The organism is Psychrobacter muriicola 2pS, from assembly GCF_904846535.1.
Lineage (GTDB): Bacteria > Pseudomonadota > Gammaproteobacteria > Pseudomonadales > Moraxellaceae > Psychrobacter > Psychrobacter aquimaris.
In genome coordinates this window covers 57,672-115,342 of sequence record NZ_CAJHBC010000006.1, presented here as the reverse complement: position 1 = coordinate 115,342, position 57,671 = coordinate 57,672, and the positions used below count along the sequence as shown (strand labels likewise).

The window sequence follows — 57,671 nt, the reverse complement described above, 5'->3', positions numbered from 1 at the left end:
AAGCTTGAATCCATCCACTGGGTTCAAGCTTTTTTTGTACCTACTTGTGAGGGTTGTAAAAAAACCCATTTCAAATAAGAATCGCATAACTTCATAATGAGTAGATAAAAAGGCAAAGTCAGCGGATAGCCGAAGACAACAATCAAAAATGTATAACCATGATACCTGCTAGCATGCTCGCCTAGTAACCAGTCTATAAGGTAAATTTTATAGAAAACTATCATCAGTGCTATGAAAGGTACAATTAACACTCCCAACCAAAGGATTATTTTTGCTTTTTTAGAACGCCTTTTATGACTCACACGCATCAAACGGTAATGAATAAAACCCAGTAACATTATTGATGCTATGAATACTACCCTACCATTTAAATCAATTAACCATTGCGCCAAAGAACTTGGTGGCTGTTGGTATGATATTTCCATAACATCTTTAGGAATATGATCAAAGACCCACTTCGAATCAGCTTGTATCGCTCCACTTAAAGGCTCACCAAGATTTGTCTTTAAATATTGTGGTTCATCGGCAATCTTTAAATTAACAGTTAGGTTACCGAAACTTTTCCAAGTTTTGGCAGGCTTTAATGAATATTGATAAATATAGTAGTTGGTCCAATAACTGCGATCTATGGTCGGATAGGCAGAATATTGAACGTTAATGACATGACTGCCTTCGCCTAAGTTTATTTCAAAATATTTAGCGCTATTATTGAACTGTACAGCGGTATCCGTTTCCGGATCATAATAAGCGGGCAATGATTTTGACTGACTTTCATAGTCATAATTTATAAGTACTGGTACCGTTTGCCCATCCACTTCAACTATAAAGCTTTTGTCGGTCTCATCACCTACACGATCAAATACTTCAAAAACCAAAGGTATTCGATAGCCCTCTTCAGCGCTATAAATTTCGTAAGTGACATCATAGTTAGCTTGATTAAAATCTTTATCAATATTGATGTCTATGGTTTCAGATAGTATATCAATATCTTTGCTTGAATATGCCGTACTGACAGTGGTACCGTCGATAGTAGGTGATGCCATATTGGCATAGCTAAAAATGCTGGCACTCAGTAAAAACAACCCTAAAGTAATAAAGCGAAACACAACCTCTCCAGAAACGATAAAAACAAACACAAGTTTAATAAATATCTACTGTGAATGCCATTAAAAAAATCCCAGCAAACCTAAAGTCAGCTGGGATTCAAAATCAACTATAAAGGTTTAAGGCTTTAAACCTTCGACGCCTCATAAATCTCTTCGATAGACGTGTTGATAGTATTAGCAAACTCATCATCACTTTGCTGCTTACTTAGCCCTTCAGTAAAGGCCCGTGAAAAGCTAGCAATCATACCTGGATTTTGCTTGAGCTTAGCACAAGCATCGCCACGGCTGTAGCCGCCCGATAACGCCACGACTTTTAATACTTTTGGATGATCAATCAGCTCTTGGTAAAAACCCGCTTCTTCAGGCAATGTAAGCTTAAGCATTACTTGCTGATCATCAGTCAAACGATCCAGATTGTGCAAAATGATGGTCTTGAGTATGACTTCACATTCATGCTTTTTGCTACTGTTGATATCTACTTCAGGCTCTACGATTGGCATCAGACCTTTTGAGAGTATCTGTTTTGCCACATCGAATTGCTGTTGCACGACCAACTCAATGCCATCGACATTCGGCTCATAAATCACTGAGCGCATTTTGGTGCCAAATACTGGATAGTTTTTGGCTTTATCGAGTAGCAAGTCTAAATTTGGCATTGGACGCATCACTTGGACACCATTCATTTGCTCAGCCAAACCCTTATCCACTTTTAAAAACGGCACAATATTTTTATCTTCCCATAGATAATTGGCCGTTGGTTTACCATTGACTTCACGTTCCATAGTATCTTCGAACAAAATCGCCCCAAGTACACGCTTATTATCAAAGGCTTCACAAGTCATGATACGGGCGCGCATTTCATGCACCAGATCAAACATCGCTTCATCGTTGTCATAATCATCGCCCATGACACCATAATTCTCTAACGCTTTTGGCGTGCTGCCGCCACTTTGATCAAGTGCCGCAATGAACCCTGAACCATTTTTGATACGTTGTAGCTGTTTGTTATATTGGTTTTGATATTCCATTGAGAGTGCGTCCTATTGTTATTTGTTGAGGTCAAGTGTCACAAAGTAAATCACTTTTTGTTAGCTTATATCAGCCTTGCTATTTGTAGACAACCTTATCATAGGACTCTCTTTGTGCCTATATCTGATAAGTTAACGCGTTGGTAAAATGATTATTATTTGTCCTATGAGCGAACTCACTAGGCTAAACGTTTATGCTAAAAACAGCACTGCCACACAGCAAATCGCTAATAATAAACCCAAGACATTAATACGGTTAAGCGACTCTTTAAACACACCAACCCCTATCAAGGTTGCCACTGCAATGACGCCGACGTTCATACCCGTAAAGACGACACTGGGTGACTCGGACAATACTTGATGCGCACGTACATAAGCATAAATATTGCCCATATTGAGTGCACCTAATAATAATCCTGCGATTAGTGCATTCCCCTGCCAGCGCACCCGCGTAATCAGCAAATAAATGAACAGCAATAATCCTGCTAAGCCAAAGCTGACAAATAACGTAAGAGGAAAAGCAGTACCTTGCTTGGCGACCTGCTTGAATAAGATATCAATCAAGCCATAACCTGCCCATACGCCAAACAACCAAAGCGGCGTATGTGTGGCTTGCTTACCAATCTCAGCGTGCTGTGGACGATAAATCAGTGCACCAAGTGCCAAAAATCCTAACGCCAGCCCGAATATACGAGTGCCAGTCAGTACTTCACCAAACAATAAAAAAGCCGCGATGATAGGGATGATTAATGACAAACGCTGAGCCGCATCAGTTGCCACCATGCCAACTGCTTCTATTGCGCGTCCAAGGATGATAAACACGGCGGGAAGCAGGATACCAAGCGCGATGATAATACCCCAAGCACCGCCAAGTGCATTCATGCCACTTACATCTGGCTTGAGTAAAAACCACGTCAGCAGAAAAGCCACCGGATAGCCTGCGACGATGGTCTGGCGTATGTCTATATTTTTCTGTCGTAACACTTTTAGCAATACTGAAACGGCGACACTACAAAGCACCGCTATCGTCAAATATATCATGAGCTATTACCTTGTTAAACTGCCATTTTTACGTGGGTATTATTCGTTCATCATTCATATACTGCAGATAAAGTGTGAACTACCAATGAGGATAAAGCCATAGAATGTAACAAAATATTTCTTAATCAGCAATCTATTTATTGGCTTTTATTCGACTGCTGACAAGTAGCTCTTTACCGTTCAATTTACAATTAGCATGCAGGTCTGATTGGGAATTTTGCTAAAATAGTGCACACCCCTAATAACAAAAGTAAAGATTCAAAATAACGAGTAATGTCGTTGATTTTGGCGTACTGCTATTGATGTTTTATAACTGCCTATGAATGCTCTATTTCGATTTTTTGAAACTCGCCTGCCTGCCTTCCCTGAAACCCCCATGCCGCTACCTTCACCCCGTGATGGCATGCTAAAGTTCTTGTGGGCGTGTACCAACGGTTTACGTGGCTGGCTATTGGTATTTATGATTTTGTCTGCGGGTATTGGCATCTATGAAGCGATGTTATTTGCTTGGATTGGGAATATCGTTGACTGGCTAGGCGTGTATACGCCGCAGAACCTGTGGTTAGAAAAAGGCGACATGCTACTGCTCATGCTAGCCGTCATGATCGTGAGTCCGCTATGGATTGCATTGTCATCGTTTATCCATTTTCAGACTTTGCAAGGCGTCTTTCCCATGCAAATGCGCTGGCGCTTTCACCAGCGGATGCTTGGGCAATCGATGCAGTTTTATCAAGACGAGTTTTCTGGACGTGTCTCAGCCAAAGTTATGCAAACTGCACTGGCTGTACGCGATACGGTCATGACCGTCACCGACATGTTTATGTATGTCACCGTTTATTTTATTACATCAGGTGTCATTTTATTTAATCTGGACAGTCTATTATTAATCCCGTTTATCGTTTGGCTAGTCTTGGTTGCGCTGACCATTTGGTACTTTATCCCTAAGCTCAAACAAACTGCCATTGTGCAAGCCGATGCCCGTGCTTTGATGACAGGCCGTATTACAGATGCTTATGCCAATATCATGACGGTCAAGCTGTTTAGCCATTCACGCCGTGAGCTGAGTTATGCCAAAAATGCCATGGGGCAATTTTTAGGTACTGTCCATGCACAGATGCGCTGGGTCAGTTATTTAGAAGTATCAACCCATCTAATCAGTGTGATTTTGGTTAGTGGCACTGCGGCTATTGGTTTGTATTTATGGCAACAAGGTGCGGTCGGTGTCGGTGCGATTGCTGCCGCTACAGCCATGGCACTACGTTTGAACGGTTTGACTCGTTGGATCATGTGGCAGACTGCTAGTCTGTTTGAAAGTATCGGAACCGTACAAGATGGCATGCGTACCTTATCAGCACCGCAAAAAATCGTTGATAAGCCCAATGCACCCGCTTTAAAAGTCACCGAAGGTCGTATCGTTTTCGATCATGTTGATTTTAGTTATGAGAATGATAGCGACGATATCGAAGGCGATACCTTAGACACAGTAAAAACACCAGCAACGCCTACTAATACTACTAAACTGCTTGATAACTTCTATTTAGACATTAAACCCGGCGAAAAGATTGGCTTGGTTGGACGCTCAGGTGCCGGTAAATCAACCTTGGTTAATTTATTGTTACGCTTCTTTGATGTCGATAGCGGTAAAATCCTTATCGATGGACAAGCAATTGATGAAGTCACTCAAGAGTCTTTGCGCCAGCAGATAGGTATGGTGACGCAAGATACGTCTTTGCTGCATCGGACAGTACGTGAAAATATCGCTTACGGGCGTCCTGACGCAACCGATGAAGAAATTATTACCGCTGCCAAACAAGCGCAAGCATGGGACTTTATCAAAGATTTATATGATGATAAGGGCAATACGGGACTTGACACCCAAGTCGGTGAACGTGGCGTCAAACTCTCGGGCGGTCAACGTCAACGTATCGCCATCTCACGTGTTATGCTAAAAAATGCGCCCATCTTACTATTGGACGAAGCGACCAGCGCCCTTGACTCTGAGATTGAATTTGCCATTACCGAAAGCCTCAATGACATTATGACAGGTAAAACGGTCATTGCAATTGCCCATCGTCTCTCTACCATTGCCGCACTTGATCGATTGGTGGTCATGGATAAAGGTCAAATTATCGAACAAGGCAGCCATGATGAGTTATTAAATCTACACGGTGTTTATGCTCGCTTGTGGCACCGTCAAAGTGGCGGATTTTTAGGCGAAGACAGCTAAGTACAATCATTAATTTTCATTGAAAATCAGACACAAGGAGGTGTGTACATTATGAAAGCATTTGCAAAAAATATTAATATTAGTGGAAAACAAGCGCGCTACTATAATCTTAGTCAGCTTACGCCATCGATACAGTCAAGTACTGCCTCTCGCGTGCCAGCACACTTTTATGGTGGCAATAGTTTTACCGTTGGTACTTATAGTCCCTTATTGAATGCACTGGCCACTGACTTCAAGATCAGCTCGCTTGCGCTTCGTGGCTATTGGTACGACAAACCGCAGCGCCGTCGTCTTACGCGCGAGCAAGATGCCGAGATACTTATTGAGTTTTTAGAAAAAACGCAAGACAAACCCATCGTTGGCATTGGTCATTCGCAAGGAGCCACTGCCACTGCCATCGCTGCAGCCCAACGCCCAGATCTGTTTTCACAGCTATATTTGATAGAGCCTGTGACGTTTACCAAACCACAAGCCAGACTCTACAACCTATTGCCACGTAAGCTTCTGCTTAGCCGCGAACCTTTTAAAAGCACCCTCACCAAACAATCTAATTGGGCAAGCATCGATGATTATTATGAGAACTTGCGCGCTCAGCATGCTTATAGGCGAATGAGTGATGCGCATTTGCGGGTATTTGCGGAGCAAAGTTTATCCAAAGATACCAATGGCTGTTACACGCTGATATTTGCGCCTGAACAAGAGCTCGCCAACTATTTTGGCGCGCCGCACATCGATACCGCCCTCAAGCAATTAAGCTGTCCTTATACACTTATCACTGGCAAGCCAACATTGTTTATCAACCAAAAAGTGCGACAACAATGGCAAAAATTTGTCCCTGACGACAGCATCATATCTTTGTTAGATTATGGTCATCTACTACCGATGGAAGCACCTGAATTATGTGCTCAAGTTATCAATGAGCATTATTATAGTCATAAATAAGCTGAGCTATCTAAGTCATGACTGACCTTTTTGCCCCTACACCGACTGATAACCTGTTGCCTTATGATGGTCAGGTCAATGACTTAGGGGTAGTGATCAATGATGCTAACGCTCTTTATGATAATTTACTAACCGAGCTACCTTGGCAGCCTGACATCGTGACGTTGTTTGGCAAAACTCATGTTACCACTCGCCAAATCGTCTGGATGGGTGGCAGCGAGGTCAGTTATCATTACTCTGGACAGACGCGTCGAGCCATTCCATGGTCAAAGCAGGTATTGCACGTAAAACGACATATTGAACAACAGTTATTAAGCAATGGCATCAACGTTGATTTTAATTCTTGCTTACTTAACTACTATCCCTCTGGTGCTGATGGCATGGGTTATCATGCAGACGATGAAAAACAGTTGGGTGCACAGCCGATTATTGCTTCTTTATCGCTCGGTGCTAGGCGAAAATTTGTCTTTAAGCATAAAACTATTAGACAAAAGAACAAGCCCGTCAAAGTTGAGCTATATCTTGAGTCTGGTCAGCTTATCGTTATGCATGGCGATACGCAGGATTTTTGGAAGCACACCATTACGAAAACCAAAACTGTCACATCAGGGCGCATCAGCCTCACGTTTCGACAAATACGATCGCATTAAATGAATATCCTAGGGCGTGTCTTCATTTTGAAAATGGTGATAAAAATGATATAAATGGCAGCCAAACAAGGAAAATAGCGCAGATAATATCAGGATACTAACCAGTTAGTTGACGTCGTTTGGCAAGATTCAACCATTTTTAGCCCACTTAGTTGCTTTTGTTCAGATTGAGGGTATATGCCCTAGCTCACTTTTAAAACAATCTTGCCAAAAGCAGCGCCTTTTTGTAGCTCATGATGAGCAGCGACCACTTCAGACAAGGGATATGTTTGCTGAATACGTAGCATTAGCTTGCCATCTGCAACGAGCTGTAAAACTCGCGCCATATCTTCACCACTACGCTGCGCTTTATAACCCGCTACCTTTAACTGCTTCTGGCTACCCGCTTCTTTGAGTTTATCCACCCAAATCGTTGGTAATACATTGACGCGACCACCAGATTTGAGCACGCTAAGCGCCCGTACCCCTGCTTCATTACCGACCAAATCCAGTAGCACATCTGCCTGTAACTCAGGAAATTTATCATCTTTGGTATAATCAATCCAACCTGTAAGCTGATTGGTATCTATTATTTCATCAAGTTTGGCATATTTTTCTGGCGAGCAAATAACGGTCACCTTGATATTATTTTTAGCCACTTTATCCATGAGTAGCTGAATTAATAAGTGACCCACGCCGCCTGCTGGCGCATTTACTACCACATGCTCACCATCTTGAATATCTGCAAACTCTACAAACTGTAGCGCCGTCTGTCCGATACAAGGTAGCGCACCTGCTTGCTGTAACGTGACAGACTCCGGTACTTTTGCCAGCATTTCAGCATCGACTGCTACATACTCTGCATAACAGCCGCCATGAAAAGTCAGGGCAGCGACCTGTGTACCGATAGTAAATTGCTCACTACGACTATCGACCACAGTACCTGCCATATCGAAGCCCAAAATTGCAGGCTCATTTTTATCAAACTTGTCTTTTTGAATGGCCTCAGCGCCCCAGCCCTTGCCTTGACGCGTTTTGTAATCGACAGGATTGATACCAGCATAAGCGATTTTGACCAATACCTGATTGTCTGTTAACACAGGAATAGCCACATCATCTTGATAGCTCATTACTTCAGGTTCGCCAAACTCACGTATGAGTACGGCGTGTTGCGTCGTTGGTAGCGGGTTTTGAGAAAGAGTAGACATCGTTATATATCCTTATAAGCATCTATTGCTTTGTTTTTGCATGCAATTTTATTTTTAGTGAATAGCTTAACTTATTTAATAATCGTTTATAAATGTGCCAATTCCGCACTAAGTGGCAAATGATCAGACAGTGTCGACCATGGTTTGCCAGTATGTACCCAAGCATCCTTCACCCTTAGATTACGCACGTAGATACGATCTAAGCTAAGCACAGGAAGCTTGGCTGGGAAAGTTGGCAGCAGTTTGCCATGACAGTGCTTGAAAGCTTCGGTCATACCCAAGCTGGTGGCAAGCTTGTCACAAGACATCTTTTTCCAGTCATTAAAATCTCCTGCCAAAATCAGTGGTTGATCATGTGCAATCTCATTGCGGACATAGCTAGCAATGGCTTCATACTGCTTAATTCGATCACGCTCAAACAAATTTAGGTGCGCACACAATACGACGACTGGTACATCCCATCCTACTGGTTGTACTTCGCAGTGCAAAACGCCGCGCTGCTCAAGCTTATTAACGGTGATATTGACGTTATGCTTGGGATCCAATGGAAAACGGCTCAATACCGCATTGCCATGATGACCGTTCTCATACTCTGAATTTTTACCATAGCTATTTTGCAGCTGTAAATACTCACCAAACCATTCATGTTGTGATTGGTCAGGGTATTCGTTGTACTGCATATTACGCTTAAGATTCTGACCTTGCACTTCTTGTAGACACAGTACATCGGAGCCAATGATATCAAGCGCTTGGGCGATACCTTGTATTTTAACTTGGCGATTCATCGGCGACATGCCTTTATGAATGTTATAGCTGGTTAGCACAAAAGAGGTTGTGGTAGTCATAGAATTAGTCATAAACTCAGTATGGATAGAGTAAAGGTTAAAAGCGATGGCTATTGGACAAGATTATGTCGTCCAAAAACACACCATGCTTCTCATTTTATCTTTCATAATTATTAATAGTTCTAAGAAAGTTGTTATAAGCAAAATCTTATAATACAAATTATCAATATAAAAAAGAGCATTGGCTCTTATCGAACCAATGCTCTTATATTATACCTATCTGCCATCAATGGCGAACTTGCAAGTAAGCGCCATCGATAAAGACGAGACTAGTAGCGAGTGACTAGAGCTATCGGCTGATCTTCGCCCATGATATCTTGTGGCATAAAGACCACCTCACCACCATTGTGAATGACATGCTCAATGATTTCGCCAATGGCATCATCGGTGACACCTTCTGAAGCCGCATCATCTGCGAGACTCAAAGTCTGTGCCTTTTCATCAATTTTGGCCGATTGTATATAACCACGACGGACATAAAGCGTCTCGCCTGCACCTTGGAAGGCACTGCGGTAGACTTCTTGTAGATCTGTTTGCAACATATTGGCACCGCGTGCTTTATCAATCTCACCCATGGCGGCTTGATGAAGTGATGTACGATAGCCTTCCACCGCTTCTTGCACACTATTGATAATATGCTGAGCACTACCATCTTCTAGATTGGTCGCATTTGACACTGTGGCAATGATGTTGTCTGGACGGTCACAAACTTCTTTATAGTAGCCAATATTTTTGGCATCGCCAACCACGACGAGAGGCATTTTATGCTCACCCCACAGCTCTTGTACGCTTTTATCCACTTGGTTAAAAAACTCTTTTAGATAGCTGCTTTCATTATTAGATGAGCGATCTGAGCCACCGTCGCCTGTCGTATACAAACCGTTGTTTTCAATAGGAAATGGAATATTCTCCATGTTCTTTTGTAGGTCATCGTCTTTATCGAACTCTCTCACCACACGATCATTAGACGCTTCAATCAAGCGAGCATTATCACGAGTGAGCACCAATGTGTAATAATGCACCGCACTTGCCATATCACGCACCAAATCTCGAGTCGCAAAACGATGTGAAATTACCACACGCTCCGTGGTGTCAATCGGCATACGGATGACTTGCACATCGTCGGTACTGGCAAAAATAGCCAAGGTATCAAGATTCAAGTTGTGATTTAGCTCTTTGGTTTTATCATGAATCTTATCGAGTATGGTAGTCGCTGTACGCTTATCGTATTCGTTGGTTAAGCGTTCTTCAGCCACTTTTAATTGGTTCTTCAGGGCAATGGGATCTTGATCATTAGCAGGATGCTCGCGATGAGTTTTAACAAAGATACTAACCGCAGGATTGGCTTTGGTTTCACGTAAACTTTTGAGAGTCGCTTTCATTTATTGCTCCTTGTTTTATTATCATTTACTTTTAACGTTGTAATTTTTGCTATGAGTCAACTAATTAACAGTGTTTGCTATCAGTAATGCTTGAGCTTTCTATTCCATTGCCTTGATGCTAGCAGTCAAACCTCACTCGATGTAGGGTTAATTTGCAAGCAAATGATAGCGCTTTGTAAGTAGAACACTCTGTATTGTTCTAAAAGACTGACTGATCCCCTTTAAACCCCTTGAATATCCACTATCTTCTCGATTCACTTTCTTTATAGTCAATGATTAGGTTGCATTTTCGTCAAACGAACCCATCTTTTATATAGCTTATCAATAAGACAGCAAAAAAGAAAAATAATAGAAAGCTACTGACGTTCTAGATATTACGGCAAGCCAATCTCTTATACAAAACGACGTTTACTCAATAATAACTCATTCACTACGATCAGATATCGGATACTTTTATGAAAACCCTTCCTGCAGATTTACGCCTTGTCGATTTTGACAACGTTTCGCCAAGTACATTACAAAGCCATGTCATCAGTGCAATCGATGCAGCCAATACATTTTTAGATGAGATGAGCGCAGATACTGACAGCCATAACAGCCCGACTGATATCAGTGCTGAGCAAGCACTGGCCGATGTGATGACTTTTGATCATATTAATCTGGCATTGGATCGCAGTTGGGGTATTTTATCGCACCTCAATAGTGTCATGAGCAATGACGACATTCGTCATGTCCATCATGAACTGCTACCTAAATTATCTGCTTATGGCACACGAGTGGGACAGCATCAGCCATTATTTAATCGCTATCAAACCATCGTCAATGACACAGCATTTTTTGCTGTGCTTGAGCCTGCACGAGCGCGGGCTATTGAGCTTGCGCTACGCAGTTTTGAGCTGTCAGGCGTCGCATTACCAAAAGATGAACAAGAAAAATTTGCGGCTATTCAAAGTCAGCTTTCCACCTTATCAGCGACCTTTTCAGACAACGTATTGGATGCCACCCAAGCCTATGCCTTACCGCTGCAGCAAGAGCAATTGGCAGGTCTAACCGAAAGTGGATTAGCGCTACTCGCAGATGCTGGCGAACAGTATAAAGCCCGCGAGCTTGCCAACGATACGCTTACGCAAGTAGAAATCGATGCGTTACCAAGTCCTTATTACGTAGCAAGCTTAAATATCCCTGTTTATCTTGCCATCATGACCCATGCGGATGACCGCAAACTGCGCGAGACCCTATATCACGCTTATGTCACGCGTGCTTCTGAGTTTGATTCGCATACCAATGCCAAAGGTGAGTCGCTAAACAACGCCGATATCATGAGTCAAATCCTGCAATTACGTGAGCAAAAAGCCAAGCTATTAGGTTTTGACAATTATGCAGAAGTCTCTCTATCGACGAAAATGGCAGATAGTGTGGCAGAAGTAGAAACCTTTTTACGGGATTTGGCCAAGCAAGCAACCCCAGCGGCCAAGCAAGACTTAGCTCAGTTGCAAAAGTATGCGCAGGATTATGGTATTGATGAGTTACAGGCGTGGGACAGTGCTTATATCGCCGAAAAAGTAAAACAAAGCGAGTTCAGCTTATCGCAAGAAGAAATCCGCCCGTACTTTCCCTTACCAAAAGTGATTAGCGGATTATTTGCCATCGTTGAGCGTCTGTACGGTATCAAAGTCCAAGAGCAAAGTGAATCCGTATCACGCTGGCACAACGATGTCAGCTTTTATCAGTTGTTTGATGCTGATGATAACTTGCTTGGTGGCTTTTACTTTGACTTATTTGCTCGTAGTGGTAAGCGTGGCGGCGCTTGGATGAGTGGTTTTCAATCACGTTATACTTACGATGAACAAAATCATCAGCAGCTACCGGTATGCTTTATGGTGGGTAACTTCACCCCTGCCCTCGATGGTAAACCAAGCTTATTGACGCACGATGAAGTGTTGACTCTATTCCATGAATTTGGTCATGGCCTACATCATTTATTAACCCAAGTGACGATCGGTGATGTCGCTGGTGTCAATGGCGTTGAGTGGGATGCGGTCGAGTTGCCCAGTCAATTTATGGAAAACTGGGCATGGGATGCCGAAGGTATTGCGCTGATTAGTAGTCATGTCGAAACGGGTGAGCCATTACCAAAAGACAAACTTGAAGCATTATTGGCGGTGAAGAACTTCCAAAGCGGCATGCAAACCCTACGTCAAATTGAGTTCGCACTGTTTGACTTATTGATTCATGCGCACACGCCAGCACTTAATTATGACGGTATCTTAGCCACGCTAAATACCGTTCGAGACGACATTGCTATTATGCAGACACCTGACTACAACCGTTTTGCCAACGGCTTTAGTCATATCTTTGCCGGTGGCTATGCGGCAGGTTATTACTCGTATAAATGGGCAGAGTTGTTATCAGCAGATGCCTTTAGCAAGTTTGAAGAAGAGGGTATTTTTAATCCAGTCACTGGTAAAGCCTTCCGTGAGACTATCCTATCAGTCGGTGGTAGTTTCCCTGCCAAGACCAACTTTGAGAATTTCCGTGGTCGCAGTGCCAGCATTGATGCGTTACTACGTCATAGCGGCTTTGATAATGTTAAAAATGTCGATGCCGTCAGTTCTCAAACTAGTGTTCAAGCGAACGTACAATCCCATGCCCAAACGACGCGCGAGGTTATCTAAATGCGCTATCAATCATCAACTGCCAAACGTCGGTTTTTAGCAGGGGTACGTTGCCCAAAATGTCAGGCGCTAGATGCAGTGGTACAAGTAAACATCGTCACACCAACACCCGATGAGTATATCGAATGTACTCAATGTGGACATACAGAACATCGTCCTGATCCTGATGCAATCAGTGCCAAAAACCATGCTGAAGACCAAATTGCTCGTGATGCTATGGCTACTGGTACCAGCGGTACAGTAAAATTCAAACATTAAATCTTAAGCGTCAAGTCTTAATAGCTACCGGCCTATCTAGCAATAGATAGGCTTTTTATTTTGAGTTTGCTATAGTATGGCTACTTATATTTCTAACATAAATCGACTATAGTATGAAAAGCCAAAAAATGCGTCCTCTATCAACCGAATCATTGGAAAAAAAGCCTAGCAAATCACGCCAGAAATGGTGGCCAATTATTGTCTTAGCGGTGTTATTGATTGGTTACTTAATATGGAAAAACAATTCGTATGACGCGAATACCGCGCCTATCGAAAGTACGCCAGCAACTACCGAACAAGATAGCGTTACTCAGTTAGATGCTACGCCCTTAGATAATAGTGACAATACTTCAGACAATAGTAGTTTAACGTTAAATACTGATGAGACAATCACAGTTAATCAGACGCCTGATGCCGAAGCGATCTTAAATGCAGCTTTGCCAGAAACAGATAGTCTTGCCAAAGAAGAAATTGATCGCTTAGAAGACGAGCGTAAGCGCTTAGCCGAACAAGAAAAACTGGCTGCTGAACAACTGACGATGAATAAGCAATTGACTGATATGAAAGCAGAGCAAATCGCCCTACTTGAACAACAAATAGCACAATTAGAAGCGAAGGGTGCTGTTACTACAACAGTAGAATAAATATATCGTTTTTATGGAGGGGCTGATGATGGCAAATATACAACTAACCCATGCCTCTATTTTAAATAGCAGTGCGCAGCTGCTTATTTTGCCTATCAATAATTCTGGCATCTTATTAGATCCCGTTCTCACCAGAGCTAAGACCTTATTTGCTGATAATTATCAACGTTATTATCGGGCATGCCGCGATGGCAGTCTGAGTGTTGGCAGCTGCTTACTCCATAAACGCGTGCTTGAGCAAGCCGGTTTAAGTATCAGCAGTAATGGCAATCAACCCAGTTATATCGCCAACCTTGTTGTATCAAATCATCCTTACCACCCCACAAGATCACAGTGGTTAATTGCCGCGTTGAATGATTTATCTGAGCAGCTTATCCCACTTATCCGTTATCAAGGTATCCGTAGAGTCTCCTTACTCGCACGCCCACTTGTTTATGATAATTCACAAGATGATGCAACAGATGTACCTAACTCAAAAAACCTAATGCCTTTAGATTGGTATGCTGATACGCTTCCATTACTAACCAAATCTTTGCAAGACTTGCCGAAAATTCGTATCGATATTCATCTTCCTAAAGACATCAATATATAAACCAATCGCTTATTTCGACTTTTTTTAGTGCATAAAAAAACCGCCTTAAGCACTCATAACGAGAGACTTAAAGCGGTTTTTAGATTTTGACTAGATTAGATATCGATTAGTTTTGCTCGATACCTTTCATCGTCAATTTAATACGACCACGGTTATCGACGTCTTGGACGAAGACTTTAACGATCTGACCTTCTTTTAGGTAGTCAGAAACATTCTCTACGCGCTCTTCTGCGATTTGTGAGATATGAACCAAGCCATCTGTGTTCGGTAAAACGTTAACAAATGCTCCGAAGTCAACGATACGAGCGACGGTGCCTTCATAAGTTTTGCCCACTTCAACTTCTGCAGTCAATGCTTCGATTCTACCAATAGCTGCTTTAGTTGCGGCTTTGTTTTCACCAAAGATACGAATCGTGCCGCCATCATCGATATCGATAACTGCGCCAGTCTCTTCCGTTAGCTGACGAATCATCGCGCCGCCTTTACCGATTACGTCACGGATTTTGTCCGGATTGATTTCGATGACAGCATAGTTTGGTGCATGGGCGTTGATTTCAGTACGGCTTTCTGGCAATACTTTGTTCATCGCGTCCAAAATATGGATACGACCGGCATGGGCTTGCTTAAGCGCTTGCTCCATGATGTCAGGCGTAATACCTTCGATTTTGATATCCATTTGAAGCGCAGTAATACCGTCTTTAGAACCAGCGACTTTAAAGTCCATATCGCCAAGATGATCTTCATCACCCAAGATATCTGACAAGACAGCGAAGCGCTCGCCTTCTTTAACAAGACCCATGGCGATACCAGCAACTGGTGCTTTTAGTGGAACACCAGCATCCATCAATGCCAAACTTGCACCGCAAACAGACGCCATAGAAGATGAACCATTTGATTCAGTGATTTCTGATACTACACGGATGACATACGGGAAGCGTTCGCTATCTGGCAGCATCGCTTGTACACCGCGGCGTGCTAAACGGCCATGACCGATTTCACGACGTTTTGGAATACCTTCGCGGCCCGTCTCACCAACTGAGAAATGCGGGAAGTTGTAATGCAGCATGAAATGGTCACGAATCGTGCCACCTAGCGAGTCAATCATGTTGACGTCACGGCTATTACCAAGCGTGGTCGTAACCAACGCTTGCGTTTCACCACGTGTGAACAATGCTGAACCATGCGTGTATGGCAATACACCAACTTGTACGTCAAGCGCACGAACAGTTTCAAGATCACGACCATCAATACGCGGCTTACCTGACAAGATATTGTCACGAACGGTACGATATTTAAGATCGTTATAAATTTCTTTTAGCTCAGATACCGTGTCAGCATAAGTTTCTGACTCTGCATCACCAGCAAGCGCATCGATAATTGCTTGTTTAATCTCATCAAGCTTAGTGTAGCGTGCTTGCTTATCAGTAATCGTATAAGCATCAGCCACTTGCTCACCAAACTGCTCTTTCATACTGCTTGTAAGCGCTTGATCACGCTCAGGAGCAGTATACTGCTGCTTAGCAGTACCGATTTCTTCTGCCATTGAGGCAATGTTATCAATAACGATTTGCTGTTGCTGATGACCGTATAATACCGCGCCTAGCATTTGATCTTCTGAAAGCTCTGCCGCTTCAGACTCAACCATTAGTACCGCAGACTTAGTACCAGCCACAACCAAGTCAAGGTCGCTCTCTTTAAGCTGCTCAATCGTTGGGTTCAGTACGTATTCGCCATTGATAAAGCCAACACGGGCAGCTGCGACTGGACCATTGAATGGCGCATCAGAAATCGCCAATGCCGCTGACGCACCAATTAGTGCAGCGATATCTGCAGACTGAGTCTTATCTGATGAAACAACCGTCGCAGTAATTTGAATTTCGTTGACATAACCTTCAGGGAATAGCGGACGAATCGGACGGTCAATCAAGCGTGAGGTTAGGGTTTCAAATTCGCTTGCACGACCTTCACGTTTGCCATAGGCACCTGGGATTTTACCAGCAGCATACATTTTTTCTTGATAGTTGACCGTTAGCGGAAAGAAGTTTTGACCTTCTTTAGCCTCTGATTTTACAACTGCTGCGACGAGTACGGTCACGCCACCCATGTGTACTAAGATCGAGTTTGCTTGACGGGCAATACGGCCTGTCTCGATCACAACCTGTTGGTTGCCATACTGAAATTCACGCTTAATGGTGTTAAACATTGTCATATAATCTTCCTAATGTTGACTGACGAAAGTAATATCAGCGTTATAAAAAGCTGATATTTTTCATTAAAATTCTTTGTATATGACTACTAATTGACATTCTTTCTCTCAGAAATCATCTCAACTAGTGCCAATAACATTACCTGGTTATTCCATATGTCTGTCGGTGCTAGACATCGTACTATTGTGTGTATTTGGTTGTTCAATTTTGGCTTTACTATAAATACTATCAAAAAGACCTTAAGTCAAAAGACTTCGGTACTAAAAACCATACAGGCTATTTTTCTGCGCTTTTGAGAGTCGGATATTAGCGCAGCTAGCTATTCTATAAGCTAAGAAACAGGTATTTTATAAATAGTCACCATATATGCAATAGATATATTATCAAACTCACAAGGCATTATTTTACAGTGATTTATACCCATTGACCAATTAATTGCAGAACAGAGCAATTATCGATAAAAAACACTTAGCTCTAATAATACTGTTTTTACGAAAACTTCTATTACCTACTTTGAATTGGTCTTGATAACCAATGCTACCCAAAATCAATCTTGAAAATGAATAAGCATAAAAAAACGGCGTGAAACTATTCCACACCGTTTTTAGAAAAATCTATTTTATCGATAACAACAAGCAAATTCCAAGTGGTTTAGCAAAAGTTCTAAAATAGCACCATATAATGGCGTCTTTGGTTTTGACACCCACTCGTACTATTGTCGTTAGATTAACGACGTAGACCTAACTGGCTGATAAGGGTGGTGTAACGACCAAGATCTTTACCTTTTAGGTAATCAAGCAATTTACGACGCGTATTAACCATACGGATAAGACCGCGACGGCTATGATGGTCAGCTTTATGAGCTTTAAAGTGGTTCTGCAAATCGTTGATACGAGCACTCAACAAAGCTACTTGAACTTCTGGAGAACCAGTGTCATTTTCGCCACGTTGGTATTGAGCAATGATTTGTTCGCGATCAGTATTAGTTAGCATAAATATCTCCGGCAATGCTAAAAGCTTTAAGACATTCTCGAATTTGAGTAAGATCTAAAGCAGTAGAATAGTAAATAAAATAGCCTGCACGTCATTCAGGACAACCCTGCATTACTAGAGTTGACCTAGTGTACGACAAGCTAATTAGTTATAACGACCATTTAGAGTAAGAGGCGATGAGAGAGCACTTAATATAACTACCCGTTTTGGACAGCCTATGAAACACAATATTTTATCTCAACCTAATTTAAATGTGATGGTGATTATAACAAAAAACTGCTGAACTAGCAGCAGTTTTTCATAATACTTGTAAAGTCAGATGTGCTTGTTAGAGTTAGAGCACTCCACAATAAGTAATAAGATTTGCTTATTGCTTTACGTCATCTTCCGTCGCGTTACCGCCTAGTTCATCCTCTTCAAGCGGTGCAGCTGTGGTAACTTCTGCTAAACTATCAGGAGTATCGTGCTCACTAGGGTTAATGTCTTCTGCAAGATTTTCAATCTTTTTTTCTTGCTCATCCATGTTATCCGATGACTTACTCATATTAGCTCCTGAATTATTATTTTTTAACTAGCTGCTTTTATACTTTTGAATATTGAACTGCAAATATAAAATATATCAGTGTCACTCAACTATGAGTGACACTTTAAATACTCTACTTGTCTTCTTTAGCACTTTCTAGATTGTCCGCAATACGATCTGCTGCAGCTTCACTATCTTCGGTATGGTTATTCTCAGTTTGGCTTTCAAGAGCTGCAGTTGCTGATTCAGAACGTTGTTGCTCAAGCTTGGTATCGTTTGGATTAGAGTTTGACATAGTATTTTCCTCAGTTACGGTTGTGAATGGTTAAAAAATATGAATACTTAATTATTAATTAAATGAATAGATAACTTAAGATAATGCCTTATCAATAGCATCAACGAAATTGCTGATATCATCTGGATTACGTGAGGTAATCAAATTACCATCTACCTGTACTGTTTGATCTACAAATTTTGCACCAGCGTTTTCTAAGTCTGTTTGGAGCGTATGATAGGCAGTAAGCGTTTTACCTTTAGCGATGCCTGTGTTAATAAGCGCCCAAGGTGCATGGCAGATAACAGCTAGTGGCTTGCCTGCATCATTGATGGCATTGATAATACTATGTGCTTCTTTATTGCCACGAATTGTATCCGCATTGACAGTACCACCTGGTAATACCAGTGCATCGTAATCAGAAACGATTGCGTCTTTTGCAAAGATATCAGCAATAAAGGTATCGCCTTTGTTGACATCCTGTTCCATCGCCTGAACGTTTTTGTCTTTATGAGTAGTGATGAGAACGGTTTTATAACCCTTATCTTTCAATTGGTTATTGACGTCTTCGTACTCTGCTTGTTCAAAATAATTATGCAGTAAAAAAGCAATGGTTTTCATGATATTCCTTTTTTCGTTATGAGTGATTTTCTTTCAGTTGTTTTATTATTGATACTTTTTATGCTTTATTTTTATGAGTCGTTCTTATTATCGGCCGTATAGTCTTCCTCTGACCCATTTTGTTCCTATTAAAAGACTTCCTTTCGAACCCAATCTTTATTTTTTATATATGACTTTTTATCTTCTTATTTTTTTTATGTTCTTATTCTTAGCGTCTTAGTTCGATTTATTTTTCTATCCAGACTTCCTATCTGGTAGATCTAAAGTACAAAAAAAACAGGTTTCACCATAGGTGAAACCTGCAATAAAATGTGAGGATATGTGATTAGTGTAAACTATTAGTAAGCTAAATCGTGTTTAAACGAGGGTTATATAAGAACTGTAACACTAACGCTGAATTAATTTTTTAGGCTGCAATCGACCATTAAGACTCACAGCACCCAATCCGAGAAATTGACCTTGCTGATTTATCAAACGAATATCAACTGGGATCTCATGGATCAATGGTTGTTGTTCATCGTCACTACTAAAAATATCACTATCTAGTTGGGTATCATTGTTTTCTGACACAGAAGACTGATGACTGATGCTAGTTGAAATATAGTCGCGCAGACTATCTGTCAACTGCTCAAATACATTTAAACGTTGACCCATATGTATACGCTCACACTGCTCAACCGTCAACGTCATCTCAGCTTCAATATTGATGCAAGCATCTACTGGCATCAATTGCTCTTGTCTGTTATCGAACGCTAATGCTTCTAAGTCTGCCAAAGTAATCGCATCATTAATTTTAAAATCACCAACCTGCGTACGGCGTAATGCGGTCAAATGCCCTAATGTACCCATCGCTTTGGCGATGTCTTCACCAAGTACACGCACATAAGTACCTTTAGTACAGGTCACTGTCAATTGGATTTGCTCATGATCAAGCGCTTTTAAATCAATGGCCTTGATTACAATATCTCTAGGCGCTCGCTCTACTTCAATACCAGCACGAGCATATTCATAGAGTTTTTTGCCATCTTTTTTTAGCGCAGAATACATCGGCGGTATTTGCTGCTGAACACCTGAGAATTGCTGAGCAACTTGCTCTAACAGCATATCATCAAATTTTGGAATGGGTGATTGTGCAACGATTTGACCGTCTGCATCACCGGTGTCAGTCTGACTACCAAGCAAAATAGTTGCTTGATAAGATTTATCTGCATCTAGCTGATAATGGCTAAATTTCGTCGCCTCACCCATACAAATTGGCAATAAACCGGTTGCCATTGGATCAAGTGTCCCTGTGTGCCCCGCTTTTTTACTGTCATGCTTTGGTGACTTAAAAAGATACTTCACCTTTGATACGACTTGCTGTGAAGTCATGCCTTTGGGTTTATCAACTAAGATAACGCCAGAAACTTTTATTTTATCAGTTTGCTTTGATGCTGTAGACATAGTGATAGCTTACTCGTCATTCTCATTTTGTTCAGTCTTGGTGACGGCTTGATTAATCAGATCCATCATATAGTTACCACGAGCAGTCACTTCATCATAATGAAAACGCAGGCGCGGTGTGGTACGCGTTTTGAGGCTGTGGCTCAATTCAGTACGCAAAAAGCCCGCAGCTTTATTAAGTACTTTGATGCTTTCTTCATGATTGGTCTTGGTCATGGAATCGTTAAGCTCAGGCTCCATGATAGTGACATAGACGTCAGCATATCCTAGGTCAGGACTAACCTTGACACTAGAAATAGTGACAAAACCAGTCAAACGAGGATCGTTGACTGCATCACGAATGAGGACAGCAAGCTCACGCTGAATTTGGTCGGCTAAGCGTTGTAGACGTTGGTTCATGTTGTTACCTTACTTTAATATGGCTTATTTTTATTGATTAATACATTGGCTGATTAACAAATTTTAGGACTGATATTTGGTAAAAAAGGCCTAGCAGGATGTACCTGTTAGGCCTAAGTACAGCTAGATATTAAGAAGATACTAATCTGCTCAGCTGATTAAGCATATTGCATGATTAGATATCCTACTATCGAACTGTAACGTTAGATAGTACGTGCAAACTCTTGGATTTCAAAGACTTCAATCTTGTCGCCAGCTTCGACATCATAGCCTCGTACCGCTAGGCCACATTCCATACCAGTACGTACTTCATTAACGTCTTCTTTATAACGACGCAATGATTGCAATTGACCAGTAAAGATAACTTGGTCATCACGTAATACGCGGATAGGTTTATTGCGATAGATTGTACCTTCAACCACCATACAACCAGCAGCAGCACCGAACTTACTAGAACGGAACACTTCACGAACGTCTGCAACACCAAGGATTTTCTCACGATGTTCTGGTGCAAGCATGCCACTCATTGCTGACTTCACATCATCAATCAAACCATAGATAACGCTGTAATAACGGATATCCATGTTGGCGGCGTCTGCTTTGCGACGTGCGGTCGCATCAGCACGAACGTTGAAACCTAACAATACCGCTTCGCTAGACTCTGCAAGTGTCACATCAGACTCAGAGATAGGACCGACGCCTGAGCTAATTACTCTAACTTTAACTTCATCAGTTGATAGCTCATTCAATGCAGAAAGTAGCGCTTCAAGCGAACCACGAACATCGGTTTTCAATACGATATTCAAGAATGACACATCGCCTTGTTCCATCTGATCAAACATGCTTTCTAAACGCATGGCATTCTGGCGTTCAAGTTGACGCTCACGCTCACGGTTACTTCTAAATTCTGCAACTTCGCGAGCTTTTTTCTCGTCGGTTAAGACTAAGAACTCACTACCAGCTGCTGGGGTTTCAGGCAAGCCTAAAATTTCTACAGGGATAGAAGGACCGGCTGATTGAATACGCTGACCATGTTCATCGGTCATCGCACGAACTTTACCGTAATGCTCGCCTGCCAAGACCAAGTCGCCTTGCTTCAATGTGCCTTTTTTAACCAAGACACTAACAACTGGACCGCGCCCTTTTTCAAGTCTTGACTCAATAACCACACCTTGAGCAGCACCATCTAACGGCGCTTCTAGCTCCATTAGTTCAGCTTGTAGGCTAATAAGCTCTAGTAAGTTGTCGATACCTTCGCCTGTTTTGGCTGAGATGCGAGCCATCGGGGTATCGCCGCCCCACTCTTCTGAAACGACTTCTTTAGCAGTCAATTCATTAAGGACTCGATCTGGATCAGCGCTTGGCTTATCCATTTTGTTGATTGCAACGATAATTGGCGTACCAGCAGCACGGGCATGATCGATGGCTTCTGCTGTTTGTGGCATCATACCATCATCAGCGGCAACAACTAGCACAACGATATCTGTCGCCTGTGCACCGCGTGAACGCATGGCACTAAAGGCCGCGTGACCTGGAGTATCAAGGAAGGTAATCACACCACGATCGGTTTTAACATGATAAGCACCGATATGCTGGGTAATACCGCCTGCTTCACCAGTGGCTACTTTCGTTTCACGAATCTTATCGAGTAGAGATGTCTTACCATGGTCAACGTGACCCATGATTGTGACGACTGGCGGACGAGTTTGCACGTTACTGCTACGCTCATCAACTGCATATTGCAGATCGTCTTCAACTTTAGTATCACTGACTGGTACTGGATTGTGACCCATCTCTTCAACAAGTAAACTTGCTGTCGCTTGATCAATTGTATCTGACTCACGAGCCATCTCGCCCATTTTCATAAGCAATTTGGTGACTTCACGAGCTTTAACTGCCATACGTTGAGCAAGATCTGCGACTGTGATTTGTTCGCTAATCTCAACATCGTAAACAATTTTTTCAACAGGTTTTTCAAATTTATGCTGTGAGGCTTGCGTTGAACGCAAACCATTTTTACGGTTTTTGATCTCACGCTCGTCTTGATTTTTACGACGGCCACGACCACGGGCACTAGTACTACTGGTGCCACGCTTGATTTCACGACGTTCTTTTTCAAACGATTCTTCTAAAGCATCGCCGACCAAACCTTCTGCTAATGGTTCGTCTTTACGAACTTCAGAGGCTGGCTGATCTGTATATTTTCCAGCCATTTTACGCATTTGCTCAAGCGTACGTTTTTGTGCTTCTTCAGCTTGGGTGCGGCGTGTTTCTGTTTCGATTTCGCGTAAACGAGCTTCTTCTTTCTCACGCACTTCGCGAGCTTTACGCTCAGCTGCTGTCTCAACTTTTGGTTTCGTTGCAGCTACTTTTTTCTTCGGTTGGTCTTTTGGCTTAACTTCTACCGCCGCTTTACCACCCTTTTTCACAACCACTGAGGTTGATATGTCATCATTCTTATCATTTGACTTTTTGCTAGAGCCTAAGCTTGCACGCATCGCAGCCAAGGTCGCTGCTTGACGTTCTTCAGATTTTTTCTTAGTAGCAGCACGCTCTTCAGCATCTTTAGCAGCACGTTCTTGCGACTCAATCATCGCTTGCTCACGTGCAGCCAACTCTTCAGCCATTTTTTCTGGATCAGGCTTTTCGAATACTTTCTTTTTACGCACTTCCACATTGACGCTCTTAGATTTACCTGAAGAGCCGGTCACGCGCGCGGTGCTAGTCGTCTTAGATTTGAGACTAATACGACGCTTTTCTTGCTGACCATGACTTTGCTTTAAATACGTCACCAACTTCTCTTGCTCAAGCTCGGAGACTAGGTCATCCTCTGCACGAGCAGGCAGTCCAGCATCTACCAATTGCTGTTGTACAGCACTTGCGGTTTTGCCTACCATATCTGCCAGTTCTTTGACGGTCTTATCTGCCATTTATTATCACCTACTGTCTATTATTTGCTATATGTTCAATTCAGTTGTTGGCTACAAATGATTGGGTTAAGGCTGATATTTGTATTGATTTCATACCAGCACTTTATTATCGATAGCATATCACTAAAAGACAGCGATATGCAGTTACCGCTTATTCATTGAACCAAGATTCCCGAGCTTTCATGATGAGTTTTCCTGCGGTTTCAGAGTCTAAACCTTCGATATCTTCGAGATCGAAGACTGCTTGTTCTGCCAAGTCATCAACGGTAATAATGTCTTTTTGTGCCATTTTATAGGCCCAGTTGACTGTCATACCTTCAAGCTCTTGTAGCTCTTGACTTGGCTCTTTCATGTTCTGTTGTTTGACCAGTTCGTCAGCGATGACGACTTCTTTTGCACGCTCTTGAATCATCTCAATCGCTTCGTCGTCTAGACCTTCGATATCATAAAAGGTTTCAACGGGTACATAAGCCACTTCTTCAATACTGGTAAAGCCAATATCGACAAGTGCTTGGGCTAAGTCTTTATCCACTTCTAAGCGTTCATAGAATAATTCGATAAAGGCTTTCGATTCGTTTTGCTGACGCTGCTGATACTCTTCTTCTAGCATCATATTAAGCTTATAGCCCGTTAGCTCAGATGCTAAACGTACGTTTTGACCTTGTGAACCGATCGCACGCGCCAACTGATCATTGGTGCTAAAGATTATATCAGCAGTTTGCGTATCTTCATCTAATATAATGCTGCTAACATCGGCTGGCTCTAAAGCACTGATAATAAATTGTGCTGGATCATCTGACCACACGACCACATCAATACGTTCGCCATCAAGCTCCTGCTGTACGGCTTGGATACGCGTACCACGCATACCAATACAAGCGCCAACTGGATCGATACGATGATCATTGGTCTTCACTGCTATTTTAGCACGAGTACCTGGCAAGCGCGCGACGTTGCGGATTTCAATAATTTGTTCAGCAATCTCAGGCACTTCTTTTTGCATCAATGCTGAAAGCATTTCAGGATGAGTACGAGAGAGCAACAACTGCGCACCACGGTTTTCACGGTTTACATGATACAAAATGGCATTGATGCGTGATTTTGCACGTAGTTGCTCACGTGGCAGCATTTGATCACGTGACAAATAACCTTCAGCATTGTCGCCTAGGTCAATGATATAACCATCACGCGTCTGCTTCTTGACTTCGCCATACATCATTTCACCAATACGTGGCTCGAAAGCGTCTGCAACAAGTGCACGCTCAGCTTCACGGATTTTTTGTATGATAACTTGCTTGGCTTGTGTCGCAGCAATACGACCAAACTCAATTGATTCAATCTGTTCTTCTTTGACATCGCCGATTGACCATTCTTCTGGATCAAGATCGCTGATGGCTAGCTGACAAGCAGGCATTTCATGGTCTTCATCTGCAACCACTGTCCAGTAACGATAAGTATCATAATCGCCCGTTGTACGGTCGATAGCAACCCGTACCGCCACTTCTGGCTGTTCGGTATATACTTTTTTCTTGGTCGATACCACCAAAGCATCTTCTATCGCTTCAAAGATATCTTCAGGATTTAAGCCCTTTTCATTACTGACAGTTTCTACTACCGTTAAGATTTCACGACTCATGCTATACCTGTCCTATCATTTTTTAATTGACTTAAATTTTATAATTTGTGTATTGCTATTATATTTTCACCGTAAGCTATATAAGCTGTTTGGATATTAAAATGCTGGTGGATGATTTGTTACTTCAAGTAGTCAAATCAACCCAAGCTGTACCGAAGCTTACGCATCTTCATAAATCAAATTGGCTTTATCAATATTACTTAATGCAATCTCAAACTGCTCGCCATCACTGGATGTAAGATTTAAGACATTTGCATCAATACTATCTAAAGTGCCTGTCGCTTTACGGCGTTTTTTATCACCTTCGCCAATGGCTTGTATCAAACGCAAGCTGACGGTTTGACCAACATAGGCATGCATCTGCTCATCTGAGAAGAATGCGCGGTCGAAACCTGGTGAAGAGACTTCTAAGATAAACTCACCAGCAATCGGGTCATGTACTTCAAGGATACCACTCACTTGGTGGTTCACCGCAGCACAGTTTTCAATCGTTACTTGTTTATTTTGGGCCTGCTCTTCTGGCAATGCCTCAATATAAATACGTAACAAAGAGCGATTACCTTGTGGTGCAAATTCGATACCCCATAGTGCCACATCGCAAGCAGCGACGGCAGGGGCAATAATATTAGTCAGTTCTGTAACTTTGGTTGAAAGCTTCATAATCTATTTATCTTTTCCTATTCACATATCTATCGTACTTAGTAAACCGCTTGCTTGTCGCTCACTCATGGTATGTATTTATTGGTAAGAGACACGGTCATTATATTATCTTAAATCACAAACATATTATTTTATATGATATGCGTTTATATAGGGATGAGCATAAAAAACATCAAGCTCAGCCAAACAATGCTTTTATTGTTCATAAAGCAGTACTATCGATAAAAGAGTGAGGAATAAAAGATAGTGTGCTTAAGAATCAGCGCGCCGGTAGCGGCAGGTGACAACCAGTAACGAATAATATCGCACTCTATAGAACTAGAGCTTAGCATAAGTAGGATAGATACCGCGATAACACTGACCATCAGATACAAAAAAACCCACAAGCATAATGGTGGGCTAATTGTTACTGACAAATTTAGTGTACAAAACATCAGTATAAAAAGTGGTAGCGGGGGCTGGATTTGAACCAACGACCTTCGGGTTATGAGCCCGACGAGCTACCAGACTGCTCCACCCCGCATCAATCTAGAACGCACATTATAGGGAGGTTTTATAGAAGTGTCAACGTTTATTTTAAAATAAATCTAAATAAACCAATTGACCACTAAAAAACAGAACCTTACGCTGTGCTAGCGTAATAAAACTTGGTGCGATTGGGGGGACTTGAACCCCCACAGCTTGCGCCACCACCCCCTCAAGATGGCGTGTCTACCATTCCACCACAATCGCATTGTACTACTCTGTTCCTTTACATCCAATCTATGATAAATGATGCTTAAGGTAGGCATCTATAGAGTAGGAGTTGCGAAAACAGAAACGCATTGTAAATCTAACGTGCCAAAATAGCAAGCACTGCCTGTTTAAAAGACATTTACTCAGGATTCTGTGTCAATGGACGCGGCGTTTGCGGTGCCGAAACTGGCGCATCTAAACGAAACTGATCTTCAGCCTGCTTACGAGCATGAACAGCAAGCGTCATACTGGTGATGAAAAATATGACTGTTAATACCGCAGTCGCACGCGTCAAAAAGTTGGCAGTCCCTGCGGCACCAAATACCGTACCTGACGAGCCAGCACCAAAAGAAGCTCCAGCATCTGCCCCTTTACCATGCTGTATCAAGATCAAGCCGATCATGGCAATCGCCACGATAATGTGCAGGGCTAATATAAACGTAAACATGGTGGCCTCTTTTGCCGCGTAATGACGACTGATAACGGAAAATAAATCTTACGGTTAATAGTGATAGCAATTGACGGGTAATACCGCTAAATCGATTATATAAATAAGGCGCATTGTACACGATTGCAAGGGTACTGTTAAACCTACTTTTGCCAACTGATAAAGACATTTATAATCGAGACCGCCATGGAATGAGCGTTTTGTCTCTATCTACTAGCCTTTAGCTTGACTAAAGGCATTGGCAATTGCCAAAAAACTCTCTACCTTTAATGAAGCCCCGCCAACCAATGCACCATCAATCATAGAATCTGCGGCAAAGCTATCGGCATTGTCCGCATTGACACTACCACCATATAGCACACTCATTACCTTTAGTGACTCAGCAAAGCCTGTGACCGTTTGCTTAATATGCTGATGCGTTTGACTGACTTCGCTCACGGTTGGGACTTTGCCAGTACCAATCGCCCACACTGGCTCATAAGCGATGATTAAACGCTCTGACAAACTTACTATAAGTTCTGGTTGCTGAGCCAATAGATCTTTAACAACCAATAACTGAGCATCGATTACTTCAATGGTTTGCTTAGCATCATACTGAGCTTGGGTTTCACCAATACAAAATACCACGCCCAAACCTTGTGTGAGTGCGTGAATCATTTTTTGCAATAACGTATCGTGAGACTCGTTATGATACTGGCGACGCTCCGAATGACCCAGTATCGTCCAAGTTGCCCCAGCGTCTGCTATTTGCTGCGCTGAGCAATCACCTGTATAAGCACCAACACTGGCACTGTGCGCACTGACATCTTGCGCTGCACTCAATATCGAACTACCGGCTAAATACGCACTGACAGCTGCCAGATGAATACAGCTTGGTGCCACCATCAACTGGCAGCGACTATTTGACGGTTCTGTATCGGCTTGCTCTTTAGTATCAATCGTAGTCAACAAATCATTCAACAGCAAGTCGACGTCGTGACTCGTTGCTGGATTTTGTTTCCAATTACCAATTACCCAAGCTTGCATACTCATCTACCTTGTCTCATGTATTCTTGCCAATTTGGCTAATATGCGCGCCAGTATAACAAATAATTTCCAAGTGCTATAGTATGCTGCCGCCAACAGAAAAATAGACGGTCAATGCGAATATTTGCTAAGGCGTGTCCTCATTTTAAAAATGGTGATAAAAATGAGATAAATTGCCGTCAAACAAGGAAAGTAGCGCAAATAATATCGAGCTATTGATAAGCTATTTGAGGATGTTTGGCAAAATTTAGCCATTTTTAGCCCATTTAAAAGATATTCGATGGAATTGAGGACACGCCCTAGACATTGTCTCAAGCTATCATTTTTTCAGGTCAAACATTCAATCGTCTATATAAAATCTTTAAACTAAAGTAATGTTTTATAGTATTGTATCTATATATAACAGAACATTATCAATAATCTAACGACCAAGCTAATGATGACCTACACTATTAAAACGCTTTCTCTGCTAGATCTTTTGCAAGGGCATATCTAAATTGCCTGTTATTAATGATAGCTCAAAGGCTAACAATGACTTATAGCAGGTATCTGTTGAAAATTATAATAGTAAGTGGCTCTCAGAAGTATATGGGTTTCAGACAAATATATAGAATACTGGGTATTAAGGAGAAATCGTAATGTCTATCACCACGAGTAAATATGGTGGTTTAGCACATCAGCTAATCAGCGAAGGTATCGTCAGCGAAGCGAACATGAAAATCGCGCAGACCGAATCGCAACAGCAACAAGTAGGACTAGTGCCCTACCTAGTCGACAATAAATTGGCCGATGCTTATCATCTTGCGCAGATGTTGTCACAAGCTTTTGGCGATCCTCTTTTCGACCTTGATGCCTTACATGTCGATGTCACTCCAAAAGACTTAGTGGATGAAAAAATCGTTCGTAAATTTAATGCGTTGCCACTATTCAAACGAGGACAGCGTTTATTCGTCGCGTTGAGTGATCCAACTCGTGTGGATGCAATCGACGCTATTGCTTTTAATTCACGTCTTTCTATTGAAACTATTGTCGTCGAAGAAGATAAACTAAAAAAGCGTATTGAAAGTCTCTACGCGGATGCTATGCAAAATTTTGATAGCTTCTCTGATAGTGATTTAAATGTTGGCTTTGACGATGACGAAGAAGATGAAGGCGAGACCAAGCTAACTGACAGTATCGAGGAAGCACCCGTTGTAAAATTTGTCAATAAAATGCTGGTTGATGCCATTCGTATGGGTGCTTCTGACTTGCATTTTGAACCCTATGAAAAAACTTATCGCGTTCGGTTTCGTGTCGATGGTGTAATGCAAAAAATGGCCAATCCACCTGTACAGCTGGCTGGGAAAATTGCAGCCCGTTTAAAAGTAATGTCGCAGATGGATATTTCAGAGCGCCGTGTGCCACAGGATGGACGTATCAAGCTTAAAATATCTAAAGATAAAGCCATCGACTTTCGAGTAAGCTGTCTGCCTACGCTATTTGGTGAAAAACTTGTCCTTCGTATTTTGGATCCCTCTTCAGCGATGTTGGGTATCGAAGCGCTCGGCTATGAGCCTGACCAGAAAGAGATGTTTTTAGAGGCACTACATAAACCGCAAGGTATGTTGCTCATTACAGGGCCAACTGGCTCTGGTAAGACTGTATCACTTTATACTGGTATTAATATTTTAAATACTGGCGCGACCAACATATCCACTGCCGAAGATCCAGTCGAAATTAACTTAGAGGGGATCAATCAAGTAAACGTCAACCCAAAAGTGGGTCTGACTTTCGCGAATTCCCTCAAATCTTTTTTACGCCAAGATCCTGATATTGTCATGGTTGGTGAGATTCGTGACCTTGAAACCGCTGAAATTGCGATTAAAGCAGCGCAAACTGGACACATGGTGCTCTCAACCCTACATACCAACTCAGCACCTGAAACGTTGACGCGTCTACGCAATATGGGTGTGGCCTCTTTTAATATTGCAACTTCCGTAAATCTGGTCATTGCCCAGCGGTTGGCACGCCGTTTATGTAAAAACTGTAAAAAGCCTATCAACATTCCACGTCAAAGCCTGCTTGAGCTTGGCTTTAACGATGCTGACTTGGATAATCCAGACAATACTATTTATGAACCAGTAGGCTGTAACGAATGTCGCGAAGGCTACAAGGGCCGTGTGGGTATCTATGAGGTTATGAAAGTCAGTCCTGATATTTCCCGTATCATCATGGAAGATGGCAACGCTATAGATATTAAAGATGCGGCACTAAAAAATGGCTTTAGAGACTTACGTCGCTCTGGCATTTTAAAGGTATTACAAGGCGTAACCAGTATTCAAGAGATGATGCGGGTCACTTCCGAGTAAGGATGTTTGCTGTGTATAAGTTAAATACGAACAAAAATAGGTACTGCTGGTTGCTAAAGAGGAACGTTTGAAGCGACTAAACCAACTACTTTTTAATCTTGAATCATCTAAAAAGCAGTCTTTGTCAGTGCGATGATCAAAAGGTAGTCGAAAGTTCTAAATTATCCTTATATAAGTAATGCTATCATTTATATGGTGGACGTTAATAGTATTAACTTTTATAAAGCAGCAATAATGTCTACCAGATATACTTAAATATAAAACAGAGTTATACTGGTTTTTTACGTTGAAATAAAGTATGCCACTTTTATGTAATAAGTCAGGCATCGTTGTATATCTTTGCAATATCTATATCAGACAATATTTTGAGGGTAGTAACATGGCAAAAGCGAAGACCGACATGCTGTTAGACTTTGTCTATGATGGGGTGAATCGACGCGGACAAAAAGTAAAAGGAGAGACCACCAGCCGTAGTTTAGAGTTGGCAAAAGCGACCTTACGCAAACAAGGTATCAGCGTCAAAGGCATTAAGAAAAAACCAAAGCCACTTTACACTTTCAAGAAATCTATCAAACCTATTGATATTGCTATTTTCTCTCGGCAAATGGCGACCATGATGAAAGCGGGCGTACCATTAACCCAATCCTTTGAGATTGTTGCTGATTCACTTGACAATCCCAGTATGAAAGACTTGGTATTACAAATAAAATCTGATATTGAAGCCGGTGGAACTTTTGCTTCGGCATTACGTAAGCACCCACGTTATTTTGACGATCTGTTTTGTTCACTCATCGATTCTGGTGAGCAGTCAGGTGCACTTGAAACCATGCTTGAGCGCGTTGCTACCTATAAAGAAAAAAGTGAGTTACTTAAAGCAAAAATTAAGAAAGCAATGAAGTACCCTATCGCAGTTATCGTCGTTGCTATCATTGTGACTATCATCCTGCTGATTAAAGTAGTACCTGTATTTTCTGGTTTATTTGAGTCTTTTGGTGCAGAGCTGCCTGCTTTTACCCAAATGGTCGTCAATATGTCTGAGTGGATGCAAGCATGGTGGTTTATTTTAATTATTATTATTGGCGGTACTATCATTGGTTTTTCAGAGACCAAAAAAAGGTCTAAAAAATTCCGTGACTTCTTAGACCGTGCGGTTTTAAAAGCACCAATATTTGGCAATATTGCCTATCAAGCTATTATTGCGCGTTTTGCTCGTACACTATCGACTACTTTTGCTGCTGGTGTGCCACTTATTGACGCCCTCGACTCTACAGCTGGTGCCACTAACAATGTCGTATTTTATAATGCCACTCAGCAAATCAAAAATGATGTTTCTACTGGTCAACAATTGCAGTTTTCAATACGCTCAACCAACCTTTTCCCAAGCTTAGCCATTCAAATGGTTGGTATCGGTGAGGAATCTGGTAGTTTGGAAGAGATGCTAGACAAAGTTGCCGTCTATTATGAAAACGAAGTGGATAACGCCGTTGATGGATTGACCAGCCTAATGGAACCTTTAATTATGGCAGTATTAGGCGTATTGATCGGCGGCTTGGTGATTGCCATGTATTTACCGATTTTCCAGATGGGCGCAGTAGTAGGCTAAAAGCTAACTAAAGGACAGCTTGTTCATGCAATTTATAGAGTTATTACAAGACAATATGCCTATCGCTTTAGGCATATTCGGCCTATTAGGTCTTTGTGTTGGCAGTTTTTTAAATGTGGTGATTCACCGTATTCCGCTGATGATGGTTTATAGCTGGCGACAAGAGTGCAGCCAGTTTATGTCAGAACAAACAGACATGCCACGCGAACACACTCTGCCTCTAACAAATATCGTAGCAGCTGACCAGCCGATTACTTTGAGTCGACCGGCGTCACGCTGCCCTCATTGCGCCCACAAAATAAAATGGTATGAAAACATACCGTTAATCAGCTGGTTAATACTAGGTGGCCGTTGCTCAGACTGTAAAGCTGCGATTGGACTGCGTTATCCACTGGTTGAGCTATCAACAGCCCTACTGTCAGTATTAGTCATTTATCAGTTTGGCGTAACTGCAGCTGGCTTGTCAGCACTGATTTTGGTATGGACACTGGTTGCATTAACCGGTATTGATTTTGATACGCAATTATTGCCTGATCGCTTAACTTTCCCATTAGCGGGTTTAGGGTTAGCGGTGAATTCACAAGGCTGGTTTGTCTCACCAACTCAGTCAATTTGGGGCTTATTGCTAGGATTTTTGTCATTGTGGATAGTGGTTAAAATATTTTATCTAATCACTAAAAAACATGGTATGGGGCAAGGAGATTTCAAATTATTGGCGGTATTGGGTGCTTGGCTTGGACCCATGATGTTGCCATTGATTATTTTGTTGTCTTCTCTATTAGGCTCGATCGTTGGCATTATTTTGATGAAGAAACAGGGTGAAAGCAAGCCGTTTGCCTTTGGTCCTTATATCGCTATCGCCGGTATTGTTGCTTTATTATATGGCTCAGATATCGTCAACTGGTATCTCGGCATGTATACTTACTAGATGTATTTTGGTCGCTCCTTTTCAAGCAGACAACAAAATACTTTCTTAGCTTATAACCATCACTGTCATTATATCGAGCAGATAAGTCATTATTATGTCAAAACAAGCATCTTCACCTTATTCTCATAAGCCCCAGACCCCGCAAAAGAAAAGCAAAACGTTAGTAGTTGGCTTAACTGGTGGTATCGGTAGTGGTAAGTCCGCTGCGAGTGCTTGGTTTGCTGAGCAAGGCATTGATATTATCGATGCGGATGTGATTGCCCATGAAATCGTTGCTAAAGGCAGCGCCACTCTGCACAAAATCCAGAAAAAATTTGGTGACTGGGTATTGAATGGCGATGGATCAATGGATCGAGTGGCAGTAAGAACGCACGTCTTTTCACATCCTGAGGCATTGATTGAGTTAGAAGCAATCACTCATCCAGCGATACGCGAAGCAGCAAAAGCGCAGTTGGCAACCAGTACTTCGCCTTATGTGATACTGTCAGCGCCTCTACTTATTGAAGCAGCAGAAGCAGGGCTTGCTAATTTATGCCAACGTATCTTAGTGATGGACGCCGCTGAAGATACGCAGATAGCGCGTGCCAGTCAGCGCGACGAACAAAGCATACAGAAAATCAAAGCCATCATGGTGAATCAGCTGAGCCGCGAAGAGCGTAATCGTCATGCCGATGATGTGGTGCTCAACGAAAGTGATCTTGCGGCTCTGTATGTGCAACTAGCGCCATTACACCAAGAGTATCTTAAGCTTGCCCAGCAGCTAAAGTACGCTGTCGATTGACCTCATACAGCGCCATACCAGTGGCAACACTCACATTTAGACTTTGAAGGTTGCCATGCTCATTTCCAGACATCGGAATATACACCAGCTCATCACAGCTCTCCATGGTTAGGCGACGCATCCCCTCACCTTCTGAACCCATGATAATGGCTGTTTTGCCAGTCAGATCAGCGGCATGTATTGGTTTGGCATCCGCATTAAGCGCTGTACCAAAGACAAATACCCCAGCATTTTTGATTTGCGTGAGTGTACGTGCCAGATTGGTGACACTAACAATCGGCATCATCTCTGCTGCACCGACCGATACTTTAGCCACTGTTGGCGTCAGACTTGCTGCATGATGTTTCGGACAAACCACGGCATCCACACCCATCGCCACTGCGGTACGCAAGCAAGCACCAAAGTTATGGGCATCAGTGATTTGATCCAATACTAATAACAAACACTGTTCACGGCCAATGATGGTATCAAGCAAGCCTTCATCAGCAAAGCCTAAAGGACGTGCATTTAGCACCACGCCTTGGTGTTGCGGGCTGCCACACAATTGCGTGAGTTTGTCTTTTTGCGTGGGTTGAATGCTAATACCATTGGCTTCTGCCTGCGCCATGATGGCTTGTACATGGCTGTCGGTTTCACGACCTTGTTGTACAAACAAACTAAGTCCATCAAGCGGACGATGTTCGAGCAAGGCATCAATCGCGTGAATACCATAGAAATAAACGGGTTTTGCCATAATAGGCCTATTGATTATAAAGTGGGTATCGCGCTATGTGATAAAAACTAGGCGATAAAAAGAGATGACGGTAATTGTATCAACAAATGGATATCTGCATATAAATAATATCAGCAGAAAAAGAAAAACCTTACCAATCCGATAAGGCTTTTCTTTTTTTTGAACAAAAGGCTTTTTGGTGTCATCAAGCACTTAATAACAGCTTGAGCAGACTTACCCTTCTAAGTGACAAATATATTGAACTATTTCTTCTGTCCGCAAGTTAAAGCCACTATTGCCTTCAACCACGAATGATTGACCAGCACGGTAATAGCTGAATTCTTCGTCACCATTAATTTTGACCTCACACTCACCGCCCGTGATCTCGATACGCTCGGAGGTATTGGTGCTAAAATGATAATGCTCAACCAAATTATCACAAGGCAAGATAACGCCCAGTGTTTTATGTCGACCATCTTCGAACATAATAGTGTGGCTTGAGCAACGACCATCATAAGATACCGTCGCTTGAGCATTGACTGTTACATTAGTAAATTGCGCCGCTGTCATAGTGGCTTCCTTATCAAATAATTATGGTAAAACTAAAAAATAAGTAACTGGTTAGAGTACCGCCAGAGTTGCGTCGTTAACCAACACCTCTGTACTACGTACCGTATCCTTCTATACTAGATATCTGTGCGCTAAAGGTAGCCACAGGTGCTATGAAAACGCTTGAGAATAATGACCGAGTGGCATACTCTTCCAACTATACGCCTATCATTTTACAAAATTATGACTCGTTATCATGTATTACACTGCACTAATCTAATCAGAAGAGTTTATCATTATGTGAGATTATGCTACCACATTATATCTATAAAGTTTGTTAAAGCGACTAGGAAAATGCTGTTTGATGCTAAGCTTAAACTTACTTACTCATCTTTTTTTGAGTCAGTACCTTATCACTATAAGGGGGCTTTTTTTATACATTTGATCCGCAACCATTCTTAGTCTAACGCCATCACTTTGACAGGCTTAGTCATCTTAATGATTGATATTGTGAATATTATGATGACGACTCATTGCCAGTTTTTGATAGTTTTATGGTAATCTTCCAATAATAAATTCTATTATACAGTGCCTGAAAGTTTGTATTTAAGCGCGTTTAACATCATACTATTTGCCTATAATATTTATCTTATTAACACGGTTAAATGAATAATTTCATTCCCTTATCTACCCTACTTTATATATGGCTTCTTGAGATTTATATGAAGTCTATTGTCTGTCATGAGAGGCGTTGATGCTAGTATCATTAACTTTACATCAGTTTGCGTTGATCGCTCAGCATGAGCTGAGTGTGGCCGAAGGCTTCAATGTCATCACTGGTGAGACCGGTGCTGGCAAGTCATTATTGCTTGATGCGCTCTCTTTATGTGTCGGTGAGCGCGCAGACATGGCGATGGTCAGACATGGCGCAGCGCATGCAGATATCTATGCTCAGTTTGATGTAGAAAATAACAGTATCATCGCTGAGTGGTTTGCTAAAAATGAGCGAGCTCTAGAAGAGCCTGAAGTCCTAATTCGTCGTCAGCTCAGCAATAGCGGACGCTCAAAAGCCTGGTTAAATGGCACACCTGTCAGCTTGGCTGAGCTCAAAAGCTTAGGCGCATTACTGGTTAATATACATAGTCAACATGCTCAGCAAGCGCTCCTCAAGCCGCAGTTTGTGGTGCAATGGCTTGATGAGATGGCGCAAATTACCCCGCTTGCTGCACAAACGACCAGCAGTTATCAAGCTTATCAGCAACTTAAACGCCGTGCTGATGATATCGCGAGCCGTGAGGCACAGCGCCAAGACCGTATGCAACTATTGCAAAGCCAACTTGCTGACATTGCGCCGTTATTGGCGGTTGATTATGCAGAAGTTGAAGCGGAGCACGAAGAGCTGTCTAATATCGAAGCTTTAATGATCGAGGCCAGTCATGGCTTGCACCTGCTTGATAATGACACGGATGAGCCAGATGTCATGACTTTGCTCGGGCAAGCGATTAAGCTTTGTGATAACCAAATGAGCGTCAGTCAAACCTTTGAGCAAGCCTCAGAGCAGCTGCATTTAGCACAGCAACAAATCACTGAGGTAACAGGCTTACTGTCGGATTATGCTGAGCAACAGCTGCCTGATCCTGAGCGTTTGCAGACATTAGACAGTCTTATCAGCTTAGGACATCGCTTATCGCGCAAACACAACTTGCCAGCGAGCGACTTAATCGATGAAGCAAAGGGCTGGGAAGCGCAATTAGAGCAGTTAGAAAATGAGCCAAGCAGCGATGCCATGGCCGCGCAAATTGAACAAGCATGGCAAGACTATCTAGCACTGGCTACTCAGTTAAATAAAGAGCGCTCAAAAGCTGCACCAACTGTCAGCAAACAATTAATTAAGCAATTACAACCGCTGGCGCTACCTAACGCCCGCTGCGAGTTTGTCTTTACCAAGAAAGCCGATATCAGTCAGTATAATGCGCAAGGTTGCTATGATATTGATTTATTATTTAGCGCCAACGTCGGTATGCCGATGCAGCCGCTACATAAGATTGCCTCAGGCGGTGAGCTGTCACGAATGGCACTGGTGATGCAAGTGTTACAAGCAACCAATGCCGATAACAACGCCGCCAAACCCATGCTGGTATTTGATGAAGTCGATGTCGGTATCAGTGGCGGCACGGCGCAAGTGGTCGGTGAGCTACTGCGTGCGCTTGGGCAGACGCAGCAGCTACTGGCCATCACCCACCAAGCACAAGTCGCGGCGCAAGCGCATCAGCATATCTTGGTACAAAAACATCATGATGAGCAGACCGAAAGCGAGCTATTAATACTGACCGATAGCGCGCAAGTGGACGAGCTGGCACGCATGTCTGGCGGTGTAATCATTACTGACGTCACCCGTGACCATGCACGTAGTTTATTGACTGATGTTAAATAAAGGCTTTGTCATTCATAAACAGTTGTAAATCGCTGTGTCTCATAACTGCTAAATATTTGCTTTGGTTGATTTTCACCTCAGTATCGCCATATAGTGGTGTGTTATCTCTATTATTTTACCTTTCATATTAGGTTGCGTTTGTCTCTATGTCTAAAGCCAATTTGACCCATCATTTCTTAATCGCGGCACCCGAGCTGTCAGACCCACGGTTTGAGCAGGCGCTGATTTATATCTGTCGTCATGACAAACACGGTGCCCTTGGTCTGATGGTCAATCGTCCATTAGAGCAGGCACGCGTGGGCAAACTGCTAGAAGATTTAGACATTGAAGTGACGGATGCGCAAGTGATGGAAGATGTGGCGTTAGATGGTGGCCCGATGTATCCAGAGGTTGGGTTTGTGCTGCATACGGGTCAACCAGAATGGGCATCGTCTTTTGCGATTTCAGAAAACGTCTGTATTACCACCAGTCAAGATATCCTTAAGCGTATTGCGGCAGGTCAAGGCGTTGGTCACTATCAACTGTGCTTGGGTCATGCCAGCTGGGGTAAAAAACAGCTAGACCAAGAGCTAAATAACGGTGATTGGCTCGTCTGCCCTGCTGATCTGAATTTATTGTTTGATACGCCATTCGAAGAACGCTGGCAAATCGCCGCTGATAAGATTGGTGTCAACTTTGACTACCTTAGCAGTGATATCGGTCATGCTTAACGATTGGCTATAGTTACTAAATTATCTATTTAAATCAAAGACGCATTTAAATTAAAGCCATTAAGCCAAATGAATCATGCCCAACAGAAATAGGAAACGCGCATAATGATGGTAGAGTCTGATACGAGCACTAAAATAGAAACTGCTGACACTACTGTGGCGGAACCAGCTATTAAACCACATCTTATCTTAGCGCTCGATTATGGGGTCAAAAAGATGGGGATGGCGCTAGGTAATACAATTACTGGGACCGCGCGTGCCTTTGACATCTTGGCGATGAATAATGGTCAACCTGATTGGGATAACCTGCTAGGTATTATCAAAGTCTGGGGCGTGGCAAAAGTGGTGGTTGGGTTGCCGCTTAATATGGATGGTAGTAGCTCCATGCTCTCCAAACGTGCGCACAAATTTGCCCGCCGTCTAGCACATCGGGTCATGGAACAGCATCTGCCAGTGGTCGTGAGCCTTTGTGATGAGCGCCTGACTTCAGTCGAGGCACGTGAGATCGCTTGGGAGAATGGTTGGATTAAGCATGAGCGCGATCCGATTGATGATATCTCTGCCTGCATTCTGATGTCGACTTATTTCGCTGACCCCAGTAGCAGTATCGCCATCGATGCTATCAAAGCCGATTAAATAAGCGACAAACCTGCTGTTAAAACACTCCCAATTCTGACATATCGTCACTCTACACGGATAAATGCCTGATTATTATGACCACTGTCTCAGACCCCTCCATGCAAAACAAATCGCAACATGGTTTTGCACCGCTTGCTATCGCCCGTATCAAAGGCGCACAGCGAGCGAATCAAATAGCGATTTATCTCATTTATGCCGCTATTCTCGCCTTTATGGTCTTTGGCACCATTGCCAGTATCAAAGCCTTTCATGACAATCAACTGCTTTATCAACTTTTCTATAACTTGCCCTATGCCTTGGTTGCGCTTACGATTCCTATTACTATTTATGATGCGCTAGTGATTTATCGTTATCGCTTAAACCAAGCGTCGATGATTGCCATGAGCATTGGCGTATCGACCATCATATTGGTTGGTGGCTTATTATTCGCTGATACTGCCTGGTTAGGCTTATCTTGTTGGCTTGGTGTGGCATTTTTATTTAAAGTGAGCTTCAAGCGCTTTTTTAATTTTCTAGAAGCAGAAAAAGACCCTGAAATCACTGAAGAAGTGTAAAACACACTGATAAAAACATCCTAACGAATGAAGCGCAAAAAACTTTAACCTTATCGATTTAAATGACTATTATGAGCACTTCTACCACGCAAACGACGATCAATCATCATTTAGATACTCAAGGGCTGATTTGCCCTGAGCCAGTCATGATGCTGCATCGAACCATCCGTAGCGCTGATGCTGGTGAGGTAATTGAAATACTCGCCACCGACCCAGCCACCACTCGTGACATTCCTAATTTCTGCCGTCATTTGGGGCATGAGCTTGTGCAGCAAGAAACGCTGGCTGAAAATGTAAATCTAAACGTCGACCCCGATGAAATAATGGTCGCTGGCGATGATAATGCGCCAATCAGCGCCACGCTCTATCGTTATTTGGTCAAGAAAAAAGGTGCTTAAATGCACTCAAGTTACTGCAGAAAACTAATGACAGCTCAATAAACAATATAAAGATATTTTTGTATTTTAAGCGAAGTATCTTTCACAGAAGGTAGGCTATTACGTGTTACAAACAGAAAAGCAGTATGTACAATGGCAAGAAAACGAAACTCTACGTAATGCTCTTTGGTTGTCTGAAAGCAATCATATGCCACCTGCGCGCATTGTATTGGTCGATGATACAACGACCGCAGATGACGCTTACCGCTTAGCTTGCGAAGGTACATCACTGCTATGGCGCGGTGACTTTCATAATGCACGCCAGTTGCTACAAGCGCTCGGTCGTCGCATAGATCGTACGAATGAACGCTCTGAGCTGCGTAAAATCAAGAAAGCGACGAATAAACCTAACGCAGTAAATACTAAAGGCATTCCCAATCTATTTCATCAGCAGCGCCAACTGCAAGCCCAGCGTTCACGTATATTGAGCCGTTTGCTACTAGAGCTTGATACAGATTATGTCAGCAAGCTACGTCGCGCCCCCGATCTGAGTGCAGCCTGCATGGCCGCTTTTGGCCAGTTAGATAAGTCGGTGGATGAGTCTTGCCTGCTGTCGTTCCGTGACCTGCAAGGGGCACTTGGCGCAGCACAATGGCGCGAAAAAGGCGTCCCAATAGAAAGCTTAGGGTTATCAATTTTCCCGCATTATGGTGTCTTTGCACCAACCCGTCATGAGTATGTGCAGCTGTTGCTCGATGCACCGCTACCAGCGAGCCATGATGTCGCCTATGATATCGGTACCGGAACGGGATTGCTGGCTATTATCTTAGCGCAGCGCGGTGTTCCGCAAGTGATAGCAACGGATTTGAATCCACGTGCTTTGGCCTGTGCCAACGAAAATTTTACGCGATTAGAATTCACTAACGTGCAGTTACAGCAAGCCGATTTGTATCCGACTGATGCACCACTAGCCAATCTGATTGTCTGTAATCCGCCTTGGGTACCTGCTAAACCAAGCTCGTCTCTTGAATACGCCGTCTATGATGCCAAGAGCGCGATGCTTCGTGGGGTTTTGCAAGGTGCCAAACAGCACTTAGCTGAGCAAGGAGAGCTCTGGTTGATAATGTCGGACTTAGCTGAGCATTTACAGCTACGCACCCGTGATGAGTTATTACGCTTGTTTGCCGATGCTGGATTGGCGGTAAAATATCGTCTGGACACCCAACCTAAGCATGGTCGCAGCCAAGATGATACTGACCCTCTACATGTCGCGCGCAGTGCAGAAATCACCTCTTTATGGTGTTTAACGCTTATCTAACATTCAACCACCGAGTATTGAGTTATGAGCCGTGATCGTGCCGTGCAACAGCGCCAACCCAAGGCGCTGGCAGTAGATGACGAACCCAGTTATATAACTGAGTTTCGTCAAGCCATGCTGGCACGTGGGCTTGCAACCCGTACACGTAATGCTTATGTGCGCGACCTGCGCTCATGCGAGCTGACCAATCCTATCGCGCTGACACGCTGGCAGCCTGATGACGTGCTGCACTGTCTCTCAACCCTTACACAAGACAATAAAACCCCGCGTACTCAAGCGCGTATGCTCTCAAGCTTGCGTCAGTTTTATCTATGGATGATCGCCAGTAATCTGCGTGAGGACAATCCCTGCGAACGTATAAAAAGCCCAAAACTGGGACGACCGTTACCAAAAGACTTAGCCGAAGCTGATATCGATAATCTTCTTGCCGCGCCTGATACCAGCACCGCGCTCGGACTGCGTGATAAAGCCATGTTAGAGGTGCTATACGCCTGCGGTCTACGGGTTAGTGAGCTGATTAACCTGTCACTAGAGCAAGTGAATCTAAACTCTGGCTGGCTACAAATCACGGGGAAAGGCAATAAAACACGACTGGTGCCACTTGGTGAATACGCTGCGGATGCATTGGAAGATTATCTATCTCATGGACGTGGGGATTTGATTGCGCATTTGAAATCAGGAAATTGCCAAGCGGTGTTTTTGACCGCGCAAGGCGGCTATATGACACGGCAGAATTTTTGGTATTTGCTCAAAAAGTACGCCAAAGTCGCTAGTATCGATAAAGAGCTATCACCGCATACCCTGCGTCACGCTTTTGCCACGCATCTACTGAATCATGGCGCGGACTTGCGTAGCGTGCAGTTATTGCTTGGGCATAGTGATTTATCAACCACACAGATCTATACCCATGTAGCGACCGCGAGATTGCAGAAATTGCATGCTGAGCATCATCCGAGGGGCTAGTATTATTTTAGATGTTTATTCTAGGGAATAACGCATATAATACTTTATTTATTAATATTATGTCTCATAAGGTACTAAATGGAATTAGAAGAAATAAACACATTTTTTTCTTGGCAAAGCGATATTAGAGGTCAGTCTGAATTCATTCGAAATGCTCTAAGTTCTGCTTCATTAGCTATTGAGGAAAACAACAATACCTTGAAAATAATTAATGAAGAAGCGACTAGGAATAATTCAGGGAGTCCAAATATAGCTACCACCATTTTAGGGAAAATAAAAAGATCTGATATATTTATTGCTGATATTTCTATTGTTAATTCAGAAGCTGATCATATTAGACTAATGTCTAATCCAAATGTTATGTTTGAACTTGGGTTCGCAGTTGCTCACTTAGGTTGGGATAGAATAATTTTGTTAAATAACAACAAATTTTCATCTATAGATAATCTACCCTTCGATATAAGAAACCATAGAACTACATGTTTTTCTGCTGAACTATTTAATAATTCAGAAAAAGGAAACCTTAAAAGCAACTTGAATGAGGCGATAAACCTGATTTTGAGCAAAAACCCTAACAGAGATATAAAAAAAATAATTAAAACTAAAGATATGATAAGAATTGAAAGAGATATTAAAGAACTAAAATATATTTTAACAGAAATAGATTTCAGTGAGGTTTTAGGTGAAATAGAGTTTTTGCCATATAAGTTAAACGTTAGAGTTGATTTCTACTTTGAATTTGCAGAAAAATATTTTTTAACCAATTTTGAATTGTATGATAAAGAACTTGAGAAAAATTTTGAACAGTTATTTTTGATATATAATTTAGTCGTACCATCACCTACCTACTACGAATCGAACAATACTTCCTATTATCAGCTTAAACCTGATTCTCTACCTCAAAAATTTCTCAATGATTTATCTGAGAACTTGATACGGCTTAGAGAAGTTATACTAGAGATTAAAACAATAATAAGAAACAAATATATTGAAATAGATCTCGACGAAACAAATTATCAAGCAAGAAAAGCGTATATTGAACTACATTCTACTAACGACATAAGTTAGTAGAATGTAGTTCAAACAGCATGAGTGTATCAACTGTTAAACCATAGAGGTCAGCAAGTATATGCTAGGCTTTTTGCCTATCTTATACTTGCTGACCTCTATTACTTCTTTATAGACCTTGCGGCATACTTTATATCATCCCCAATACAAACTATAAGTTCTTCAAATCCATAGCTGCAAACCCGCCCTTTTCTCGTTACAATACCCATCATCAATTATTATTCCCTACCTATCCATTATCCGAGAAGCTCATGAGCCATAGACCACCTGCTGACCTATTAAAAAATGCCCAACACTGGCGCGAAGATATTAATTTTCGCCAAGACGTACTGGGCAAGCCATTTGATTTTGCGACCACGTGGGGTATTTTTTCACCGCAAAAGCTCGATGATGGTAGCTTGATGTTGCTTGATTATGTGGATTTTCAAGCGGATGATGATTCGATCGATTTGGGCTGTGGTTATGGCGTGCTCGGTATGACGGCGGCGCGTGAATGTCCGAACGGTCAGCATACTTTGATTGATAAAGATTTTATGGCGGTAGAATATACGCGCCTGAATTGTGAGAAAAACGGTCTAAAAAATGTCGATGTGCATTTATCAAATGGCTTCAATCACGTGGCAAAAGACAAAGACTTTAGCCTTGTGATGTCAAACTTACCCGCCAAAGTAGGTAAAGAGCAGCACTATCTATACTTTCTCGATGCCTATGCGCGCATGCGTAAAGGCGGCCGTTTTTATGTGGTGACAATCAATGGCTTGCGTCAGTTTATGAAGCGCTCATTTACCGAAGTGTTTGGCAATAGTGAAAAGATCAAACAAGGCAAAACATATACGATTACCATGGCGACGAAAGACTAAGCTTTAAAAGCTTATGTCTTAAAAGCTGCGTAAACAAAAAGCCCGCTAAATCGTCATGATCTAGCGGGCTTTTTTATGGCTAAATTTCCAGAATTACATTTGCCGTTTCAGCAAATATCCACCCAATATCGCACTGGCGATAATCGGTAATATCACCATCAATAACGGCGAGAATCCAGTCGCCAATGAGACAAAGCCAACCAAATCTTGCACGTAACTAAATAGCAAGCCAAACAATAATGCCACGACGATACGCAAGCCCAAGCTATGCGTCCGTAGTGAACCAAAGACGAATGAGCAGGCAACTATCACTAGCGATAGAATCGATAACGGCGAGAGCAGCTTTTGCCAAAAAGCCAGCTCATGATTTAATGAGCGGGTGCCTTGTTGACGCATAAATTGACGATGCTCGTACAACTGGGTCAATGATAAATCCTCTGCCTTACGGGTGAGTAAATACACCGACTCAGGGGCAAAGGGCAGGCTTAAGGTATCTGACGGTGCGATGACTTGGCTACTCTCAAAGCCTTGATTAATCATCAGCTTGGTGATGTTGTTCAGCTGCCACTCATAGCGATACTGCTCGCTCGGTTTGCTGCTGGCAGGATTAACAGGTTCGCGACCGATATATCGACCGCCTTCAGCATGAATGGCAGTTTGCAGATTGCCATTATTATCTAAGTGCCAGCGTTTGACCTCGCCGATATTGCCTTGTACATCAGCATAATCAATATACAAAATATCGCTACCATCTGGCTTGGTACTGCCGTCTTTTGTACTCTCGAAGCGTGGTTGCACCGTCCAATAACCGCGTACCGATGTGACAAGCGAGCTGTTATCTTTATCGTTGATTTCTTTGGCCAATTGATTAGAGTACGGCAGCACGAACTGATTGATAATCAATGCGAGCAATACAAAAATCAAAGCAGGCTGTAACACCCAACCGACGATACGATAAACGCTGACGCCAGCTGCTCGCATCACGACCAGCTCGCTTTTATTGGCAAGCAAGCCCAAGCCGACCACTGCACCTAGTAATGCACCAGTGGGAATAAATTGCTCTAAAAAATAAGGCGAGCGATAAAAGATATACTTAATCGCCTCACCCATCGTATAGCTATCATCTAGCGAATCCAGCTCAGACAAATAAGAGAATATCAGTTGTAATGCCCACAAGCCTATGACTGCTCCGATGATCGCGAGCAAAGCGTTCAGTTTGACGTAACGGCTAAGCACTTTTAGTTTGGCAGGTTTGCGAGTGCGCTTAGCATGAGTATTTTGCGAGTCAGGATTGGAAGATTTAGAGAATAAGGCACTCATTAGGACTGCCCTCCTTGTGAGCCACTACTTTGCTGATCGGCAACCGTTAAAGACGCATTTTCTGGTTTTCGAAAACGCAATCGATGCTGCACACGGCTCCCCCAATTCATATAGAGCGCCAATGCCATAAACCCTAAAATGAGCCAAGCATACGCCCAAACGCTCACGCTGCCTTTGCTAACAGCATTTTTGAGTGAAATGATACCCAGTGCACAGCTGACAAACAATAAAATCGAAGGAAATAGGCGCAACCAGCGACCTTGGCGCGGACGCACTTGCGCCAGTGGTACGGCGAGCATCGGCGCGATAATCATTAGCCAAGGCAATGCCAAACGATAGCCAAGCTCACTTTGTGCTGCACGCAGCGAATTGCCACTGCTTGCCGTCCTACCCATCGCAGCTTGCCATAACGGCCCAATCGCTTGTGTTTCGATATTGTCTTCGGTAATGACCTCTTTGGAGGATTCTGTCAACGTAATGCGGTAGCGATCAAAGCCCACTTGATTGTATTTCAGACTGCCAGCACCCACTTCATAACGACGCCCTTGGAATAAGTCCAATTGAGTCACGCCGCTATTACCCGTGTCTACTTGCTCGGCACGTTTGGCCAACGTAATGGTATCTTTGCTAATACTATTTTTATTTTCCAGTGCATTTGGTAGCTCTGGAATGTTTAATTGCTCAGCCGTTTCTGCATCAATGTTGTTATTAACATCGACGGCTGCCTCTTTAGTAGTGCTGGATTTTTTGTCAGGCTCAGACTGAATAAGTATCACATCTTGCAATTGCTTTTTATCATCACTCAAGCTGCCCACATACAAATGATAATTTCCACTACTAATAAATTCATTGGGGCGAATTAAATCAAAAGCACTGGTCAATGCTTGCTGTTGCCAGACACTTTCCGATGAGCGCACGCCCCACGGTTTACCAACGATGGATAAAGCCGCTTCACCGACGAACAACGCCAAGATTAAAGGCGTCATCAAACGGGCAAGCTTACCACGCGACACGCCACTGGCATTAATCACGGCCATTTCTTGATCGACATACAAGCGCCCAAATACCAGCATCAGAGCGATAAAAAATGCTAATGGCAGGATAAGCTCTAAAAAGTACGGCAAATTATAACCAATGATGGTAAATAATAAGCTGATATCTAAATTGCCTTCTGCCGCAATGCCAAAGTAACGAATCAAGCGACCGCCCAGCATCATCACCACTAAAAACCCCAATACCAATGCGGTCGTTGAGGCAACTTGTTGAGTCATATAGCGGCGTAATATCACAATGGGCACTCTTTTAAAAAAGGTTGGTAGTCACACAATTTGGTGCAGCTTTATTGACAAACGCTGACAACGATGGACAGCTTTGCACGACATAGCTGCTATCGATGACTGAACAATAGAAATGCAAGGCCGTACTGCTCAATCAGATACTTAAGCAGCCCTAAAAGCAACGGCAAAAGATATGAAAACATCTGCGAGACGGGTTAGCGACACGCTGTAAAGATTAGCGATAAAGATAACCGCTAATCCTAGCATATTTTGCTCAAAAATGGCTGTGAAATGTGTTTGCAAACATTGCGTCCATCTTGCTATACCGCTGTATTACTAACCAATAATAGATAAGATATGGAAAGAATATTAAGAATTCAACTCATTAGTTTGTCTTATCTTAGAAGCCTTTTTATGAAGTCTTTGCTCGATATTTTTACTTGATGTCATTTGGAAACCTTTGTGTGTCATTCGTATCATTGCCCTCGCACCCTTAATATTACTTGTTAGACTGAGAAAACTAAAAACTCATAATTATCTCGCCTAATGGAGAATACTACTGATGAATACACTCGCGTCTACGCCTGCTACCTTACTTGAACTCGCTGGCGGTCAATTTGATACGCTCGATTGGTCAAATTGTGCCGTGGTTTTTATTGACTATCAAAACGAATATGTCGATGGTGCGATGCCATTGGGGCAAGCTGGTACTAACGCCATTGCAAATGCGCGCCTATTGCTAGATAAAGCTCGTAAACAAGATGTTCCTATCTTCCATATCGCGCATCACGGTGCAGATAATGGCAACGTCTTTGATCCTTTATCGTCTAACGTCGAAATTATCGCTGAATTACAACCAAAGGATGGCGAAACCGTCATCGTCAAAAAACACCCCAATGCGTTCCATGATACCCAGCTTCAAGCGCTTATTTCAGCCGCGCAAAAACAGCAAATTATTTTTGCTGGGTTTATGAGTCATATGTGTGTCAGCTCAAGCGTGAGAGCCGCCTTTGATTTAGGCTTCGATAGTTTTGTTTGCCATGATGCTTGTGCCACTCGTGACTTGCCGGATTATAAAAAAGATAAGATCAGCGCTGATATCATACATGCTACCGCAATGGCAGCACTGCAAGACAGATTTGCCGCTTTAATAGCAACCGATGCATTGATTCATAGCTAATACAGTTTTGAACCCTTGACCTAAACCTTGCTCACTGCGCACTCACCTCGCAATATGCTACACTATTGCGATTGCTTGATTGGCCAAATACTCTAATAATCTAACAGGTATCAGCAATTAAAAAGATTCTGCCATTTTCATAGCGCTAACGTCATAACTCTAATAAGGATAAATATATGAATATTAAATTAACCCAAACATTACCAAAGACTCACACGCAAAAAATTCTCAAAAAAGAAGCCAAAAGTAAAGACGCGGCCTGCCTCGTCGTCTTAATCGATGATAAGAAAAATATCTTAGCTGAGTCAGTATTGAGCGATTATCAAACTCGCATTGAACAATTGATCGAAGTATCCCACTTTAACGGCAAAGCCTGTGAAACCGTGGCTGATTATGCCTTAGCTGGTGATAAAAAGACCACTAAAGAAAATCCGGTACAGCTATTATTGGTCGGTGTTGGTAACCTTGAGAAGCTGAGCCATAGTGTATTGCAAAAAATTGCCAATACCATTTATCAAAGTACGCAAAAACGCGTCGATTCTATCACTGTTGCGCTGGGCGATGCTTTAGAAGAAAATCAGTTTGGTCAGTTTGCCTTGAACTTATTGGCAGCAACTTACCGTTTTGATAAATATAAGTCAGAGCAAGCCACACCAGTCCTAAGCGATATTTATTTACTTGCTGACGAGTCATTAAAAGCTTCATTAACATTTGCCGAAGCGGTCTTCGCCGGTCAAAGCTTGACCCGTGATGTGGCTAATGAGCCGGGCAACATTTGCTTCCCAGCTTATATGGCAGAACAAGCACAAGAATTGGCCAAAACCTATCCTGACTTATTAAAAGTCACGGTACTAGGTGAAGATGAGATGTCAGCGCTAGGTATGGGTTGCTTCTTAGCTGTCGCGCAAGGCTCTACCAAAGAAGGTAAGCTGGTACTTATGGAGTATCGCGGTAAGTCTAACTTCAGCGCCAACACTGGTAAATCTACGACTAGCAGCGCAAAAGTAGCGGGTGGACTAAAAGCATTGGCGGATAAACTACCGACCAAAGCTGCTCACAAAAAAGCTGCTAAAAACGCGGAACAAGATAATAATGACGATGTTCAAGTTGCAAATGATGATGCGCCTATCGTCTTAGTCGGTAAAGGCGTCACCTTTGATTCAGGCGGTATCTCAATCAAGCCCGGTGCGGCAATGGATGAGATGAAATTTGATATGGGTGGTTCAGCGTCAGTATTGGGCACGATTAAAGCCTTATGTGAAGCACGCCTACCGATCAACGTCGTTGGTGCTCTCGCTTGCGCGGAAAACATGCCATCGGGTGATGCCACTCGCCCAGGTGATATCGTGAAAGCCATGAACGGCAAATCGGTTGAGATTTTAAACACCGATGCGGAAGGCCGTTTGGTATTGGCAGATACCTTATGCTACGTGCAGCGCTATCATCCAAAAGCGATTATCGATGTTGCCACATTGACTGGTGCTTGTGTCGTTGCTTTAGGTCATGTACGCTCAGCCGTGTTCAGTAATGATGAAGACGTCTTGTTTGCTTTAGAAAATGCCAGTAACTTATCTGGCGACCTCGTGTGGCACATGCCAATGGATGATGAGTATCAGGCGCAGCTTGACTCGCCTATCGCTGATATGCAAAACATCGGTGGTAAAGGCGCGGGTGCAGTGACTGCTGCCTGCTTCTTATCGCGCTTCGTAGAAGAAGGTCAAGCATGGGCGCATTTAGACATCGCTGGCACAGCATGGAACTCAGGTAAAGATAAAGCCGCAACTGGTCGCCCTGTGCCGCTGTTTATGCAATATCTAAAAAACAGCTCAAACATGGCTTAATGAACTCATGAAAAACCAAGGTATGAAAACCAATCTATGAACGTTAGCTTTTATGTATTAAGTGAAAGTAAAGCCCAAGATTTCTTGGGCTTTATTTGTCAGTTGACCCAAACGGCGCTCAATAAAAGCAGCCAGTCGTTATTGATTCTTATCGAAAAAGACGATGAATTGCTGTCGACGCTTGATGAGGCTTTATGGGCACAAGAGGCGGTCAGCTTTATACCGCATCAACGCCTCTTGGGTTCTAATATTGATGACACTGACGATGCTAGCAAGACTATTGGCTCTCATATTAATAATAAACCATTTGCCCCTGTCCTTCTTGGCAGCTATATGCCAGCCGATTTTAAAGGGATCGTACTCAACACCACGATACGTCCCGTTAATGACTTTATGGCAGCGACGAGCAATGCCCAACCTACTCGCATTCTTGAGCTCATAAAACCGGATCAGAACAGCGTAAAAGAAGGTCGCCATAAGTACAAAATCTATAAACAACTAGGCCATGAGTTGACGCATTTTAAAGTCTAACCTATAAAACCTCGCTATTTTTCACGCTGAAAAATACGCCCGCCGTTCTTATACCACGCCTGTTTTTTAGCCCTATCCGCTTAGGCAGGTATGGGTTAAAGGTAGGCGCTTACCTTAAAAAATGCTACCATCCTTCGATTAGTTTTCTGTTTTTATTATAAATATCTTATTTATTGACAAAATTGAGGGTGTATAGATGCGTTCATTGATTGCGATGTACCAGCGTATAGGGCTGGTGCCGCTCATTATTATCGGTTTAATATTGGGGGTTTTGATTGGTTGGCTGGCACCAAACATCGGTATTGCATTAGGATTATTAGGAACGCTATTTGTCGGTGCCCTAAAGGCCGTCGCACCGATATTGGTCTTTGTTTTGGTCATGGCAGCGATTAGCCAACACCGTAGTGGCAATGAAGTTTACGTCAAGCCTGTGCTTATCATGTATATGTTTGGCACTTTTTTAGCCGCACTAACGGCTGTTGGCGCGAGCTTTTTATTCCCGACAGAACTGGTATTGGTCAACGCCACCATTGAGCAAGTACCCCCAGCAAATCTCAAAGAAGTATTGACCAATCTGCTGATGAATTTGGTTGCCAATCCTGTCAATGCCATCGCTGAAGCCAACTATATTGGTATCTTAGCATGGGCAATCATCATTGGTTTTGCTTTGCGTCAAGCCAGCGATACCGCTCGTACCGTGGTAGGTGATTTTTCTGATGCTATTTCACAAGTGGTTAAATGGGTCATCGCTTTAGCACCTTTTGGTATCTTGGGTTTAGTCGCCAATACTGTCGCTGAGACAGGTTTTGCCTCTTTAGCAGGTTATGCGCGTATCTTGATGGTACTGGTCGGTTGTATGCTATTTATCGCCTTGGTCGCTAACCCTATTATTGTACTGATCAAAACGGGCAAAAACCCTTATCCGCTAGTATTCAAATGCTTGCGTGAGTCAGGGATTACCGCATTCTTTACGCGTAGTTCGGCTGCCAACATTCCCGTCAATATGAACCTTGCCCGCAAACTAGGGCTACACGAAGATACTTATTCGGTGACGATTCCACTGGGTGCGACCATTAATATGGCAGGCGCGGCGATTACGATTAACGTCTTAACGCTTGCAGCAGCGCATACACTCGGTATCGAAGTGACTTTTGCCTCAGCACTGCTACTCAGTTTGGTTGCAACCATTAGTGCGTGCGGTGCCTCTGGTGTCGCTGGTGGTTCATTATTGCTAATTCCATTGGCAGCGAGCTTATTTAGCATTCCAAACGATATCGCCATGCAAGTGGTTGCAATTGGCTTTATCATTGGAGTGATACAGGATTCGGCAGAAACGGCGCTGAACTCTTCAACTGATGTACTATTTACCGCGGCAGCTGATCCTAAATATGCACGTTAAATGCTAAACATATTATTTGCAAAAAAAAGGGCCTCATTTTAGAGACCCTTTTTTTATGTGCTGATTTTTTATGTACTGAATAAAAGGTAATGGATTATTTTAAATGATTGATGTCAATTTCAATCACTGGTGTCTGCATATCTAATTGGCGTTTAAATTGACGTAATTGTTCGAGCTCATCCAATAGATCAAGTATCAAGCCGATCGCAGGAACACTGGCTTCAAAGTCGCGGCTAAGTCGTGAGGCACGGCGCACCGTCGTCAGCTGATAACCAGTGAACTGCTCACGTTCTGGCACATCATATTTGATGATGTCCTCTTCAATCAATTCGATGACCCATTGGCGCTCTTGGCCACAAGCAGATACCAGCTCATCCAAGCTCATGATAATGTCGGTAAATTCAGGCGAGTGTTTCATAGCTATTATCCTCGTTTGCTCTTTATTTCATCGTTATCGTATGGTATTCATCTCTATTACAATGTTTCAATTTGAGTGATTTTTGGTAGCCATTAACGACTAATATTGATATCGGCAAAGGCTTGTTTTAGTTGCTCATAAGCTTGGGTCGCGGCCTCAGTGCTGATATCAGGGTTCACGATGTTTAAAGTTAGATACAAATCACCCGCTTTCTTAGCAGGAATACCTTTACCTTTTAGACGTAAATTGCTGCCAGATTTGCTGTTCTTAGGCACAGTCACAGCAAGCGTACCTGCTGGCGTACTGACGTTAATTTTTTCACCCAACGCCGCTTCCCATGGCGCTATATTAACGGTTTGATAAACATCAGCACCTTCGATACGGATATTGTCGGCGTGACGGATTTTTACTTTTAAAAATAAATCGCCATTTTTACCGCCACCAATACCAGCCGCACCTTGCCCTGCTAGGCGAATTTGCTTGCCATCAGTGATGCCTTTAGGGATTTTAATTTTCAGCGTTTTGTTGTCATACTCGACACTGCCATTCGGTTGACGAATAGGGACATTCAACTTAATGCTGTAGTCGTCACCGTTATAAACTGATGCCAAATCAACCGTAATCTCTGCGTGCTGATCTTGACCTTTGCTATCTTGCGACCCAAAACCTCCACGCTGCGATTGTCCACTCGCTGAACCACGTGCACCGCGACCAAATGCCGAAAAGATATCATCGAAGCGGAAGCCACCATCGCCATAAGCTTCGCCATCACCAAACTGATCTTTGATATCTTCCCAGCGATAGCCGCCTTGCCCACCACTTGCAGATTGACCGCTAAAACCGCCACCTTGACCAGCAAAAGGGTTGTCTAGCATAGCGTCATATTCGGCACGCTTTTCTTCATCTCTAATGGTTTCATAAGCATTATTAATCTCAGCAATCTTACTGTCTGCGTCTGGATCGTCGCTCACATCAGGGTGATATTGACGGACAAGCTTACGGTATCTTTTCTTAATATCTGCAGCTGAGGCGTCTTTTTTGACCCCTAAAATGTCATAGTAATTTTTCTCTGCCATGTTTTTGTCCTCAAAATAAAAGCATGTTAATGATACTGGTATGCCCATTTTAAACGATATGGTATGGAAGTTTATTCGACTGCGACATAACAGGTGGTAACGATAGTCTATCTAATAATGATAGTAATATAAAAATTCAATACCGTTATATAAATATTACCAGTAATAGTGCCGAACAACAGCAGTGTTTAGGTTGTTTGAAGCACTTAATACATTATGATTCGCCTTTGTCACTGCATTGGCATATTTCTCTATGATTCTGGCATGATTTTTCGTTGATAACTACTGACATTGTGTCAATTTAGCACTCGACCTAATGCAAGAATAGAGATACAAGCCAAAAACACTATTAACAATGTAAATTGTTATTTAAAACAATTACATATAGATCATTGGTATTCAACGGCTAGCACCCATAAATGAGCATTTTGACCTCGGCAGTTCTTTTACAGAACCGTAAGAATATGACAAAGTATGTGTTGTAATATGAATATATTATTTATACTCATAGGGAGTATGAATAACATAGGCAAGTGTATCTGTCTATTTTATAAATTGCTTAAAGGTATTAAATGTCTTATTTAATCAAGTCTTTGGTTATCACATTATCACTACTGCTGAGTACCACCGTTTTTGCTGGAAACACCAGTTATTACGGTAGTCAATTCCACGGTAAACGCACCGCTAGTGGTAGTATCTTCAACATGAACTCTTTGACCGCTGCACATCGCACGTTGCCGTTTGGTACGAAGGTACAAGTGACCAACAAGAAGACAAAGCAGAGTGTAATCGTAAAAATTACCGATAGAGGCCCTTTCATTCGGGGCCGTATTTTGGATTTATCGAAAGCCGCTGCTGGTCAAATAAACTGTCAGTTATGTACGACCACAATGGAAATTTTGTCTTATGGTGATGGTAAATACCGTAAGGAATAACGTAATAAAAAAGGGAGAGCCAGCGCTCTCCCTTTTTTGTGACTGTCTTTATCAAATAAAAATAGCTTAAAAAATACTCAAAAGCGGCTATTTATAACTGACAGCCGTCTACTCAAAACCCGCTTCCATTTCCTCTAATGTCGTCATCAAAAGCAATAATTTTTCTTCATTATCACTATGCTGCTGCTGTAATGCCGTTTGCTCATTGAGTAATACTAGCAAGTCAGACTTGCGACTTTCTTCGTATAGAGCCGTATCAGCCAACTTTTCTTCAAGCGTCACAAGCTGCTTATCAATTTTAGCCAATGTCTTTTCTGTCTCTTCTATCTCACGGCGAACAGGTGCGGTGAGTTTGCGTTGTTCAGCAGCCAATTTACGCTGCGCATCTTTACTAAGCGTAGGCTGAGTGGCTTCCTTCTTTGATGGGGCGTTGTTGGCAGCTAACTGATCGTTAGATGCTGAATCAGCTGTTTCACGTGAAACGAACTTCTTATTGGCTTTTTTGTTCTTTTTCTTACTGGTATTTTTATCTTGCGAGTTTTCTTGTTTACGCTTTTCTGCCAGCCACTTACCGTAGTCGCTGATATCACCATCGAACTCATCGATTTTGCCATCATGGACCAAAAACAGCTCATCACAGACGTTGGCAATCAACTCACGATCATGCGAGACCAGTACCACTGCTCCTTGGAAGCCTTGCAAGGCAATGGTCAACGCTTGACGCATTTGTAAGTCTAAATGGTTGGTTGGCTCATCCAATACAAGGACGTTGGGACGTTGCCAGACGATCAATGCCAAGGTCAGACGCGCACGCTCGCCACCTGAGAATAGCTCACTTGGCGTATCAATACGCTCACCGCGAAAGTCAAAGCTGCCCAAAAACGAACGTAGCATCGCATCAGAGGTTTTGCCAGCTAGACGACGCAACATCTCTATAGGAGTTGCTTTGGCATCCAAGATATCCATTTGATGCTGGTTAAAGTAGCCTAGTTTTAGAGTATCCGAAACACGATACGTCCCTGTTAATACGCCAAGCTCGCCGACCAATGCCTTAATCAATGTTGATTTACCTGCGCCATTCATACCCAGCAAGCCAATACGTGTGTCCGGCGTCACTTGCACGTTGGCATTGTGCAAAAGTGGCGTGGTGCTATAACCAATATCTGCGTTGGTCAGCTCAATCAGAGGTGAGCTCATATTTGCTGGCTCATAGAACTGGAACGAGAACGGATTATCCGCCATCATCGGTGACAGTTCCGCCATGCGCTCAAGCTGCTTGATACGGCTCTGTGCTTGCTTAGCCTTACTGGCTTTGGCACGGAAACGACGAATGAAGTCATCTAAATGCGCCTTAGTTGCTTCTTGCTTTTCAAAAGCTTGCTGCTGCTGTGCCATCCGCTCGTGACGTGTGCGGATAAACTGCTGATAGTTACCCGTATAAAGGGTGATTTTTTGTTGTTCGACATGCAAGATATGACCGACCGTGGCATCCAAAAATGCTTGGTCATGCGAGATTACGATGACCAGACCGGTATAGGCATTGATCCAAGTCTCAAGCCACAAAATAGCATCCAAGTCCAAATGGTTGGTCGGCTCATCGAGTAGCATCAGATCAGCGCGGCTCATCAAGGTTTTGGCAAGATTCAAACGCATGCGCCAGCCACCCGAAAACCCTTCTACGGGCAATTCATGCTGGCTAGTATTAAAACCAAGACCTGCCATAATTTGTGCTGCTTTAGTGGGTGTGCGATACCCATCAATTTCATCGAACTGCTGATGCAAGACCCCAATCTGCTCATCACTAACGCTACTCAAATCATTCAAAGAAGCATTAATCTCATACCACTGCTCATCACCACTCAAGACATAATCAATCGCAGACTGCGTAGTAGCGCCGACTTCCTGTGCCATATGCGCCACATGCCAGCTATCAGGAATACTGACTTCACCTCTATCAAGCGTGACCTCGGTATCTCCCTTGCCCATGCGCGTCAACAATAAGGCAAATAAGGTAGATTTGCCGGTGCCGTTGTTGCCCGTCAAGCCAACTTTGTGGCCCGGATGTAGCTGGAAGCTTGCCCCTGCAAACAACTCACGACCATCACGGCGAACACCAACGTCTTTAAATTCGATCATATAATCTCTTCAACTCAACAGTAATATAAAATATAAGGCAATAAAAAACACACATCTGGCATGTTAACTGGCGGCTATTATTTCAAACGCTTGCCCCATAGGCAAACGATTAAATAACTATTTCAAAACTAAGTATTTATTAGCACAAAAAGTCTTTCTCTTAGCATGAGTTTATGGGGATAATCACCGCTAGTATCAATCAGCCACCTTCAGCCAGTAGTGTCACTCTTGACAAACGAATCAGCACCCCCATTATGATATACTGCGATGAGATAAGTGCCAGCCATCAATCAAATCGTTGTAATGGCACAGATATCATATTTATAATGTGTCACCTGTATCATGATTAATCACACCAATAGCATCGCCATAATAACAGCACCCAATTGAATCAAACGCCGTGCGTATCTTTATTTGCAACCATTTCATTGCAAACCCTAACTGGACGACCGCATTTGATCCTAGCAACTGAGGTAGATATGAACGAATCAGCCAACCAATTTAGCCCAAGCTCAAGTCAGCCAGTAGACCCAACTGTTTTAAGCCTAACCGACAGTGCCGCACAAAAGGTACGACGTCTGCGCGAAGAAGAAGGTGATAGCGACCTGATGCTACGCGTCTATGTGACGGGTGGCGGCTGTTCAGGTTTCTCTTATGGATTTAACTTTGCCAACGATCTAAATGAAGACGATGCCAATTTTGATAATGGTGACGTCACATTAGTCGTCGATTCACTGAGCTATCAGTACTTGCAAGGCTCTACTGTTGACTATACTGAGGGGCTAGAGGGCGCACGCTTTATCGTCACCAACCCAAATGCCACCACCACATGTGGCTGTGGCTCATCCTTCTCTATTTAGGTTAGCGAGTCGCATGACTTTTGATAAAGATGCCCTTGTCGTTAGTCAACGCTATAACAAACAGCTTAACGTCGCACTTTTGAAGCATTTATCTCGTAGGTAGATGCTTCTTGTTTTATTCGCTTGCTAGAAAATAGTAGCGTGCTGTTCATAAAATTTTTGATTGAAATACCTATTTAAATCAAGACAAATGGGTGCCTGTAAAGCTTATTGTATTTGTAATTGTCCGTGGTTTTCAGGGCAGCTTTGAGCTAAACTGACGGCATTCTTAATCCAATATTTACCTTTTTTATGGTCAAACGCCAACCGTGTTTTGATCCGCCATAATAAATAACAATAGATGACTATTATGAGTAATTTTGCGAGTAGCTTTGTGAACTTT

At 42.7% G+C, this 57,671-nt stretch carries 52 protein-coding genes and 2 tRNA genes (1 of these 54 only partly in view); 27 read left to right on the top strand and 27 right to left on the bottom strand.

The window, feature by feature from the left end:
- Positions 1-23: 23 nt before the first annotated feature.
- The 3 genes from JMX93_RS10415 to JMX93_RS10405 all read right to left on the bottom strand — a co-directional run bounded on the left by JMX93_RS10415 (position 24) and on the right by JMX93_RS10405 (position 3,175).
- Complete coding sequence (locus JMX93_RS10415; RefSeq protein ID WP_443517886.1) at positions 24-1,106, bottom strand: hypothetical protein; 1,083 nt, start codon at positions 1,104-1,106, stop codon at positions 24-26.
- Between the two features lie 125 nt (positions 1,107-1,231).
- Positions 1,232-2,134: a fructose bisphosphate aldolase gene (locus JMX93_RS10410; RefSeq protein ID WP_443557734.1), complete on the bottom strand. Its 903-nt coding sequence runs from the start codon at positions 2,132-2,134 to the stop codon at positions 1,232-1,234.
- A gap of 192 nt (positions 2,135-2,326) precedes the next feature.
- On the bottom strand, positions 2,327-3,175 hold the full coding sequence (locus JMX93_RS10405; RefSeq protein ID WP_499204654.1) for an EamA/RhaT family transporter: 849 nt from the start codon (positions 3,173-3,175) through the stop codon (positions 2,327-2,329).
- Positions 3,176-3,494: 319 nt separating this feature from the next.
- Here JMX93_RS10405 and JMX93_RS10400 point away from each other — a divergent pair, with 319 nt between their 5' ends.
- The 3 genes from JMX93_RS10400 to JMX93_RS10390 are packed head-to-tail and all read left to right on the top strand — an operon-like array spanning position 3,495 to position 6,994.
- A complete protein-coding gene (locus JMX93_RS10400; RefSeq protein ID WP_443214705.1) occupies positions 3,495-5,402 on the top strand; it encodes an ABC transporter ATP-binding protein in 1,908 nt (635 codons plus the stop codon).
- A 51-nt stretch (positions 5,403-5,453) separates the two neighbouring features.
- Complete coding sequence (locus tag JMX93_RS10395; RefSeq protein WP_499204653.1) at positions 5,454-6,344, top strand: alpha/beta fold hydrolase; 891 nt, start codon at positions 5,454-5,456, stop codon at positions 6,342-6,344.
- Between the two features lie 17 nt (positions 6,345-6,361).
- Complete coding sequence (locus JMX93_RS10390; RefSeq protein WP_499204652.1) at positions 6,362-6,994, top strand: alpha-ketoglutarate-dependent dioxygenase AlkB family protein; 633 nt, start codon at positions 6,362-6,364, stop codon at positions 6,992-6,994.
- 182 nt (positions 6,995-7,176) lie between these two features.
- Here the strand turns inward: JMX93_RS10390 and JMX93_RS10385 are convergent, their stop codons facing one another.
- From JMX93_RS10385 to JMX93_RS10375, 3 genes are all read right to left on the bottom strand, one after another.
- Positions 7,177-8,181, bottom strand: a complete 1,005-nt coding sequence (locus tag JMX93_RS10385; RefSeq protein ID WP_499204651.1) for an NADP-dependent oxidoreductase — start codon at positions 8,179-8,181, stop codon at positions 7,177-7,179.
- An 86-nt stretch (positions 8,182-8,267) separates the two neighbouring features.
- On the bottom strand, positions 8,268-9,026 hold the full coding sequence (locus JMX93_RS10380; protein ID WP_193012620.1) for an endonuclease/exonuclease/phosphatase family protein: 759 nt from the start codon (positions 9,024-9,026) through the stop codon (positions 8,268-8,270).
- Positions 9,027-9,295: 269 nt separating this feature from the next.
- On the bottom strand, positions 9,296-10,408 hold the full coding sequence (locus JMX93_RS10375) for an AOC03_06830 family ribosome hibernation factor (protein WP_193012619.1): 1,113 nt from the start codon (positions 10,406-10,408) through the stop codon (positions 9,296-9,298).
- Positions 10,409-10,863: 455 nt separating this feature from the next.
- Between JMX93_RS10375 and JMX93_RS10370 the strand changes: the two genes are divergently transcribed.
- The 4 genes from JMX93_RS10370 to JMX93_RS10355 all read left to right on the top strand — a co-directional run bounded on the left by JMX93_RS10370 (position 10,864) and on the right by JMX93_RS10355 (position 14,577).
- On the top strand, positions 10,864-13,083 hold the full coding sequence (locus JMX93_RS10370) for a M3 family metallopeptidase (protein ID WP_499204650.1): 2,220 nt from the start codon (positions 10,864-10,866) through the stop codon (positions 13,081-13,083).
- Positions 13,084-13,341 (top strand): YheV family putative metal-binding protein, encoded by a 258-nt coding sequence (locus JMX93_RS10365; protein ID WP_198332740.1) that lies wholly within the window; start codon positions 13,084-13,086, stop codon positions 13,339-13,341.
- A gap of 113 nt (positions 13,342-13,454) precedes the next feature.
- Positions 13,455-13,985, top strand: coding sequence for a hypothetical protein (locus JMX93_RS10360; protein WP_499204649.1), 531 nt, complete (start codon positions 13,455-13,457; stop codon positions 13,983-13,985).
- Between the two features lie 25 nt (positions 13,986-14,010).
- Positions 14,011-14,577 (top strand): hypothetical protein, encoded by a 567-nt coding sequence (locus JMX93_RS10355; RefSeq protein WP_499204648.1) that lies wholly within the window; start codon positions 14,011-14,013, stop codon positions 14,575-14,577.
- A 106-nt stretch (positions 14,578-14,683) separates the two neighbouring features.
- On the opposite strand, the gene pnp is transcribed toward JMX93_RS10355, so the two are convergent.
- The 14 genes from pnp to tpiA form a co-directional block, all read right to left on the bottom strand.
- A complete protein-coding gene (gene pnp, locus JMX93_RS10350; protein ID WP_198332738.1) occupies positions 14,684-16,786 on the bottom strand; it encodes a polyribonucleotide nucleotidyltransferase in 2,103 nt (700 codons plus the stop codon).
- Positions 16,787-17,510: 724 nt separating this feature from the next.
- Positions 17,511-17,777 carry a 30S ribosomal protein S15 gene (gene rpsO / locus JMX93_RS10345; protein ID WP_045443035.1) on the bottom strand — a complete coding sequence of 89 codons (267 nt, stop codon included), beginning with the start codon at positions 17,775-17,777 and terminating at the stop codon, positions 17,511-17,513.
- A 367-nt stretch (positions 17,778-18,144) separates the two neighbouring features.
- The gene (locus tag JMX93_RS10340; RefSeq protein WP_499204647.1) at positions 18,145-18,321 is read right to left on the bottom strand and encodes a hypothetical protein; all 177 of its coding nucleotides are present in this window, start codon (positions 18,319-18,321) and stop codon (positions 18,145-18,147) included.
- 112 nt (positions 18,322-18,433) lie between these two features.
- Positions 18,434-18,595: a hypothetical protein gene (locus JMX93_RS10335; protein ID WP_198332736.1), complete on the bottom strand. Its 162-nt coding sequence runs from the start codon at positions 18,593-18,595 to the stop codon at positions 18,434-18,436.
- A gap of 75 nt (positions 18,596-18,670) precedes the next feature.
- The gene (locus tag JMX93_RS10330) at positions 18,671-19,195 is read right to left on the bottom strand and encodes a type 1 glutamine amidotransferase domain-containing protein (RefSeq protein ID WP_499204646.1); all 525 of its coding nucleotides are present in this window, start codon (positions 19,193-19,195) and stop codon (positions 18,671-18,673) included.
- A 387-nt stretch (positions 19,196-19,582) separates the two neighbouring features.
- Positions 19,583-20,638: a tRNA pseudouridine(55) synthase TruB gene (gene truB, locus JMX93_RS10325; RefSeq protein ID WP_499204645.1), complete on the bottom strand. Its 1,056-nt coding sequence runs from the start codon at positions 20,636-20,638 to the stop codon at positions 19,583-19,585.
- A gap of 9 nt (positions 20,639-20,647) precedes the next feature.
- Positions 20,648-21,037 (bottom strand): ribosome-binding factor A, encoded by a 390-nt coding sequence (locus JMX93_RS10320; RefSeq protein ID WP_193012610.1) that lies wholly within the window; start codon positions 21,035-21,037, stop codon positions 20,648-20,650.
- 203 nt (positions 21,038-21,240) lie between these two features.
- The gene (infB, locus tag JMX93_RS10315) at positions 21,241-23,967 is read right to left on the bottom strand and encodes a translation initiation factor IF-2 (RefSeq protein ID WP_499204644.1); all 2,727 of its coding nucleotides are present in this window, start codon (positions 23,965-23,967) and stop codon (positions 21,241-21,243) included.
- A 151-nt stretch (positions 23,968-24,118) separates the two neighbouring features.
- Positions 24,119-25,603 (bottom strand): transcription termination factor NusA, encoded by a 1,485-nt coding sequence (gene nusA / locus JMX93_RS10310; protein WP_193012608.1) that lies wholly within the window; start codon positions 25,601-25,603, stop codon positions 24,119-24,121.
- Between the two features lie 159 nt (positions 25,604-25,762).
- Positions 25,763-26,263: a ribosome maturation factor RimP gene (rimP, locus tag JMX93_RS10305; RefSeq protein ID WP_193012607.1), complete on the bottom strand. Its 501-nt coding sequence runs from the start codon at positions 26,261-26,263 to the stop codon at positions 25,763-25,765.
- Between the two features lie 446 nt (positions 26,264-26,709).
- A tRNA-Met gene (locus tag JMX93_RS10300) sits at positions 26,710-26,786 on the bottom strand.
- A 125-nt stretch (positions 26,787-26,911) separates the two neighbouring features.
- Positions 26,912-26,995: transfer RNA gene (locus JMX93_RS10295), tRNA-Leu, on the bottom strand.
- Positions 26,996-27,137: 142 nt separating this feature from the next.
- Entirely contained in the window at positions 27,138-27,446 is a 309-nt protein-coding gene (secG, locus tag JMX93_RS10290; protein ID WP_021814138.1) for a preprotein translocase subunit SecG, read from the bottom strand.
- A gap of 213 nt (positions 27,447-27,659) precedes the next feature.
- On the bottom strand, positions 27,660-28,472 hold the full coding sequence (gene tpiA, locus JMX93_RS10285; RefSeq protein WP_499204643.1) for a triose-phosphate isomerase: 813 nt from the start codon (positions 28,470-28,472) through the stop codon (positions 27,660-27,662).
- A 638-nt stretch (positions 28,473-29,110) separates the two neighbouring features.
- On the opposite strand from tpiA, the gene pilB reads away from it, so the two are divergent.
- The 4 genes from pilB to coaE all read left to right on the top strand — a co-directional run bounded on the left by pilB (position 29,111) and on the right by coaE (position 34,132).
- Positions 29,111-30,820: a type IV-A pilus assembly ATPase PilB gene (gene pilB, locus JMX93_RS10280; RefSeq protein ID WP_443510555.1), complete on the top strand. Its 1,710-nt coding sequence runs from the start codon at positions 29,111-29,113 to the stop codon at positions 30,818-30,820.
- 379 nt (positions 30,821-31,199) lie between these two features.
- On the top strand, positions 31,200-32,423 hold the full coding sequence (locus tag JMX93_RS10275; RefSeq protein ID WP_045443014.1) for a type II secretion system F family protein: 1,224 nt from the start codon (positions 31,200-31,202) through the stop codon (positions 32,421-32,423).
- A 25-nt stretch (positions 32,424-32,448) separates the two neighbouring features.
- The gene (locus JMX93_RS10270; RefSeq protein WP_499204642.1) at positions 32,449-33,351 is read left to right on the top strand and encodes a prepilin peptidase; all 903 of its coding nucleotides are present in this window, start codon (positions 32,449-32,451) and stop codon (positions 33,349-33,351) included.
- A 94-nt stretch (positions 33,352-33,445) separates the two neighbouring features.
- Positions 33,446-34,132, top strand: coding sequence for a dephospho-CoA kinase (gene coaE, locus JMX93_RS10265; protein WP_499204641.1), 687 nt, complete (start codon positions 33,446-33,448; stop codon positions 34,130-34,132).
- Here the strand turns inward: coaE and rlmB are convergent.
- On the bottom strand, positions 34,095-34,865 hold the full coding sequence (rlmB, locus tag JMX93_RS10260; protein WP_193008405.1) for a 23S rRNA (guanosine(2251)-2'-O)-methyltransferase RlmB: 771 nt from the start codon (positions 34,863-34,865) through the stop codon (positions 34,095-34,097). The genes coaE and rlmB overlap by 38 nt on opposite strands.
- 213 nt (positions 34,866-35,078) lie before the next feature.
- Positions 35,079-35,414: a pyrimidine/purine nucleoside phosphorylase gene (gene ppnP / locus JMX93_RS10255; protein ID WP_045443006.1), complete on the bottom strand. Its 336-nt coding sequence runs from the start codon at positions 35,412-35,414 to the stop codon at positions 35,079-35,081.
- A gap of 733 nt (positions 35,415-36,147) precedes the next feature.
- On the opposite strand from ppnP, the gene recN reads away from it, so the two are divergent.
- The 9 genes from recN to JMX93_RS10210 all read left to right on the top strand — a co-directional run bounded on the left by recN (position 36,148) and on the right by JMX93_RS10210 (position 44,316).
- On the top strand, positions 36,148-37,827 hold the full coding sequence (recN, locus tag JMX93_RS10250) for a DNA repair protein RecN (protein ID WP_499204640.1): 1,680 nt from the start codon (positions 36,148-36,150) through the stop codon (positions 37,825-37,827).
- Positions 37,828-37,973: 146 nt separating this feature from the next.
- Entirely contained in the window at positions 37,974-38,537 is a 564-nt protein-coding gene (locus tag JMX93_RS10245; protein ID WP_193008403.1) for a YqgE/AlgH family protein, read from the top strand.
- A 105-nt stretch (positions 38,538-38,642) separates the two neighbouring features.
- Positions 38,643-39,173 carry a Holliday junction resolvase RuvX gene (gene ruvX, locus JMX93_RS10240; RefSeq protein ID WP_404816361.1) on the top strand — a complete coding sequence of 177 codons (531 nt, stop codon included), beginning with the start codon at positions 38,643-38,645 and terminating at the stop codon, positions 39,171-39,173.
- 77 nt (positions 39,174-39,250) lie between these two features.
- Positions 39,251-39,730 carry a hypothetical protein gene (locus tag JMX93_RS10235; RefSeq protein ID WP_499204639.1) on the top strand — a complete coding sequence of 160 codons (480 nt, stop codon included), beginning with the start codon at positions 39,251-39,253 and terminating at the stop codon, positions 39,728-39,730.
- A gap of 71 nt (positions 39,731-39,801) precedes the next feature.
- Complete coding sequence (gene tusA / locus JMX93_RS10230) at positions 39,802-40,128, top strand: sulfurtransferase TusA (RefSeq protein WP_499204638.1); 327 nt, start codon at positions 39,802-39,804, stop codon at positions 40,126-40,128.
- A gap of 103 nt (positions 40,129-40,231) precedes the next feature.
- On the top strand, positions 40,232-41,425 hold the full coding sequence (locus JMX93_RS10225) for a methyltransferase (RefSeq protein WP_499204637.1): 1,194 nt from the start codon (positions 40,232-40,234) through the stop codon (positions 41,423-41,425).
- Between the two features lie 24 nt (positions 41,426-41,449).
- Positions 41,450-42,388 carry a site-specific tyrosine recombinase XerD gene (gene xerD, locus JMX93_RS10220; protein WP_499204636.1) on the top strand — a complete coding sequence of 313 codons (939 nt, stop codon included), beginning with the start codon at positions 41,450-41,452 and terminating at the stop codon, positions 42,386-42,388.
- Between the two features lie 78 nt (positions 42,389-42,466).
- Positions 42,467-43,456, top strand: coding sequence for a hypothetical protein (locus tag JMX93_RS10215; RefSeq protein ID WP_499204635.1), 990 nt, complete (start codon positions 42,467-42,469; stop codon positions 43,454-43,456).
- 251 nt (positions 43,457-43,707) lie between these two features.
- Positions 43,708-44,316 carry a class I SAM-dependent methyltransferase gene (locus JMX93_RS10210; RefSeq protein WP_499204634.1) on the top strand — a complete coding sequence of 203 codons (609 nt, stop codon included), beginning with the start codon at positions 43,708-43,710 and terminating at the stop codon, positions 44,314-44,316.
- 93 nt (positions 44,317-44,409) lie between these two features.
- Here JMX93_RS10210 and lptG read toward each other — a convergent pair whose 3' ends face one another.
- Together lptG and JMX93_RS10200 are read right to left on the bottom strand one after the other, a co-directional pair.
- The gene (gene lptG / locus JMX93_RS10205; RefSeq protein ID WP_499204633.1) at positions 44,410-45,636 is read right to left on the bottom strand and encodes an LPS export ABC transporter permease LptG; all 1,227 of its coding nucleotides are present in this window, start codon (positions 45,634-45,636) and stop codon (positions 44,410-44,412) included.
- Positions 45,636-46,907, bottom strand: coding sequence for an LPS export ABC transporter permease LptF (locus JMX93_RS10200; RefSeq protein ID WP_499204632.1), 1,272 nt, complete (start codon positions 46,905-46,907; stop codon positions 45,636-45,638). The genes lptG and JMX93_RS10200 overlap by 1 nt, the downstream gene beginning before the upstream one ends.
- Positions 46,908-47,475: 568 nt before the next feature.
- Here JMX93_RS10200 and JMX93_RS10195 point away from each other — a divergent pair.
- The 4 genes from JMX93_RS10195 to sstT all read left to right on the top strand — a co-directional run bounded on the left by JMX93_RS10195 (position 47,476) and on the right by sstT (position 51,864).
- Positions 47,476-48,093 carry a cysteine hydrolase family protein gene (locus JMX93_RS10195; RefSeq protein ID WP_198332721.1) on the top strand — a complete coding sequence of 206 codons (618 nt, stop codon included), beginning with the start codon at positions 47,476-47,478 and terminating at the stop codon, positions 48,091-48,093.
- 176 nt (positions 48,094-48,269) lie between these two features.
- Positions 48,270-49,934: a leucyl aminopeptidase gene (locus tag JMX93_RS10190; protein ID WP_198332720.1), complete on the top strand. Its 1,665-nt coding sequence runs from the start codon at positions 48,270-48,272 to the stop codon at positions 49,932-49,934.
- A 36-nt stretch (positions 49,935-49,970) separates the two neighbouring features.
- Positions 49,971-50,465, top strand: coding sequence for a DNA polymerase III subunit chi (locus JMX93_RS10185; protein ID WP_499204631.1), 495 nt, complete (start codon positions 49,971-49,973; stop codon positions 50,463-50,465).
- Positions 50,466-50,661: 196 nt separating this feature from the next.
- Positions 50,662-51,864 (top strand): serine/threonine transporter SstT, encoded by a 1,203-nt coding sequence (gene sstT / locus JMX93_RS10180; RefSeq protein WP_193012590.1) that lies wholly within the window; start codon positions 50,662-50,664, stop codon positions 51,862-51,864.
- Between the two features lie 94 nt (positions 51,865-51,958).
- On the opposite strand, the gene JMX93_RS10175 is transcribed toward sstT, so the two are convergent.
- Entirely contained in the window at positions 51,959-52,282 is a 324-nt protein-coding gene (locus JMX93_RS10175; protein WP_193012589.1) for a chaperone modulator CbpM, read from the bottom strand.
- Between the two features lie 92 nt (positions 52,283-52,374).
- A complete protein-coding gene (locus JMX93_RS10170) occupies positions 52,375-53,358 on the bottom strand; it encodes a DnaJ C-terminal domain-containing protein (RefSeq protein ID WP_193012588.1) in 984 nt (327 codons plus the stop codon).
- A gap of 572 nt (positions 53,359-53,930) precedes the next feature.
- Between JMX93_RS10170 and JMX93_RS10165 the strand changes: the two genes are divergently transcribed.
- Positions 53,931-54,293, top strand: coding sequence for a septal ring lytic transglycosylase RlpA family protein (locus JMX93_RS10165; protein ID WP_045442968.1), 363 nt, complete (start codon positions 53,931-53,933; stop codon positions 54,291-54,293).
- A gap of 108 nt (positions 54,294-54,401) precedes the next feature.
- Here JMX93_RS10165 and JMX93_RS10160 read toward each other — a convergent pair whose 3' ends face one another.
- Entirely contained in the window at positions 54,402-56,429 is a 2,028-nt protein-coding gene (locus JMX93_RS10160; protein ID WP_499204630.1) for an ABC-F family ATP-binding cassette domain-containing protein, read from the bottom strand.
- Between the two features lie 479 nt (positions 56,430-56,908).
- On the opposite strand from JMX93_RS10160, the gene erpA reads away from it, so the two are divergent.
- Positions 56,909-57,289, top strand: a complete 381-nt coding sequence (erpA, locus tag JMX93_RS10155; RefSeq protein WP_193012586.1) for an iron-sulfur cluster insertion protein ErpA — start codon at positions 56,909-56,911, stop codon at positions 57,287-57,289.
- A gap of 349 nt (positions 57,290-57,638) precedes the next feature.
- A protein-coding gene (gene gshA, locus JMX93_RS10150) for a glutamate--cysteine ligase (protein ID WP_499204629.1) crosses the window boundary here: on the top strand, positions 57,639-57,671 show its 5' end (the start). Its footprint extends 1,542 nt past the window's final position; 33 of the gene's 1,575 nt are visible here — the first part of the coding sequence; it begins with the start codon at positions 57,639-57,641; its stop codon lies beyond the right edge, outside the window.

What these genes read in the sequence shown, in the direction of transcription:
- JMX93_RS10200 (WP_499204632.1), bottom strand. Translation starts at nt 46,907, where the DNA reads ATGACTCAACAAGTTGCCTCAACGACCGCATTGGTATTGGGGTTTTTA.
- JMX93_RS10245 (WP_193008403.1), top strand. Translation starts at nt 37,974, where the DNA reads ATGTCTAAAGCCAATTTGACCCATCATTTCTTAATCGCGGCACCCGAG.
- secG (WP_021814138.1), bottom strand. Translation starts at nt 27,446, where the DNA reads ATGTTTACGTTTATATTAGCCCTGCACATTATCGTGGCGATTGCCATG.
- nusA (WP_193012608.1), bottom strand. Translation starts at nt 25,603, where the DNA reads ATGAGTCGTGAAATCTTAACGGTAGTAGAAACTGTCAGTAATGAAAAG.
- JMX93_RS10170 (WP_193012588.1), bottom strand. Translation starts at nt 53,358, where the DNA reads ATGGCAGAGAAAAATTACTATGACATTTTAGGGGTCAAAAAAGACGCC.
- JMX93_RS10335 (WP_198332736.1), bottom strand. Translation starts at nt 18,595, where the DNA reads ATGTCAAACTCTAATCCAAACGATACCAAGCTTGAGCAACAACGTTCT.
- ppnP (WP_045443006.1), bottom strand. Translation starts at nt 35,414, where the DNA reads ATGACAGCGGCGCAATTTACTAATGTAACAGTCAATGCTCAAGCGACG.
- JMX93_RS10215 (WP_499204635.1), top strand. Translation starts at nt 42,467, where the DNA reads ATGGAATTAGAAGAAATAAACACATTTTTTTCTTGGCAAAGCGATATT.
- JMX93_RS10190 (WP_198332720.1), top strand. Translation starts at nt 48,270, where the DNA reads ATGAATATTAAATTAACCCAAACATTACCAAAGACTCACACGCAAAAA.
- recN (WP_499204640.1), top strand. Translation starts at nt 36,148, where the DNA reads ATGCTAGTATCATTAACTTTACATCAGTTTGCGTTGATCGCTCAGCAT.
- JMX93_RS10360 (WP_499204649.1), top strand. Translation starts at nt 13,455, where the DNA reads ATGAAAAGCCAAAAAATGCGTCCTCTATCAACCGAATCATTGGAAAAA.
- pilB (WP_443510555.1), top strand. Translation starts at nt 29,111, where the DNA reads ATGTCTATCACCACGAGTAAATATGGTGGTTTAGCACATCAGCTAATC.
- JMX93_RS10395 (WP_499204653.1), top strand. Translation starts at nt 5,454, where the DNA reads ATGAAAGCATTTGCAAAAAATATTAATATTAGTGGAAAACAAGCGCGC.
- ruvX (WP_404816361.1), top strand. Translation starts at nt 38,643, where the DNA reads ATGATGGTAGAGTCTGATACGAGCACTAAAATAGAAACTGCTGACACT.
- erpA (WP_193012586.1), top strand. Translation starts at nt 56,909, where the DNA reads ATGAACGAATCAGCCAACCAATTTAGCCCAAGCTCAAGTCAGCCAGTA.
- JMX93_RS10380 (WP_193012620.1), bottom strand. Translation starts at nt 9,026, where the DNA reads ATGACTACCACAACCTCTTTTGTGCTAACCAGCTATAACATTCATAAA.
- JMX93_RS10365 (WP_198332740.1), top strand. Translation starts at nt 13,084, where the DNA reads ATGCGCTATCAATCATCAACTGCCAAACGTCGGTTTTTAGCAGGGGTA.
- tusA (WP_499204638.1), top strand. Translation starts at nt 39,802, where the DNA reads ATGAGCACTTCTACCACGCAAACGACGATCAATCATCATTTAGATACT.
- rimP (WP_193012607.1), bottom strand. Translation starts at nt 26,263, where the DNA reads ATGAAGCTTTCAACCAAAGTTACAGAACTGACTAATATTATTGCCCCT.
- sstT (WP_193012590.1), top strand. Translation starts at nt 50,662, where the DNA reads ATGCGTTCATTGATTGCGATGTACCAGCGTATAGGGCTGGTGCCGCTC.
- JMX93_RS10320 (WP_193012610.1), bottom strand. Translation starts at nt 21,037, where the DNA reads ATGAACCAACGTCTACAACGCTTAGCCGACCAAATTCAGCGTGAGCTT.
- infB (WP_499204644.1), bottom strand. Translation starts at nt 23,967, where the DNA reads ATGGCAGATAAGACCGTCAAAGAACTGGCAGATATGGTAGGCAAAACC.
- JMX93_RS10165 (WP_045442968.1), top strand. Translation starts at nt 53,931, where the DNA reads ATGTCTTATTTAATCAAGTCTTTGGTTATCACATTATCACTACTGCTG.
- JMX93_RS10235 (WP_499204639.1), top strand. Translation starts at nt 39,251, where the DNA reads ATGACCACTGTCTCAGACCCCTCCATGCAAAACAAATCGCAACATGGT.
- coaE (WP_499204641.1), top strand. Translation starts at nt 33,446, where the DNA reads ATGTCAAAACAAGCATCTTCACCTTATTCTCATAAGCCCCAGACCCCG.
- lptG (WP_499204633.1), bottom strand. Translation starts at nt 45,636, where the DNA reads ATGAGTGCCTTATTCTCTAAATCTTCCAATCCTGACTCGCAAAATACT.
- JMX93_RS10375 (WP_193012619.1), bottom strand. Translation starts at nt 10,408, where the DNA reads ATGAAAGCGACTCTCAAAAGTTTACGTGAAACCAAAGCCAATCCTGCG.
- JMX93_RS10270 (WP_499204642.1), top strand. Translation starts at nt 32,449, where the DNA reads ATGCAATTTATAGAGTTATTACAAGACAATATGCCTATCGCTTTAGGC.
- rpsO (WP_045443035.1), bottom strand. Translation starts at nt 17,777, where the DNA reads ATGCTAACTAATACTGATCGCGAACAAATCATTGCTCAATACCAACGT.
- JMX93_RS10275 (WP_045443014.1), top strand. Translation starts at nt 31,200, where the DNA reads ATGGCAAAAGCGAAGACCGACATGCTGTTAGACTTTGTCTATGATGGG.
- pnp (WP_198332738.1), bottom strand. Translation starts at nt 16,786, where the DNA reads ATGACAATGTTTAACACCATTAAGCGTGAATTTCAGTATGGCAACCAA.
- xerD (WP_499204636.1), top strand. Translation starts at nt 41,450, where the DNA reads ATGAGCCGTGATCGTGCCGTGCAACAGCGCCAACCCAAGGCGCTGGCA.
- JMX93_RS10410 (WP_443557734.1), bottom strand. Translation starts at nt 2,134, where the DNA reads ATGGAATATCAAAACCAATATAACAAACAGCTACAACGTATCAAAAAT.
- rlmB (WP_193008405.1), bottom strand. Translation starts at nt 34,865, where the DNA reads ATGGCAAAACCCGTTTATTTCTATGGTATTCACGCGATTGATGCCTTG.
- JMX93_RS10340 (WP_499204647.1), bottom strand. Translation starts at nt 18,321, where the DNA reads ATGAGTAAGTCATCGGATAACATGGATGAGCAAGAAAAAAAGATTGAA.
- tpiA (WP_499204643.1), bottom strand. Translation starts at nt 28,472, where the DNA reads ATGCAAGCTTGGGTAATTGGTAATTGGAAACAAAATCCAGCAACGAGT.
- JMX93_RS10390 (WP_499204652.1), top strand. Translation starts at nt 6,362, where the DNA reads ATGACTGACCTTTTTGCCCCTACACCGACTGATAACCTGTTGCCTTAT.
- JMX93_RS10370 (WP_499204650.1), top strand. Translation starts at nt 10,864, where the DNA reads ATGAAAACCCTTCCTGCAGATTTACGCCTTGTCGATTTTGACAACGTT.
- truB (WP_499204645.1), bottom strand. Translation starts at nt 20,638, where the DNA reads ATGTCTACAGCATCAAAGCAAACTGATAAAATAAAAGTTTCTGGCGTT.
- JMX93_RS10210 (WP_499204634.1), top strand. Translation starts at nt 43,708, where the DNA reads ATGAGCCATAGACCACCTGCTGACCTATTAAAAAATGCCCAACACTGG.
- JMX93_RS10185 (WP_499204631.1), top strand. Translation starts at nt 49,971, where the DNA reads ATGAACGTTAGCTTTTATGTATTAAGTGAAAGTAAAGCCCAAGATTTC.
- JMX93_RS10330 (WP_499204646.1), bottom strand. Translation starts at nt 19,195, where the DNA reads ATGAAAACCATTGCTTTTTTACTGCATAATTATTTTGAACAAGCAGAG.
- JMX93_RS10175 (WP_193012589.1), bottom strand. Translation starts at nt 52,282, where the DNA reads ATGAAACACTCGCCTGAATTTACCGACATTATCATGAGCTTGGATGAG.
- JMX93_RS10160 (WP_499204630.1), bottom strand. Translation starts at nt 56,429, where the DNA reads ATGATCGAATTTAAAGACGTTGGTGTTCGCCGTGATGGTCGTGAGTTG.
- JMX93_RS10355 (WP_499204648.1), top strand. Translation starts at nt 14,011, where the DNA reads ATGATGGCAAATATACAACTAACCCATGCCTCTATTTTAAATAGCAGT.
- JMX93_RS10400 (WP_443214705.1), top strand. Translation starts at nt 3,495, where the DNA reads ATGAATGCTCTATTTCGATTTTTTGAAACTCGCCTGCCTGCCTTCCCT.
- JMX93_RS10385 (WP_499204651.1), bottom strand. Translation starts at nt 8,181, where the DNA reads ATGTCTACTCTTTCTCAAAACCCGCTACCAACGACGCAACACGCCGTA.
- JMX93_RS10195 (WP_198332721.1), top strand. Translation starts at nt 47,476, where the DNA reads ATGAATACACTCGCGTCTACGCCTGCTACCTTACTTGAACTCGCTGGC.
- JMX93_RS10405 (WP_499204654.1), bottom strand. Translation starts at nt 3,175, where the DNA reads ATGATATATTTGACGATAGCGGTGCTTTGTAGTGTCGCCGTTTCAGTA.